General features: G+C 58.6%; 49 protein-coding genes and 1 tRNA gene (2 of these 50 running past the window's edge). 19 read left to right on the top strand and 31 right to left on the bottom strand.

Going from position 1 to position 57,671, the window contains the following annotated elements:
* From thrC to F6R97_RS00975, 7 genes are all read right to left on the bottom strand, one after another.
* On the bottom strand, positions 1–1,036 hold the 5' portion of the coding sequence (gene thrC / locus F6R97_RS01005; protein WP_038983283.1) for a threonine synthase. 353 nt of this gene lie to the left of the window's left edge; only the first 1,036 of its 1,389 coding nucleotides appear in the window; its start codon is at positions 1,034–1,036; its stop codon lies off the left edge, out of view.
* A 13-nt stretch (positions 1,037–1,049) separates the two neighbouring features.
* Positions 1,050–1,940 (bottom strand): LysR substrate-binding domain-containing protein, encoded by an 891-nt coding sequence (locus F6R97_RS01000; RefSeq protein ID WP_038983284.1) that lies wholly within the window; start codon positions 1,938–1,940, stop codon positions 1,050–1,052.
* 50 nt (positions 1,941–1,990) lie between these two features.
* Positions 1,991–3,430: an amino acid permease gene (locus F6R97_RS00995; RefSeq protein WP_315865848.1), complete on the bottom strand. Its 1,440-nt coding sequence runs from the start codon at positions 3,428–3,430 to the stop codon at positions 1,991–1,993.
* A 140-nt stretch (positions 3,431–3,570) separates the two neighbouring features.
* The gene (locus tag F6R97_RS00990) at positions 3,571–4,839 is read right to left on the bottom strand and encodes a cystathionine gamma-synthase family protein (protein WP_315865847.1); all 1,269 of its coding nucleotides are present in this window, start codon (positions 4,837–4,839) and stop codon (positions 3,571–3,573) included.
* Between the two features lie 221 nt (positions 4,840–5,060).
* Positions 5,061–5,894: a DUF2950 domain-containing protein gene (locus F6R97_RS00985; RefSeq protein WP_315865846.1), complete on the bottom strand. Its 834-nt coding sequence runs from the start codon at positions 5,892–5,894 to the stop codon at positions 5,061–5,063.
* Positions 5,895–5,974: 80 nt separating this feature from the next.
* Positions 5,975–7,444 (bottom strand): DUF3300 domain-containing protein, encoded by a 1,470-nt coding sequence (locus F6R97_RS00980; protein ID WP_315865845.1) that lies wholly within the window; start codon positions 7,442–7,444, stop codon positions 5,975–5,977.
* A gap of 52 nt (positions 7,445–7,496) precedes the next feature.
* Entirely contained in the window at positions 7,497–7,952 is a 456-nt protein-coding gene (locus F6R97_RS00975; protein ID WP_315865844.1) for a YMGG-like glycine zipper-containing protein, read from the bottom strand.
* Positions 7,953–8,198: 246 nt separating this feature from the next.
* Here F6R97_RS00975 and F6R97_RS00970 point away from each other — a divergent pair, with 246 nt between their 5' ends.
* Complete coding sequence (locus tag F6R97_RS00970; RefSeq protein WP_038983288.1) at positions 8,199–8,858, top strand: MliC family protein; 660 nt, start codon at positions 8,199–8,201, stop codon at positions 8,856–8,858.
* A 9-nt stretch (positions 8,859–8,867) separates the two neighbouring features.
* Here F6R97_RS00970 and F6R97_RS00965 read toward each other — a convergent pair whose 3' ends face one another.
* The 3 genes from F6R97_RS00965 to F6R97_RS00955 form a co-directional block, all read right to left on the bottom strand.
* Complete coding sequence (locus tag F6R97_RS00965; RefSeq protein WP_315865856.1) at positions 8,868–10,052, bottom strand: patatin-like phospholipase family protein; 1,185 nt, start codon at positions 10,050–10,052, stop codon at positions 8,868–8,870.
* Between the two features lie 174 nt (positions 10,053–10,226).
* Complete coding sequence (locus F6R97_RS00960; RefSeq protein WP_123494715.1) at positions 10,227–10,862, bottom strand: response regulator transcription factor; 636 nt, start codon at positions 10,860–10,862, stop codon at positions 10,227–10,229.
* 4 nt (positions 10,863–10,866) lie between these two features.
* The gene (locus tag F6R97_RS00955; RefSeq protein WP_315865843.1) at positions 10,867–13,143 is read right to left on the bottom strand and encodes a PAS domain S-box protein; all 2,277 of its coding nucleotides are present in this window, start codon (positions 13,141–13,143) and stop codon (positions 10,867–10,869) included.
* 230 nt (positions 13,144–13,373) lie between these two features.
* On the opposite strand from F6R97_RS00955, the gene F6R97_RS00950 reads away from it, so the two are divergent.
* From F6R97_RS00950 to phaR, 6 genes are all read left to right on the top strand, one after another.
* Complete coding sequence (locus F6R97_RS00950) at positions 13,374–14,996, top strand: acyl-CoA synthetase (RefSeq protein ID WP_315865842.1); 1,623 nt, start codon at positions 13,374–13,376, stop codon at positions 14,994–14,996.
* Positions 14,997–15,118: 122 nt separating this feature from the next.
* A complete protein-coding gene (locus F6R97_RS00945; RefSeq protein WP_315865841.1) occupies positions 15,119–15,445 on the top strand; it encodes a DUF485 domain-containing protein in 327 nt (108 codons plus the stop codon).
* Positions 15,445–17,115, top strand: coding sequence for a cation acetate symporter (locus tag F6R97_RS00940; RefSeq protein ID WP_315865840.1), 1,671 nt, complete (start codon positions 15,445–15,447; stop codon positions 17,113–17,115). Before F6R97_RS00945 ends, F6R97_RS00940 begins: the two co-directional genes overlap by 1 nt.
* 64 nt (positions 17,116–17,179) lie before the next feature.
* The gene (locus F6R97_RS00935; protein ID WP_315865839.1) at positions 17,180–18,952 is read left to right on the top strand and encodes an acyl-CoA dehydrogenase C-terminal domain-containing protein; all 1,773 of its coding nucleotides are present in this window, start codon (positions 17,180–17,182) and stop codon (positions 18,950–18,952) included.
* A 127-nt stretch (positions 18,953–19,079) separates the two neighbouring features.
* Positions 19,080–20,348: an OprD family porin gene (locus F6R97_RS00930; protein ID WP_315865838.1), complete on the top strand. Its 1,269-nt coding sequence runs from the start codon at positions 19,080–19,082 to the stop codon at positions 20,346–20,348.
* A gap of 204 nt (positions 20,349–20,552) precedes the next feature.
* Entirely contained in the window at positions 20,553–21,101 is a 549-nt protein-coding gene (gene phaR, locus F6R97_RS00925; protein ID WP_315865837.1) for a polyhydroxyalkanoate synthesis repressor PhaR, read from the top strand.
* A 35-nt stretch (positions 21,102–21,136) separates the two neighbouring features.
* On the opposite strand, the gene phaP is transcribed toward phaR, so the two are convergent.
* Complete coding sequence (phaP, locus tag F6R97_RS00920; RefSeq protein WP_315865836.1) at positions 21,137–21,706, bottom strand: TIGR01841 family phasin; 570 nt, start codon at positions 21,704–21,706, stop codon at positions 21,137–21,139.
* Positions 21,707–21,960: 254 nt separating this feature from the next.
* On the opposite strand from phaP, the gene F6R97_RS00915 reads away from it, so the two are divergent.
* The gene (locus F6R97_RS00915) at positions 21,961–24,438 is read left to right on the top strand and encodes a DUF3141 domain-containing protein (RefSeq protein ID WP_315865835.1); all 2,478 of its coding nucleotides are present in this window, start codon (positions 21,961–21,963) and stop codon (positions 24,436–24,438) included.
* A gap of 25 nt (positions 24,439–24,463) precedes the next feature.
* On the opposite strand, the gene F6R97_RS00910 is transcribed toward F6R97_RS00915, so the two are convergent.
* Entirely contained in the window at positions 24,464–25,501 is a 1,038-nt protein-coding gene (locus tag F6R97_RS00910) for an AraC family transcriptional regulator (RefSeq protein ID WP_038983298.1), read from the bottom strand.
* Positions 25,502–25,757: 256 nt separating this feature from the next.
* Between F6R97_RS00910 and phbB the strand changes: the two genes are divergently transcribed.
* From phbB to phaC, 3 genes are all read left to right on the top strand, one after another.
* On the top strand, positions 25,758–26,504 hold the full coding sequence (gene phbB / locus F6R97_RS00905) for an acetoacetyl-CoA reductase (RefSeq protein WP_038983299.1): 747 nt from the start codon (positions 25,758–25,760) through the stop codon (positions 26,502–26,504).
* A 57-nt stretch (positions 26,505–26,561) separates the two neighbouring features.
* Positions 26,562–27,740 (top strand): acetyl-CoA C-acetyltransferase, encoded by a 1,179-nt coding sequence (locus F6R97_RS00900; RefSeq protein ID WP_038983300.1) that lies wholly within the window; start codon positions 26,562–26,564, stop codon positions 27,738–27,740.
* A gap of 87 nt (positions 27,741–27,827) precedes the next feature.
* The gene (gene phaC / locus F6R97_RS00895) at positions 27,828–29,528 is read left to right on the top strand and encodes a class I poly(R)-hydroxyalkanoic acid synthase (protein WP_038983301.1); all 1,701 of its coding nucleotides are present in this window, start codon (positions 27,828–27,830) and stop codon (positions 29,526–29,528) included.
* Between the two features lie 70 nt (positions 29,529–29,598).
* Here phaC and F6R97_RS00890 read toward each other — a convergent pair whose 3' ends face one another.
* Positions 29,599–30,099, bottom strand: coding sequence for an Lrp/AsnC family transcriptional regulator (locus F6R97_RS00890; protein WP_048393412.1), 501 nt, complete (start codon positions 30,097–30,099; stop codon positions 29,599–29,601).
* 120 nt (positions 30,100–30,219) lie between these two features.
* Here F6R97_RS00890 and F6R97_RS00885 point away from each other — a divergent pair, with 120 nt between their 5' ends.
* The 3 genes from F6R97_RS00885 (at position 30,220) to F6R97_RS00875 (ending at position 33,968) form a co-directional block, all read left to right on the top strand.
* Positions 30,220–31,254, top strand: coding sequence for a histone deacetylase family protein (locus F6R97_RS00885; RefSeq protein WP_048393414.1), 1,035 nt, complete (start codon positions 30,220–30,222; stop codon positions 31,252–31,254).
* A 53-nt stretch (positions 31,255–31,307) separates the two neighbouring features.
* Complete coding sequence (locus F6R97_RS00880) at positions 31,308–32,378, top strand: ornithine cyclodeaminase (protein ID WP_315865834.1); 1,071 nt, start codon at positions 31,308–31,310, stop codon at positions 32,376–32,378.
* A gap of 183 nt (positions 32,379–32,561) precedes the next feature.
* Positions 32,562–33,968 carry an amino acid permease gene (locus F6R97_RS00875; RefSeq protein ID WP_315865833.1) on the top strand — a complete coding sequence of 469 codons (1,407 nt, stop codon included), beginning with the start codon at positions 32,562–32,564 and terminating at the stop codon, positions 33,966–33,968.
* Between the two features lie 120 nt (positions 33,969–34,088).
* Here F6R97_RS00875 and F6R97_RS00870 read toward each other — a convergent pair whose 3' ends face one another.
* The gene (locus F6R97_RS00870; protein ID WP_315865832.1) at positions 34,089–34,493 is read right to left on the bottom strand and encodes a RidA family protein; all 405 of its coding nucleotides are present in this window, start codon (positions 34,491–34,493) and stop codon (positions 34,089–34,091) included.
* Between the two features lie 143 nt (positions 34,494–34,636).
* On the opposite strand from F6R97_RS00870, the gene F6R97_RS00865 reads away from it, so the two are divergent.
* A complete protein-coding gene (locus F6R97_RS00865) occupies positions 34,637–35,569 on the top strand; it encodes a LysR family transcriptional regulator (RefSeq protein ID WP_315865831.1) in 933 nt (310 codons plus the stop codon).
* Positions 35,570–35,623: 54 nt separating this feature from the next.
* On the opposite strand, the gene F6R97_RS00860 is transcribed toward F6R97_RS00865, so the two are convergent.
* Complete coding sequence (locus F6R97_RS00860) at positions 35,624–35,935, bottom strand: KGG domain-containing protein (protein WP_080772138.1); 312 nt, start codon at positions 35,933–35,935, stop codon at positions 35,624–35,626.
* A 287-nt stretch (positions 35,936–36,222) separates the two neighbouring features.
* Between F6R97_RS00860 and F6R97_RS00855 the strand changes: the two genes are divergently transcribed.
* On the top strand, positions 36,223–36,780 hold the full coding sequence (locus F6R97_RS00855; protein WP_038983309.1) for an ATP-dependent Clp protease proteolytic subunit: 558 nt from the start codon (positions 36,223–36,225) through the stop codon (positions 36,778–36,780).
* A 220-nt stretch (positions 36,781–37,000) separates the two neighbouring features.
* Here F6R97_RS00855 and F6R97_RS00850 read toward each other — a convergent pair whose 3' ends face one another.
* The 5 genes from F6R97_RS00850 to F6R97_RS00830 form a co-directional block, all read right to left on the bottom strand.
* Positions 37,001–37,825, bottom strand: a complete 825-nt coding sequence (locus F6R97_RS00850; protein ID WP_048393425.1) for a DUF3618 domain-containing protein — start codon at positions 37,823–37,825, stop codon at positions 37,001–37,003.
* On the bottom strand, positions 37,822–38,265 hold the full coding sequence (locus F6R97_RS00845) for a phage holin family protein (protein ID WP_048393427.1): 444 nt from the start codon (positions 38,263–38,265) through the stop codon (positions 37,822–37,824). The genes F6R97_RS00850 and F6R97_RS00845 overlap by 4 nt, the downstream gene beginning before the upstream one ends.
* Positions 38,265–38,906: a hypothetical protein gene (locus tag F6R97_RS00840; protein ID WP_315865830.1), complete on the bottom strand. Its 642-nt coding sequence runs from the start codon at positions 38,904–38,906 to the stop codon at positions 38,265–38,267. Before F6R97_RS00840 ends, F6R97_RS00845 begins: the two co-directional genes overlap by 1 nt.
* Before the next feature lie 258 nt (positions 38,907–39,164).
* Positions 39,165–40,664 carry a sensor domain-containing diguanylate cyclase gene (locus F6R97_RS00835; protein WP_038983312.1) on the bottom strand — a complete coding sequence of 500 codons (1,500 nt, stop codon included), beginning with the start codon at positions 40,662–40,664 and terminating at the stop codon, positions 39,165–39,167.
* 87 nt (positions 40,665–40,751) lie between these two features.
* A complete protein-coding gene (locus F6R97_RS00830) occupies positions 40,752–41,678 on the bottom strand; it encodes a LysR family transcriptional regulator (protein WP_038983313.1) in 927 nt (308 codons plus the stop codon).
* A 141-nt stretch (positions 41,679–41,819) separates the two neighbouring features.
* Between F6R97_RS00830 and F6R97_RS00825 the strand changes: the two genes are divergently transcribed.
* The 3 genes from F6R97_RS00825 to F6R97_RS00815 all read left to right on the top strand — a co-directional run bounded on the left by F6R97_RS00825 (position 41,820) and on the right by F6R97_RS00815 (position 43,631).
* A complete protein-coding gene (locus F6R97_RS00825; RefSeq protein WP_038983314.1) occupies positions 41,820–42,203 on the top strand; it encodes a DoxX family protein in 384 nt (127 codons plus the stop codon).
* A 41-nt stretch (positions 42,204–42,244) separates the two neighbouring features.
* A complete protein-coding gene (locus F6R97_RS00820) occupies positions 42,245–43,129 on the top strand; it encodes a pirin family protein (protein ID WP_052248665.1) in 885 nt (294 codons plus the stop codon).
* A 70-nt stretch (positions 43,130–43,199) separates the two neighbouring features.
* Entirely contained in the window at positions 43,200–43,631 is a 432-nt protein-coding gene (locus F6R97_RS00815) for a nuclear transport factor 2 family protein (protein WP_038983315.1), read from the top strand.
* A 243-nt stretch (positions 43,632–43,874) separates the two neighbouring features.
* Here F6R97_RS00815 and F6R97_RS00810 read toward each other — a convergent pair whose 3' ends face one another.
* The 11 genes from F6R97_RS00810 to fdnG all read right to left on the bottom strand — a co-directional run.
* The gene (locus tag F6R97_RS00810) at positions 43,875–44,177 is read right to left on the bottom strand and encodes a hypothetical protein (RefSeq protein ID WP_038983316.1); all 303 of its coding nucleotides are present in this window, start codon (positions 44,175–44,177) and stop codon (positions 43,875–43,877) included.
* Positions 44,178–44,504: 327 nt separating this feature from the next.
* Positions 44,505–46,013: a tripartite tricarboxylate transporter permease gene (locus F6R97_RS00805; RefSeq protein WP_038983317.1), complete on the bottom strand. Its 1,509-nt coding sequence runs from the start codon at positions 46,011–46,013 to the stop codon at positions 44,505–44,507.
* A 24-nt stretch (positions 46,014–46,037) separates the two neighbouring features.
* Positions 46,038–46,529 carry a tripartite tricarboxylate transporter TctB family protein gene (locus F6R97_RS00800; protein WP_315865829.1) on the bottom strand — a complete coding sequence of 164 codons (492 nt, stop codon included), beginning with the start codon at positions 46,527–46,529 and terminating at the stop codon, positions 46,038–46,040.
* A 1-nt stretch (position 46,530) separates the two neighbouring features.
* On the bottom strand, positions 46,531–47,496 hold the full coding sequence (locus F6R97_RS00795; protein ID WP_038983319.1) for a tripartite tricarboxylate transporter substrate binding protein: 966 nt from the start codon (positions 47,494–47,496) through the stop codon (positions 46,531–46,533).
* 267 nt (positions 47,497–47,763) lie between these two features.
* Positions 47,764–47,859, bottom strand: a tRNA-Sec gene (locus F6R97_RS00785).
* A 6-nt stretch (positions 47,860–47,865) separates the two neighbouring features.
* Entirely contained in the window at positions 47,866–49,785 is a 1,920-nt protein-coding gene (gene selB, locus F6R97_RS00780; RefSeq protein ID WP_315865828.1) for a selenocysteine-specific translation elongation factor, read from the bottom strand.
* Positions 49,782–51,230 (bottom strand): L-seryl-tRNA(Sec) selenium transferase, encoded by a 1,449-nt coding sequence (gene selA / locus F6R97_RS00775; protein WP_315865827.1) that lies wholly within the window; start codon positions 51,228–51,230, stop codon positions 49,782–49,784. Before selA ends, selB begins: the two co-directional genes overlap by 4 nt.
* A 977-nt stretch (positions 51,231–52,207) precedes the next feature.
* Positions 52,208–53,131, bottom strand: a complete 924-nt coding sequence (gene fdhE, locus F6R97_RS00770) for a formate dehydrogenase accessory protein FdhE (RefSeq protein WP_315865826.1) — start codon at positions 53,129–53,131, stop codon at positions 52,208–52,210.
* Positions 53,132–53,135: 4 nt separating this feature from the next.
* The gene (locus tag F6R97_RS00765; protein WP_038983323.1) at positions 53,136–53,789 is read right to left on the bottom strand and encodes a formate dehydrogenase subunit gamma; all 654 of its coding nucleotides are present in this window, start codon (positions 53,787–53,789) and stop codon (positions 53,136–53,138) included.
* Positions 53,786–54,730, bottom strand: a complete 945-nt coding sequence (gene fdxH, locus F6R97_RS00760; RefSeq protein ID WP_315865825.1) for a formate dehydrogenase subunit beta — start codon at positions 54,728–54,730, stop codon at positions 53,786–53,788. Before fdxH ends, F6R97_RS00765 begins: the two co-directional genes overlap by 4 nt.
* Positions 54,731–57,671 carry the 3' portion of a formate dehydrogenase-N subunit alpha gene (fdnG, locus tag F6R97_RS00755; RefSeq protein ID WP_315865824.1) on the bottom strand. The gene runs 125 nt beyond the window's last position, so only the last 2,941 of its 3,066 coding nucleotides appear in the window; its start codon lies off the right edge, out of view; it ends in the stop codon at positions 54,731–54,733.

Genomic DNA, 57,671 nt, shown 5'->3' with positions numbered 1-57,671 from the left:
CAATGCTTAACTCGCCGCAGTCCTCAAAATGCTCCATCAGCGCCTTCACTGAGCCCCCATCGTGCCCATACAGCTCCCAGATGAACCGTTCCAGGTTGGAGAAAAGAGAGAAATCCATCGCGGGAGATAACGTACGGTTACTCACTCGGGTCGAATAGCGATTGCGATGTATGAACTGGTGAAGTGCATCATTACTGTTCGTAGAAATGATCACCTGGTTGATGGGTAATCCCATTTTCTGGGCAAGGTAGCCGGCGTAGATCTCAGCAGAGCTGGCCGCTGGAACGCTGAAGCCTACAGGACGTGTCCCTGCGCCCAGCTGCAAGGCCGCGTGGAAATAAAAAACGATCTGTGCGAGGACACCGACCCAGTTGGTGGAGTTGAAACAGACCGGTATTACCCCCTCTAACGGCCAATCACGCAAGAGCCGGGAGACCAACGTCTGGCAGTCGTCGAAATTACCGTCTACCGGGAAAAGCTGAACCCGCTCAGGGTCCGCCGCTTGCAGGGCAGAGAGTTGTTCAGCCGGTACCCCATTGCGCGGATACATAATCGCCATGCGAGTGCCCGGGCAGTTAGCGAATGCCTCAAGCGCCGCCAGCCCGGTATCACCATTGGTCGCACCGACGATCAGCGCCTCGCCACCGACCTCACCCAGGAAATGCGCCACCAAACGCGATTGCAGTTGTGCAGCGAAGTCTTTGGAAGAATGGGTCGGGCCATGAAACAGCTGGAGTATCCACTCGTTATGGCCAATCTGCTCAAGCGGCGTAATAGCGCGATGATTAAAGTTCCGATAGCTGTCGCTGAGCAAGGCACGCAACGTGCTTTCGTCCATGGAAGAGCCAACGTAGGGTGAGACCACTCGCCAGACCAGCTCATCGAATGGCAGCCACGACCAACTGGTAATCTGCTCCTCAGTGAAGACAGGCAAACTTGCCGGGACATAGAGACCGCCATCTTCGGCAAGCCCCGACAGAACCACACTGCGAAAGTCCGCCCGCACTTCACCGCCGCGTGTGCTTACGTAATACATGGATGACTCCGAATTACAAAGGGCGGTGGGCTTGAGCCACCAGCCATGTAGAAAAAGTCGCGGCATCAGGCGAGAGCACCTCGGCCTGCTCGCGCACTAGATAAAAGGACTCGCTGGCTTCAATTCGGTGACTGAAGGGAGCAATCAGGTGCCCACTCTTGAGCAAGTCTTCCACGACGGAAGACCGCGCCAAGGCAACGCCCTGACCCAGTTCCGCCATGCGGATTGTGGAAATCAGTGTGTCGAACTGAAGACCACGGGAATAATCGACATCGTCTGCACCCACCCGCTTCAACCAGTAACCCCAACCTTCCTCGTATCCCAATACATGTAACAAAGAATGGTTCATCAAATCGCGAGGCTCACGTATCGGTGAGCTGGCCATGAGCTGTGGCGAGCAAACGGGCTGGAGGATGTCCCACGTTAATCGCTGAGCGTGCAATCCCGACCACTCTCCGCATCCCCAGCGAATCTCCAGGTCATCCTCTCCATCGGGTTCCTTCACCCAAATGTTGCTGATATATCGGATATCGATTTGCGGATACTCTCGACAAAAATCTGCGAGCCGAGGGGCCAACCAATAGTGAAGGAAGGAAAGGCTGCCACGCACCTTCACATGCCTTCGATTGCGCTGGCCAAAAATCTCGTTTGTACCCACTGCAAGACGACTGATCGCGTCTTGAACTACCGGCAGGTACGACTGCCCTTCTTCCGTCAATCCAAGCCCTCGGGGCAGGCGCTTGAATAGCGCCACACCGAGATGACACTCCAACTGACGGATCTGCTGACTGACTGCACCTTGAGTCAGGTGCAGCTCCTCGGCTGCATGGGTGAAGTTCAAATACCGCGCCGATGCTTCGAATGCCCTCAGCCAATTCAGGGGCGGTAGTGATTTTTGACTCATCGGCGCAACCTCATCGGGAATTATCTCTGCTCAATCATTGCCTGAGCTATTCACGCTGCGCCAGCGGAATGATGTACAGCCGCTGCCAATGCCGACCGCTCTTCCCGCTTCTTGCGAGTGATCCAATAAACAAAGTAGCACCACGCGATAAACGGGAGACCGAAGTAGAGCGCCACTCTCTGCTCAGGATCAAAAGCAATACCGACACAGGCCAGCAAGCAACACAACAGAGCACCGATAGGAACCCAAGGGTAGCCGCGCACCCGGAAATGCAGATCTTCAACTCGTCCGCCATTGGCCACGTAATGACGTCGGAAGGCGATTTGGCTCGCGGCGATGCTCATCCATACGACCACGACTGCAAGACCCGAAATCGACACCAGGGCCAAGTAAACCGTATCAGGGGCAAGCACACTGCTTAGCAGAGACGCCGCAGCACCCGCCATACTCAAAACAATCGCGTTAACCGGTGTGCCCCGGCGCGAAAGCCTGGCGTAGCGCTTGGGCATGTGCCCTTGATCACTCAACGTCCAAAGCATGCGCGAAGCTGCATACAGCCCCGAGTTAGCGGCGGAAATCAAGGCGGTGAGAATGACGAAGTTCATAATGTCAGCTGAGTATGGGATGCCAATCAGCTCGAACACCATCACGAACGGACTTTCAATGATTCCGGCCTGCTCGCGGGGCAGCAACGTCGCCAGTACGAAAATCGTACCCACGAAGAACAGCGCCAAACGGACTACTGTCGTGCGGATCGCCTTGGGAACGCTTGTCTGAGGGTCCTGCGCTTCACCGGCGGCAATCCCGATAAGCTCAGTCCCGGAAAATGCGAAAGAGACAGCTAGAAGTGTCATTGCAATGGGTAAGAAACCCGTCGGGAAAAGCCCTTCACGGGTAAAATTCGAGAGCCCGACACCCTGCAAATGCTGTACTTGGAAGAGACCGAAAATAGCCGCACCACCAATGACAATAAAAGTAATAACGGTCAGTACTTTGATGAGCGAAAGCCAGAACTCGGTTTCTGCAAACAAACGAACAGATGCAACGTTGCTTAAAAAGACCGCCATGGCAAAAAGCGCGCTCCAGATCCAGACCGGTGTATCAGGGAACCACCGAACCATCAGAATACCCGCAGCCGTAAACTCAGAGCCAATAGCGACCGCCCAAGTGAGCCAGTACAACCACGCCACGGTATAGCCCGTGCCTGGGCCCAGGTATCGAGTTGCGTAGCTACTGAAAGATCCGGTTTCTGGCATCTGTACCGCCAACTCACCGAGACAGACCATCACCAGATACACCATCACAGCACCGATGATGTAGGCAATCACCGCGCCGAGCGGCCCTGCCTGATTAACGGTGTAACCGGAAGTAAGGAATAATCCCGTGCCGATAACACCGCCCAACGCCAACATGACAATGTGGCGGCTCTGCATTTCTTTCTTGAAGTTTGATTCTGGATCGGGCTGATCATTTTTTACTTGAGTGGTCATCGCTATATTCTCATGAAATGTTCGGACAAAATTCCTTGTCACTGGCTATTAGGCAGCACCATTAATTTGTCGCTAGTTGTTATTGTTTTTACTATTCATGAAGAACTGTCCGACCCTGCAGTCGGCAGTCTTATCCGAGTTCAGGTTCCCACCTCAGTGAAACGCTCGGTGTTATCAGCGTGGTGATGTGCATGATTTTGTTTACTGCGAACTAACGTGAACGCTTGTTTAAGATCAGCCAACAAATCGGCCGTCTCTTCAATACCCACGGAGACCCTGACCAAGCCCTCGGAAATTCCAAGTGCTTCGCGTTCCTCCAAGGTGTTTTCTACGTGACTGGTTGTTCGTGCCGGCCCGTAGATGGTTTCCACCGCGCCTAAGTTACCCGCCCGATGTGCATACTTAAGCAGTGGTAACAAACGAGTCACCGTGTCCATGCCTCCCACCAGCACGAAGCTGATGATTGCGCCGAATCCGCGCATCTGCGAGCGAGCAATGACATGACTTCGATGTTGAGGGAGTCCCGGATAGTTCACAGACTCCACCAATGGCTCGGTGCATAAATACTCGGCCAGTACTTGCGCGCTCGCCTGTTGCTGGCGCAAACGCAAAGCCAGAGTCTTGATACCCCGGATGATGAGATAAGCCGAGAAAGGATCCAGCGAGGCCCCATTGATTTCGCGGTAATGGCGAACTTTAGACATCAGATGCTCGGTGCCGCAGACCACACCGCCAAGCGCATCGCCATGACCGGATAGAAACTTGGTAGCACTGTGCACGACTACATCAACCCCGAGTGCAAGGGGATTCTGATTCAAAGGCGTCGCGAACGTATTGTCTGCTATGACCAAAGCCCCAACACGCTTCGCCGCCGCCACGAGACGTCGAATATCCAGGACTTTCAGCGTTGGGTTCGTCGGGGTTTCCAGATAGAGAACATTGCAGCCTTTAGCGATCTCATGCTCAATAGCTTCGGTGTCGAGGGTATCGCAAAGCGTGACCTCGACGCCCATGCGAGGGAGAAACTCTTCAAAGATCTTGTTTGTGCCACCGTAGCTGTCGCGGGTAGAAACCACACGTTGACCACAGGACAGGAAGGTATGCAACACACCACTGATTGCAGCCATCCCGGTGCTGAAAGCGACAGCCGATTCTGCGCTTTCAAGCTCGCAGAGTTTGTGTTCCAGGACAGAGACAGTCGGGTTGCTCATGCGGCTGTAAATGAAGCCAGGTTCTTTACCCAACGCCACGTCATACCATTCATCGATATCTTGGTAACCGTAGGCGGCGCTGACGACGATGGGAGTCTGGGTAGCGTTGTAGGGATGCTGAACTTGCTCCCCTCCCCAAACCACTCGTGTCCCCATACCAGCACCCTGGCTTTGGTCGGGCTTCATCTTGTCATCCATAAATTTATCTCGCATCGATGAAACACTAAGGTGTTCCGGTTGGGCTTGCGATGACTATATGGAAGGCTTGACCGCGTGAAAAATCATGTTATCTGGGGCTAAGGGGGGCTTTTTTTAATGGATGATCGATATGAAAGGGCCGTGAGAGCACGCTAAGTTAATGCGACGATTACAGGACGCTTGATGTCCGCGTAAAAAAGGTTGAGGAGGCGCAGGTAGATCTACTCTTGACCCTCCGTAACCACCTTCCAACTGTCATCTGGATCAAAGCGCTTCATCGACTGCGCCAACTTGTCACCCTCGGGTCCCAAGTCTTTTTCGAACACCTGTCCTTCATGACTGATCATGAAACTCATCACCCCGCTGTCATCGTACTTCGCCGGCCAGGCGATCAGTGCAAAGCCACGACTCATCTTGTCACCGATCAGGTAGCTGTAGGCGCCACCAGGTGCCGAAGGACCTTGGCCATCAAGGATGCGGAAGTGGTAACCATGCCAGTCTTCGCCGGCAATGGTTTTGCCGAACGCGGGCCCCACCGGGCTGATCTGACCACTATCGTCGTCCGCCCAATAGAGTCCGTCGTGCTCGCCGGCGGTGCTGAAGATTTTCTGCGCATAGGCGAGTGCGCCGTCACCGTTACGATCTACTGACGCATAGTCCATCTGGGCGTCGTGATAGGCCAGAACCGATTGCAACGCGGTGAGTTCGTTGCGGCCAATTCGACGTGCACGGACTTCGGCGCTACCGGCGTTGAGGTCGAAGCGCCAACCGTTTGCGTCTTTTATCAGGGGTATAGGCAGCGTCCAGTGGTCACTGCCGACCGCCAGGAGTGCCTTGCTGTCGCTGGTTTTTTCAATGCTGTGTTGCTCGTGGTATTGCTTCAAAAACGCATCCACATCTTTGCGCTCCACGCCTTCGCGCGGGATGTAACTGCGCCATTCATTACCCAGCAACGCTGTCAGGCGTGCCTGATCGGCGTGTTCCGTGCCCAGTGCTTCGACGAACGCTTGAGCGGCATTTTCTGGCGTTGGAAAGGCCTGCTGTGCCGTAACCATGCACGACCACGCCAAGCCGGCAGTTATCGCCAGGACCTGAGGGAGCAAGCCCGTGAGTGCCTTCACTCGAGGATTGTTTTTCAACGACGGCCCCCTCTTTGACGCGCTGGTGGACTGGAGGGGCGACTGACCTGATGGCCGGCCGATCGCGAGGCACTGGGGCGCTGGGCGGATGCCTGGCTGGTCCGGCCACGACTGGCTTGTGCGTTGGTCTGGGACGGTGAGCGCGCGCCGGCGAATGCATTGTTGCGGGCACTGCCCGTACTGGCGGACGGCCGGTTTGGCGTAGCTTGGCGCGTCTGCGAGGTGCCCTGTGCGCGCTGATTCACCTGAGCGGTCTGTCTGGCGGGCGGCTGACCCTCCCGAGTGTTTCTGGCAGTGCCCTGGCTTCTGTCAGTCGTCCTCGGCCTGTCTGCACCTGCTTGCATCCGATTACCGGCCGAGGTTCCAGACTGGGCTTCGCGTGCTCGATCACGGGCTTCGCGGTTGCTGGTGGCAGGTCGTTCGATACCGTGCTTGTCCATTGAACTACGGGCTTTTTCACGCGCCTGGGCGCGTTGGGCATTGTCTCCTCGATAAGCCTCACGCTGATTGGCACCGCCCAGTTGTCGGCCGTACTGTTCGCGGCTTCTGGTGTCTCGATAGGGAACGCCATCGCGGTGAACGGTGTTGTGCTGCCACTTGTTCTGATTATTGGTGATTTGGTTGTTGCGATTGATGTTGTTGTAGCGATCGACGTCGATGTCGATGTCGTTGTTGTCCCAGTCACAATCACCCCACAACGAGCCGATGATCGCCACACCGGTACCAAACGCCAGCCCGGCCAGCAATGCCGAACCGGGGTAATAGGCTGGTGGCGGTGGATAGTACACGGGAGGCGACGCAGGATAGGGCCAGGTGCCGTAGGTGGTTGTCGGGTTATAACTGGGTACGTAAACCACCTGCGGATCGGAGGGCTGAATGATGATGGTGGAGGTGCTGCTGGCAGGGGCCGGTGCGGTAGACGTGGGGGCCGGGGCCGCAACAGCCTGAACCGTCACGTTCTGATATTGGTTGCTCTGCAGGTTGCCTGCGGCTTGCGCCTGATGACGCAAGCGTTGCACGCCCCCCATGACATCGTCGGGCTGCGCCAGGAAGGCATCCCCCAGACGTTGTACCCAGACGGGATCCTGTCCCAGCGTTGCCAGGACCTGGGGGAAGGCGACCAGCGCCTGCACACTCGGATCCCAAGGCTGGCTCGCCACCTGTTTTACCGCATCATCGCCCTTGGCCTCCGGGTGTGCTTTAGACCAGGTCACCGCTTCGGCGACTTCCCCGGGGTACGTGGTGGCCATCAGCACCTGTGCCAGCAGTGGGTCCGGGTAAAGCGCAATGGGAGCCAGCATTTGATCCAGCTGCTCCTGGGTAAACACGGCATCTTTGGCCGCCGCGGTGACGGGCGCTGTATCGGCAGCGTTTGTGGTCGCGCTCGCATCCAATGGCTGCGCCAGGCAGTAAGGTCCACTCAAAAACAATACAGCTGACACCGCGTAAAACAATGGAATGCGCATTGCACCCCCTCTGTGGTCAGGCAGACTTGAGCGCCTTGATAGTACCGCCCGTTCAAGGGGTTATCTGGTAGCCCCGTTGCTGCATGCAACTGCTGTAGGCGGAAGCAGTGGCAGCCGGTTCTGCCCGGCGATCCTCACGACGATCCTGACGTTGTCGGGATCCACCTACAACCGCACCTGCCACAGCAGCATCCTTGGCTTTGTTCTGTCGGTATTCCTGTTTGACATCGTCGTCTACCTTGTCATAAAGCTCGTCATGCTGACGACCGCGTGCTCCGGCAACCGCCGCACCGGCAACGGCACCAGTAGCCGCACCACGGGCACGTCCGCCTGATTCAGATGTTGAGCTGGTGCTTGCTGTGCTGCTGGCCTGAGCCTGGCATGAACTAATGTCCTGCTGAATGATTTCGGGAGACTGCCCTTTGAGCGGCGTTACGGTCTCGGCTGAAGCGCAAAGGCAGAATACCGAGACAATCGTAGCCAGACAGGGTGGGATGGATTTTTTCATAAAGACTCCACTGCTATCAGTGTGCTTTGGATCTTTTAGTCTAGCTCAGCATCTGGGCGACCAACCCTGAAACAATGTTCTTATGATGCAACCTCTAATTCCTTTTGTACTTCTACTCCCTCGAACGGGTGTGGCAAGTTTTGAGCACTGACTTACACTGCGATACACCCAATGCGAACAAATGACTGCTTAACGGATCGATAGATTCCCACAGCAATCCGGGCATCACGTAATGATCAAGCCAACATGAAAACGATCATGGCCCTTTTCAGCTGTCTGCTCGCTGCCAGCGTGTGCGCGGCGACGAGCACCTGTGCCAATGCCTCACCTGCTTCGCCAATCATCCACACCAGCTTCGACTGCGCCACGGCAAGGGCATCCGTCGAAAAGCTTATCTGTCGCGATCCACAACTAACGCAGATGGATATTGAACTGACGCGTCTTTATCGCCTGGCGCTCACGGATGATCATTCAGTACCGCGCCCAGACAAAGTCATGATCGACCAGCAGTTCTGGGTCGACGCCCGCAATCAATGTGCCTCCGAGACTGCGCCCAAGACGTGCGCGATCCGAAGTTATGCCGAGCGCGCGCACCAGCTGCGCCAAGGCTCGGCAATTGCGAGAACCAAGGATCCAGACAGACTCACCGAAGGCCCCCTGGCTTTTCGTTGCGCAGGGTTAAACGCGTTGATTACCGCCACTTTCTTTAACACCCAGCCTGGTGTCGTGTACCTGAAATGGGCGAACGCTTCGATCACCCTGAACCAGGTGCAGAATGATTCGGGAACCCAATACACCGGCAAGGATTCCCAAGGGAACTACAGCTTCTGGCAAGACGGTAACGTGGTGCTTTTCCAGAAGCCAGGCTCAGGGGAAATGAGTTGTACGGCCGAGCCGATCGGCTGAGACCGTCTTTCACGTACTCGGCGATTTATGCCACGGATAGCCTTTGGCACTGAGTTCAAAGGCGTACTTGAACAAGCGCTTCATGTACTCGCCATCGAATTTATGGAGGCGAGAAATGCGGAAGTCGGAGCCGATGTACGCCAGATTGAAATCCGCCCCATCCTGCTGGGCAATTCGGTAAATTCGATCCAGATCGCTGATCCCCTGATTCTGGATCAATGCGCTGATGGCTCGACCGCCGATGTTCAAGGTTCGGCGCTTGGTTCCGGACCATTGCAGTTCCAGTTTGCCATTGCGAATCACATAGAAATGCCGTTCACGCCGCAAACGCGCCCCGGGCACTTGGTTCAGCGCCATCACGGTGCCGGGTGGGTAAAGGAACACCTGCGTAAGGACGCCTCCGTCCACGTGCATTTCCTGAAACGAGTGGCCGTTAACGTCCACATCAATCATGACGGGTGAGACGGCTCCTGGAATACTCATCGACGCGACCATGATGTTGCGAAACAGCTCAAGCGCTCCCGGTGCCTGGCTGGAGGCAATAGCCCCCATGTTCCAGGTGACCGGACGCCCTGAATCAAGGTCGGTTGTACCGATCATCAGGAGCCGTCCCTTGGCGTATTCCGCTGCGATCGCCGCGAGAATCTCGGCAGTGACGTGCTGTGCAATGAGCCGCGACAGTGGCTTGCTGTGCGCCATACCATCGCTGGTAAGACGGGTCAGCATATTACGCGCATGGAAAATGTCTTTTGGACCGACTGCATTGCAGATACGCACAATGATATCGTCGTACTGGGGCCCCAGGTAGGCAAACGGGGCGACCAGGGCTCCAGCGCTAATGCCGGTGACGACTTTGAACACAGGTCGAGACCCATGCCGGGTCCATCCCGCAATGATGCCCCCGGCGAATGTGCCGGCGTCGCCGCCGCCCGAAACGGCCAGCAGATTTGCCCGCGGCAGGATATCGTTCGGTAGCCCTGCGCTGGCGAGCGCCTCAGCCTCTCGAAGGTTGGCCAAGCTCACATCCCGAATGAACGGCGTCAGGTCCTGGTCCAGCCAGTAGCGAGCATCTGGAATGCCCGGGATCAGCGCTTTTTCCGTTAACATTGGCGGCACCGCATCACGGCGTTGCAGGCACGCTTGACGCAACATGTTCAGGGTTGAGGCGCTAGGTCTGAGCTGGAATGGTTTCAACACGCCTCCTCCGGCCCCTGCCAGTGGCAGAGCCCCATGACCAGTCTCAATGGCGAGTGGCCTGAACATCTTTCATGCTAGCGCAAGCTCAGGCAGTCATAACGTCGGTGGGACGTCCGGTCTGTCTTGCGGCTGATCCTCCCCCCATAGACGATCATTAGAAAACGCCAGCAATCACCGCAGCTTCAGCGGATCGACCAGTTCAGCGGCGATGGCCATCCCCACCAGGTCTGGCAAGGTATTGGCCTGCATGCGTTTCATCACCCGCGAACGATACAGGTCGACGGTTTTCGCACTGACGCCCAGTTGCTCGGCGATCTCGCGGGTGGTGTAACCCTGGACCAGCGGCAGCAAAACGTCGCGCTCCCGTGGGGTCAGTGTCAGCAAGCGCGCCTGCAAGGCTTCGTGCCCCTGATTGCCCGAGCGATTTGCCGCGCAGTTGCTGAGCGCCTGTTGCACGCTGTCCAGCAGCAATTGCTCGTTGTAGGGCTTCTCGATGAAGTCATGGGCGCCCGCCTTGAAGGCGCGAACCACGATCGGAACATCCGCGTGCCCGCTGACGAAAATGATCGGCAGGTTCAGCTCACGTGCGCGCATTTCTTCCTGCACGTTCAAACCGCCCATGCCGGGCATGCGAACATCGAGCAGCACGCAGGCATCAAGACTGGCATCACAGGCATTGAGAAACTCCACGCCACTGGTAAACGGCAAGGCTTTGAGCCCTACCGACTCCAACAACCAGACTGTTGAATCGAGCATGCCTTGGTCATCGTCGACCACATACACCACGTGCTCCGTCACACCTGCCATTACGTTATTCCTGTTGTTGTTTTGTTGGGCCGGCCAGCGGCAAACGGCAGCACATCAGCAGCCCGACAGGTTGGCGTCGGGCCTGTAATTCGCCACCGAAACCTTCGATGATGCTGCGGCTCATGGACAAGCCAAGCCCCAGGCCATCGGCCTTGCTGGTATAGAACGGGGTAAATATCTGCTCCAGTTCGGGCTCGCTGACGCCTGGCCCCTGGTCTTGCACACTGATTTCCACGGTTGCACCACCGCCCTGCCCCGCAGTCATCACGATCAGCGAGGGTTGCCCCGGATGTTGTTCGCGGTTGGCATCGATGGCATTTCGCAAGAGATTGAGCAGGACCTGCTCCAGCAGCACTCGGTCGGCATAAATCGGCGGCAGATTATCCGGTAGGCGATCCTCGATTGTCACTTGGCAATTGCTCGCCTCCCAGGCACATAAACGCACGGCCTCACGGGCGACCTCGGTGAAATTCAAGGCCTGCATGCGGCGTTGCCCCTTGCGCAGGAACGCCCGCAAACGTCTGATCACTTCTGAAGCATGAGTGGCGTGATGGGTAATGCGCTCCAGCCCTTGCGCCACTTTGGCGGCGGCCTGGGGATTGGAATCCAGCGTCTGTAAATAGCGCTGGCTGGCATTGGCGTAATTGACGACCGCTGCCAATGGCTGGTTGATTTCGTGAGCGATGCCCGAGGCCAATTCACCCAGGGTGACCAACCGCGCGGTGTGCGCCAGTTCGTCCTGATGACGGCGCTGCTGCACTTCACGCAGTTCACGCTCGGTCATGTCCCGCGCCACCAACGAGTAATAGCGCTCGCCGCCGGCCGAACGGTGCGCCAGCAGCACCAGCGATACCGGCACCGAAGTGCCACCTGCCGGTGGTTGCAATCGCGCATCGGTGCTCCAGACACCGTCGCGCTCGGCGCTGCTCCAGCCATCACGCTGCAGACGTGCCAGGTCGCCGCTGGCGAACAACGTTGCCAGGGCTGGCATCGGTTGTTGCTCGTCGATCCCGAGGACGCGCCGCGCCGCTGGATTGAGGTAAGTGACTTGACCCTCGGGGTCGATGAACAACACAGGATCGGTGTTGGCCTCGACGACTTCCGCCAGGCGTCGCTTGTTCTCCTCGGCGAGCACCCGGGCGGTAATGTCCCGGGACACGCTGACCACTTCCACCACCGCTCCGGTATAGGTCTCACGAATCGCCCGGCTGGCGGTTTCAAACCACAGGTAATGCCCATCCCGATGGCGAATCCGATACGTCATCGTGTGATAACCGTCCTGCTCCAGGGCATCCCGCGCGCGCTGCACCAGGCTGGCCAGGTCCTGACCATGGAACAAGCCTTGGGCCATTTGCCCGCGCAGCTCCTCCGGCCAGTAGCCGAGCAATGTCCAGGACGCCGGCGAGGCATCGAGAAAGCGCCCGTCCGGTGTGTGTCGGGAAATCAGGTCAGTGGTGTTTTCAATGATCAGCCGGTACAGCCGCCGTGCCGTGGCCGCTTCACGCTCGGCCAGCACTTGTGCCGTGGCATCGCGACACCGGGCGAGTACACGGTTGTCCTGGGGATCGGGGATAAACGTCCAGATCAGGATCTGCGCTTCGAATTGGGCTTCGACCCCGTCGATGGCGCGTTGCTGGTCCAGGCAGGCGCGAACCAGCACCCGGTGATTGACCGGCAGAAAACCCAGCACATCGGTCAGCGGTTTTTCGGCGAGCAGTGCCAACAGCGCGGCATTGAACTCCAGCGGCCGGCCCTGCGCATCGAGCAACAGACTCGGTTGCGGGTCGTGCCCCAACAGCGGTGAGCCGCGCAGCATGCCGTTGACGCTGCTCAGCAGCGTCGTCAGCAAGTCCTGCACCCAACCCAGCCAATCAAGACTCACGCCCTCGCACACTTCCACCAGCAACAAACCCGCCTGCCCCGGTTGCAACGCCAGATCAAACACCTGGCCATGGCTGATAGCGGCCCGGCGCAGTCGGCCGGCCAGCCAACAATCGAGTTGACGTACTTGAGCCAGATCCAGCCGCCCCGCTTCGGCCAGACGATCAAACAGCCGCTGATCGCTGGCCAGCGAAGGGTCGCCCAGCCCCGGTGGAAAATGCTGGGCGGCGCCCTCGTGGCTGTAAATCCGCGCATTGGGTTGCCAACTCAAATAAACCGCCCGGCGCACCTCGGGGCAATCCTGCAGCGCACGGCACAACGCATCGGCCCGGGCGGCCAGAGACACACCCTCGCGCTGCAGGCGCAACCAGCTGTGCAATCGAACGGGAGTCAGGGTCATCACAGGTCCGCTTCGTTGGGGAAGCCAAGGATATACCGGCCTTGGCGGTGTCACTGTATTCATTTAGATCCGAAAGAATCAAATATAGTACATATCCCATATGACGTAGGTTGTACTTCCATATCGTTAGCTGAATGTTATATAAAGCAAGCCGGACATAAAAGGCGACCTCAGCGGCTACGCTGCAAGGTCACCTATAGAGCTAACAATCAGCCACCGAGTACCCGTACATGTCGATCTATGAACAAGGGCTAGGCCCTGCGGCTGTCAACCATATTGCCTTGTCTCCGCTCAGCTTCATCGAGCGCACCGCCAGCGTTTACCCGCACTATCCCGCCGTCATCCATGGCTCGATCCGCCGCACCTGGGCGCAGACCTACACCCGCTGTCGCCGTCTGGCCTCGGCGCTGGCCGGTCGCGGCATCGGCAAGAACGACACCGTGGCGGTGATGTTGCCCAACATTCCCGAGATGCTCGAGGTGCATTTCGGCGTGCCGATGATTGGCGCGGTGCTCAACCCGCTCAACGTGCGCCTGGATGCCGAAGCCATTGCCTTCATGCTGCAGCATGGTGAAGCCAAGGTGCTGATTACCGACCGTGAGTTCCATGATGTGATTCACGCGGCGATCGGCATGCTGGATCACCCGCCATTGGTCATCGACGTCAATGATCCGGAATACGGCGAAGGCCAGGCTGTCAGCGATCTGGACTATGAAGCGCTGTTGGCCGAAGGCGACCCTGCTTTCGCCTGGCAGTGGCCCGATGATGAATGGCAAGCCATCTCGCTGAATTACACCTCTGGCACCACCGGCAACCCCAAAGGCGTGGTTTACCACCATCGCGGTGCCTACCTGAACTCATTGGGCAACCAGATGACCTGGGCCATGGGTAACCATCCGGTGTACCTCTGGACCTTGCCGATGTTCCATTGCAACGGTTGGTGCTACCCGTGGATCATCACCGCCATGGCCGGTGTGCATGTGTTTCTGCGCCGCGTCGATCCACAGAGAATCCTCACGCTGATCCGCGAGCATCAGGTCACCCATCTGTGCGCTGCGCCGATCGTGCTCAATGCCTTGGTCAACATGCCGGAATCGGCGAAAGCGGCGATCGATCATCCGGTCAACGCGATGGTCGCCGGCGCCGCACCGCCGGCCAAAGTGATCGGTGCCGTGGAGCAAATGGGCATCAAGGTCACCCACGTCTATGGTCTGACCGAAACCTATGGCCCGGTGACGCTCTGCGCCTGGCATGCCGAATGGGATGAGTTGCCGCTGGACGAACGGGCGCAAATCAAATCCCGTCAAGGCGTGCGCTACCCGACGCTCGAAGGCGTGATGGTTGGCGATTCGAAGACGCTGGAGCCGACCCCGCGAGACGGTCAGACCATCGGTGAGATCTTCATGCGTGGCAACACCGTGATGAAGGGCTACCTGAAGAACCCGACCGCCACAGCCGAGGCGTTCGACGGCGGCTGGTTCCACACCGGCGACCTGGCGGTGTGTCATCCGAACGGTTATGTCGAGATCAAGGACCGACTCAAGGACATCATCATTTCCGGCGGTGAGAACATTTCCACCATCGAACTGGAAGGTGTGCTCTATCGCCATCCAGCCGTCATGGAAGCGGCCGTCGTCGCCCGTCCCGATGAGAAATGGGGCGAAACGCCCTGCGCCTTTGTCACATTGAAGGCTGATCACCAGGACGTTCGCGAGGCCGACATCATCAGTTTCTGCCGCGAACACCTGGCCGGTTTCAAAGTCCCGCGCACGGTGGTTTTCACCCTGCTGCCGAAGACTTCAACCGGCAAGATCCAGAAGTACGTTCTGCGCGACAGGGCCAAAGCGCTCTAACCGAATCGACGTTGTACCCACCAGGCGGCAGGTGTTTTACCTGCCGCTTCGGGCTCGTGCAGGCTGAATTTGGCCCTGCCCCTGACCTACACACTGATAACAAAAACAATGTGGAGCCACCCATGATCGACATCCATTCAACCGATACCCAACGCTGTGAACGCATTCGGTCCAACCCCAAATTCCTTCAATTGGTGAGCAGCCGTTCGCGCCTGGCCTGGTCGCTGAGTGCTGCCGTGCTCGGCACCTACTACGCGTTCATGCTGGTGGTGGCGTTTGCCCCGCAGTGGCTGCACGCGCCGATCGCCGAGCATCGGATGTTGACCCTGGGCATGCCGGTTGGCGCGGCGATCGTTATTTTTTCCTGGCTACTGACCGGTTGGTACGTCTACAGCGCCAACACGCGTTTCGATGCATTGGGCGCCGCCATTCTCGAGGAGAGCAAGTGATGACTCTGCTGCGTAAACTTCTCCTCGCCGCTGCCGGGCTATTGCCGGCCTCCGTTGTGCTGGCTGCACCCACATTGGGTGCGGTGGAAAAACAGCCGCTCAACCTGCATGCAATCGGCATGTTCTTCGTCTTCGTACTGGGCACATTGGCCATCACTTGGTGGGCCGCGCGGCAAACCAAATCCACGTCTGACTTCTACACCGCGGGCGGTGGTATCACCGGGTTTCAGAATGGCCTGGCAATTGCCGGTGACTACATGTCCGCCGCTACGCTGCTGGGGCTGTCCAGCCTGGTGTTCGCCAAGGGCTACGATGGCTTCATCTATACCATCGGCTTCTTCGTTGGCTGGCCGATCATCACCTTCCTGATGGCTGAGCGCTTGCGCAACCTGGGGCGCTACACCTTTGCCGACATCGTGTCCTATCGCCTGGACCAGAACAAAGTGCGGATCTTCGCCGCCTTCGGTTCGCTGACGGTGGTGTGTTGCTACCTGATCGTGCAGATGGTCGGCGCGGGTCAGTTGATCAAGTTGCTGTTTGGCCTCGACTACCCGGTAGCCGTGGTGATCGTCGGCGCGCTGATGCTGGTTTATGTGATTTTCGGCGGCATGATCGCCACCACCTGGGTGCAGATCATCAAGGCCGTGCTGCTGCTTGCCGGCGGCACGACCCTGGCATTGATGGCCATGTCGCAGTTCGGTTTCAGCTACGAAACCCTGGCCAACAAAGCCGTCGAAGCCCATGCCAGTGGCTGGAACATCATGGGCCCCGGTTCGATGCTCGCCGACCCGATCAACACCGCCTCGATGTCGCTGGGCCTGGTGTTCGGGATTGCCGGCCTGCCGCACATTCTGATGCGTTTCTTCACCGTGCCTAACGCCAAGGAAGCGCGCAAATCGGTGTTCTACGCCACCGGTTTCATCGGCTTCTTCTTCCTCGTGGTATGCACTCTGGGCTTCGCCGCGATGGTGATCATCGGCACCGACCCGCAGTACTACGTCAATGGTGAAGTCGGCGGCGCCTTGATTGGCGGCGGCAACATGGTCGCCATGCACCTGGCCAAAGCGGTCGGTGGCAATCTGTTCTTCGGTTTCCTCTCGGCCGTGGCCTTCGCCACCATCCTTGCAGTGGTTTCCGGGCTGGCCCTGGCCGGTGCTTCGGCGATTTCCCACGACCTCTACGCCACAGTATTCAAGAAAGGCAAAGCCACCCAGAAACAGGAAATGCGCGTGACCCGCATGGCCACCGTGGGACTTGGCATCATCGCGATTCTGCTGGGCATTCTGTTCGAGAAGATGAATGTCGCGTTCCTGGTGGGCCTGACCTTCGGCATCGCTGCGTCGACCAACTTCCCGGTGCTGATCATGGCCATGTACTGGAAAGGCTTGACCACCAAAGGCGCAATCATCGGCGGTTTCGCCGGGCTGATCTGCGCGCTGGTCCTCGTGATTCTCTCGCCAGCGGTCTGGGTCACCGTGCTCGGCCATGCGCATGCGATTTTCCCATACGACCACCCGGCGCTGTTCTCCATGCCCCTGGCGTTCTTCGTGATCATCGTAGTGTCGAAACTCGACCGCAGCGTGCGGGCCGACAAGGAGCGTGATGCTTACGCCGACCAGTTCGTTCGTGCCCAGACCGGCCTCGGCGCCGCCAGCGCTTCCGCCCATTGATAGAAAGGGCACGGCCTGTTCAAGCGGCGCCGTGCCCATCGCACACCCTTTTGAGGTTCACGTTATGCCCGAATTCAACGCCCCGCTGCGCGACATGCGCTTTGTCTTGCATGAAGTGTTCGACGCCCCGGCCCTGTGGGCACGCCTGCCAGCCCTGGCTGACAGTGTCGACGCCGCCACCGCCGACGCCATTCTTGAGGAGGCGGCCAAAGTCACCTCGCACCTGATTGCGCCATTGAATCGCAGCGGCGACGAGGAAGGCGCCCAGTGGGTCGATGGCCAGGTCAGCACGCCAATCGGTTTCAAACAGGCTTATGCCACCTACATCGAAGGCGGTTGGGTGGGCCTGTCGGGTAACGCCGATTTTGGCGGCATGGGCATGCCGAAGATGCTCGCCGTGCAGTTCGAAGAAATGCTCTACGGCGCCAATTCCAGCTTCGCACTGTATTCGGCGTTGAGTTCCGGTGCCTGCCTGGCGCTGGATGCCCACGCCAGTGACACCCTGAGAAACCTCTACCTGCCGCCGATGTACGAAGGCCGCTGGGCCGGTTCCATGTGCCTGACCGAAGCCCACGCCGGCACCGATCTGGGGATTATCCGCACCCGCGCCGAACCCCGGGCCGACGGCAGCTTCAGCATCACCGGCAGCAAGATCTTCATCACCGGTGGTGACCAGGACCTGACCGAAAACATTGTGCATCTGGTGCTGGCCAAACTGCCGGACGCACCAGCAGGGCCCAAAGGCATCTCGCTGTTTGTCGTCCCCAAAGTGCTGGTCAATGTCGACGGTTCCCTCGGCGATGCCAACGCTGTGAGTTGCGGTTCGATCGAACACAAGATGGGCATCAAGGCCTCGGCCACCTGCGTAATGAACTTCGACGGCGCCAGCGGCTGGCTGGTCGGCGAAGCCAACAAAGGCCTGGCGGCGATGTTCACCATGATGAACTACGAGCGCTTGTCCATCGGCATTCAGGGCATTGGCTGCGCCGAAGCGTCCTATCAGAGCGCCGTCACCTATGCACGTGAACGTGTTCAGAGTCGCGCGCCGACCGGTGCCATAGCTCCGGACAAAGTGGCCGACCCGATCATCGTTCACCCTGATGTGCGCCGCATGCTGCTGAGCATGAAAGCCATGACCGAGGGCGGCCGTGCGTTCGCCAGTTATGTCGGGCAGCAACTGGACCTGGCGAAATTTTCCGATGACGCCAAGGAACGGGACAGCGCGCAAACCCTGGTGGCGCTGCTCACACCGGTGGCCAAGGCGTTCTTCACCGACACCGGCCTGGAAAGCTGCATCAACGGCCAGCAAGTGTTCGGCGGCCATGGCTACATCCGCGAATGGGGCCAGGAACAATTGGTCCGCGACGTGCGCATCGCGCAGATCTACGAAGGCACCAACGGCATTCAGGCCCTGGACTTGCTTGGACGCAAAGTGCTCGCCGATAAGGGCTCCGCGCTGCGCCAGTTCACCGGCGAGATCCGCCATTTCGCCCATCAGCCCGAAGCGCCCTACTCCGCTCAACTGTTCGATGCCGTGCAGCGTCTGGAAGACCTGAGCGACTGGCTGCAGGATCAGGCGACCACCAATCGCAACGAAGTCGGCGCTGCTTCGGTGGAGTATTTGCACCTGTTCGGTTACGTCGCCTACGCCTGGCTTTGGGCGCGCATGGCGCAGGTGGCCAAGCAAAAGCTGCCCGAAGATCCAGGGTTTTATGGCGCGAAGATCGCCACCGCCGACTTCTACATTCACCGCTTGCTGCCGCGCATTTTGAGCCTGGAACAATCCATCCGCGCGGGCAGCGCCTCCTTGTTTGGCCTGAGCGCCGAACAGTTCTAACGATTGAACCCACGCGGCGCCACGCTCCTCTCTTTTTGGCGTTCGCGTTTTTTATTGATAAGCCCTCGCCCACCTGGCGAGGGCCGCGGGACCTGTCTTTCCATAATAAAAACAAAAGGGCTTAACCATGGACCGCAACACCCGCACCCTCGCTACTCGACTGTTGCTGGCCGGCGGCGTCATCAGCCTCTCGGCCCCCGCCGCTGCTGACTTTGTCAAAGACAGCAAGGCCAGCCTGGAGCTGCGCAACTTCTACTTCAACCGCGATTATCGTCAGACCAACGCTCCCCAATCCAAGCAAGAGGAATGGGCGCAAGGTTTCCTGCTGCGCTATGAATCGGGATTCACCGACGGTTTGATCGGAATCGGCTTCGATGCCATCGGTCTGGTCGGCGTCAAGCTCGATTCCAGCCCCGATCGCGCAGGCTCCGGCTTGCTCAAACGTCACCGCGACACGAGCAAAGGTGCGCAGGACGAGTACGGCGAACTGGGCCTGACGGCCAAAGTGCGTGCCTCAAAAAGCACACTGAAACTCGGCACGCTGCTGCCGAAACTGCCGACGGTCTTGGCCAACGATTCACGGCTGTTGCCACAAACCTTCAAGGGCGGTCAGTTGACGTCGCTGGAACTCGAAGGCCTGACCGTGGATGCCGGGCGACTGACGCAAGTCAATCAGCGCGACTCCTCGGACTACGAGGACATGGGCATCACCCGCACCGGCGCCAAGGGCATCACCACACGGCATCTCGATAGCGACAGCTTCGATTTCGCCAGCCTGAACTACAAATGGACCAGCAACCTCGCCACCGGTTACAGCTATGGCCACCTCGACAATTTCTACAGCCAGCACCTGGTCAACCTGACCTACGTGTTGCCGGTCACAACCGGCCAGTCGCTGAAGATGGATCTGCGCTTCGCCCGCTCCACGGACGACGGTGGCAGTAATGTCGATAACAATGCCATCGGCGCGATGTTCACCTACAGCCTCGGCGGGCATGCGTTGGGCCTGGGTTATCAAGGCATGAACGGCGACACCGGCTATGCCTACGTCAACGGCACCGATGCGTTCCTGGTGAACTTCGTGCAGATCGGCGACTTCGCCAGCAAGGACGAAAAATCCTGGCAGGCACGTTACGACTACAACTTTGCGGCCATCGGTGTACCAGGGCTGACCTTCATGACCCGCTACATTACTGGCGACAATATCGATCTGGGCGGCAACCGCCCGCAAGGCAAGGAATGGGAACGTGATACCGACATCGGCTATGTCGTGCAGAGCGGGCCATTAAAGAATGTCGGGGTGAAATGGCGTAACGCGACAGTTCGCTCGACCCACTTTGGCAGCGACCTGGATGAAAACCGCCTGATCGTCAGCTACACCTTGTCGATCTGGTAACTCAGTTCTGGTTACACAAGGGGGGACTCGCTTGACGGCGCAGTCTCCTTTTTGCTGCTGGATTTGTGCTGTGATGGCGGGCCTCTTCGCGAGCAAGCCCGCTCCCACATTTAACCGCATTCTCATGGGAGACTCGGTCAAGTGTGGGAGCGGGCTTGCTCGCGAAGGCGGCCTCAAAAACACCAATGATGATTGTAGGTTAAGATGCCTGCAAACCAGGCCCGCCGCGAGACGCCCCGCATGACTGATACCACCCCCCGCCTGATCAAGAAGTACCCCAATCGCCGACTGTATGACACCCACACCAGCAGTCATTTGACGCTGGCGGACATACGCCAGTTGGTGGTCGACAAAATTGCCTTTCAGGTGGTCGATGCCAAGAGCGGCGAGGACCTGACGCGCAGTATCTTGCTGCAAGTGATTCTGGAAGCTGAAAGCGGCGGTGAGCCGATCTTCACCAGCGAGATGCTGATGGGGATTATCCAGTTCTACGGCCCTTATCAGGGCGTACTCGCCAGTTACCTGGACAAAAGCATTCAGACCGTAATCGACATCCAGTCCCAGACCGGTGCGCAATCCTCCGAAGCCTGGAGCACCTTCATGCACCAGCAAGCGCCAGTGATGCAGGATCTGATGCGGCAATATGTCGACCAGTCCAAGGCGCTGTACCTGAACACCCAGAACCTTTTCGGCATGTTCGGCGGCAAGCCCGGTGCCGATGGCGGAACGAAAAAAAATGGCGATGGGGAATAAACCCATCGCCATTGGTACTGCTGGTCTTACGTGACTTACTTGTTACCGCTGTTAGGCTTGGCGCTAGCTTCCGGGGCAGCTTTAGTGCCCGCGGCAGTCGCTGCCTCGAAACCACTCTGAGCCACATCGGCAGCCTGTTTTACAGCTTTCTGTGCGCTTTCGAACACAGTACCGGCATTCGCCAGGCCCGACTTGAACGCGGCCACAACTGGCTCGGAGCCGGCCGGTGCATTCTTGCTGATCGTTTCAACGAACTCATGCAACTGCTGGGTGCCCGCTTCGACCTGACTCGAGGTCAATTTGGCGATGTCCGACTGAGTACCCACAATCAGTGCTTGAACCTGACGATTGAACTCGGCCAGGCGTTCGGTTTGCGCGCTCGGCTGGGTGAAAGAAGCCTGTAGTTCGGCGAAACCTTGTGGATCACGGACGGCCAGCAACTTGCGAACACCTTCGAACTGCTCCTCGGTGGAGTCGCGCAGTGCCTTGAACTGCAACTGGCTGAGCTGTTCAACGCTGGCGAAGACTTTGCCGCTGATTTGCTGCAAAAGGTCGAGGTTGGCTTTCTGAGCGGTTTGCAGTTTTTCCGAATTGAAAAAAGACATGCTTGAATCTCCTGGTACTGGAAGGCCCTGATGAGCCTGAGGACGCGATAGCGATCCGGCCAGTCATCGCGTTAGCCTTGATATTGCAGTGCACAAAACCATTTGGCAACGCCTATTTTTGTGCGCTGCAAAATAAACGTTGCTAACGCCCTCCTTATTCGCTGTAGACTCCTGCTCATCGAACGGCCAGCCTAGCCCTCTTTAACTAAAGGGTTCAGATGCGCAGGTTCCCATGCAAGCAGCAGGAGATCACCATGGGTCAGAAAGCAAATATTGCGCTGCAAGATGAAAAGCGTAGCGACCCCGCCGGCTTGTTCGAACACCTTAATCATCTGCAACGCCTCAATACCCACAACGTCCTCGACGCCGTGCAGAAGCGCCAGGCAAAAACCTTCGCGCCTTTAAGCCTTGGGCAACTCAGACAGCCGACACCGGCTGACTGGCAGGAATACTTCACGGACCTTGGCCAGCGCAGCGTGCTGTTCTGGGACACCTTGCGTCAGCGCGGCGACAACACCCTGGCCCACGAACGCGCCGGGTATCCACTGCTGCTCAAGTTCAATCATGAAACGCTGGTCGCTGGTGAAGACCTGCCTCGTGCGGTCAACTATTCGTTGTTGCAAATTCTCGGCGGCCCGGGGCAACAGATCGACAGCAAAAAACAGCCCGTGATCATCATTGACCCCCGCGGCGGTCACGGCTCGGGGATCGGCGGGTTCAAACAGGACTCGGTTATCGGCGAAAGCCTGAGAGCCGGCCACCCCACCTACTTCATCGCCTTCAGTCACTCGCCACGCCCAGGGCAAACCCTTGCCGATATCACAGACGCCCAGGCACGGTTCATCGAGGTCGTCAGCACCAGGCATCCGGACAGCGCCAAACCTGTCGTCATCGGTAACTGCCAAGCGGGCTGGGCGTTAATGGGCCTGGCGGCCACTCGGCCAGAGTTGCCGGGGCTGATCATCGTCAACGGTGCGCCGTTGTCGTACTGGGCCGGCGTCAATGGCCGCAATCCGATGCGCTACACCGGCGGTTTGCTGGGCGGTGGCTGGATGGCGCGCCTGGGGAGCGACCTCGGTAATGACCGTTTCGACGGCACCTGGCTGGTGAGCAATTTCGAAAACCTGGACCCGGCCAACACCTATTGGGGCAAGTACTACCACCTGTTCAGTGAAGTCGACAGCGAGGCCGCACGCTTTCTGGATTTCGAACGCTGGTGGGGGAGCCCGACCCTGCTCAATAGCGAAGAGATCGAGATGATTGTCGACGACCTGTTCATCGGTAATCAGCTGTCCGGTGGCCTGGGGCGCAAGAGCAGCGGGCTCGACCTCAAATTGATCGAAGTGCCGGTGGTGGTGTTCTGTTCTTATGGCGACAACATCACCTCCCCGCAGCAGGCACTGGACTGGATCACCGACGTCTATCCCAGCGATCTCGCGTTGCAAAATGCCGGACGCACCATCGTTTACCTGCGGCATGCGAGCATCGGTCACCTGGGCATCTTTGTGTCCGGTGAAGTGGCGCGGCGTGAGCACCGCGAGTTGCTGGGTGCGGTCGATGCGATCAATGCGCTGCCGGCCGGGCTGTACGAAATGCTGATCGACGACCTGCCGGAGCACTCGGCGACGCCGTATACCGTGTGTTTCGAGCCCCGACGTATCGCCGACATTCATGGCCAAGTGCAGCCGCCCCGTGATGACGATCGCGAATTCGCGCTGGTGCAGCGCGCATCCGCCATCAACAACAGCGTGTACGACGAATTCATACGCCCATGGTTGCGCCTGCTGATCAACGAACCGAGCGCCGAAATGCTGCGCCGCGCGCACCCTTTCCATCAGCAGCAAGTGGCCTGGAGCAGTTTGAACCCGGCGCTGTGGTGGCTGACTGGCAGTGCCGCCCAAGTGAGCAAGGATCGTCACCCCGCCAGCCAGAACAACCCGTTGCTGGTCTGGCAGGAACTGTTTTCCAACCAGGTGCAGGACGCCTTGAACGGCTATCGGGACCTGCGTGATGCGGCTCACGAAATGTGTTTCTACGGCGTGTATGGGGTACTCAATAGCCTCGCCGGCAATACACCCGGGCGAAATCTGCAGGAACACGCCAAGCAGCACGACCAGGTTCTGATCGAGCGTCTGCAGGATGCCCTGCCCCTTGGCGGTCTGATGGAAGCCTTGATACGGATTTTGTTCCTGCTGGGCCGCGACAGCGACGAACCGGGCAAGGAAAGCGTCGAGAAATTGATCCTGCAACTGCAGGTGCTGCTCCAGGACTACAGTGCCAAGCCACTTGATTTGCGCGAAACCCTGCGCCTGCAAAAACTGCTGGTCGCCACTCATCCGCAAGAAAGCCTGCACAGCCTGCCCTTGATGCTGATTGAGGCCCAAGAGCGCCAACAAGTGCTGGCGGCCGTCGCCGACTTACTGCCGCAACTGCTGACCAGCGGCGCAAACAACCCATGCTGGTGTGAGCTGCACACGCTACTCGACGTTCCGCTGCCAGGTTTCAGCCTGACCCAACCACTTGGTGCCGCCGATGCTATCGAAGTGAAAGTCCCGGCGATAACGCCAGAGCCGATCAAGCAAGCCAACCCAGTGGTCATCCCGGTGCTCATCCCTGAGCCGATCAGGCAGAAAATCCCCGCAGTGCCCCCTGACCCCATCGCCAAGGTGGTGAGTCCGGTGCGCAAACCTGCCAAGGGCAAGAAAGCCGTAAAAAAACCTCCGGTGAAATAACGTTGAACGCTGACGGAAGGCCGTGTCAGACCAACGTGGCCTCTTTGATCTCGAACGATTCATCGGCCCGATATTGCCCCGGCGTCATGTCAAACCAGCGGCTGCAGGCTTTGTTGAAGCTGCTGTGATCATGAAAACCAAGGAGATAGGCCACGTGCTTCATATTGAAGTGGGAATGACGCAGATAGAAATCAGCCAATTGCCTGCGTATGGCATTCAGCACGTCCTTGAATTGGGTGCCATCTTTTTCCAGAGCGCGTTGCAGGGTTCGCTTGCTGATGTTCAAAGATGCAGCGATCGACTCCATGTCGCACTGCCCCTGCCCCTGACTCAAGCGCTCGGTAACCAGCGCCCGAATCCTGCCGACAACGGAAAAACCAAACAGCAGGTCCAATTGCGCCTCGGCAAAGCTGTCATGCAACACCGCCAACGCTTCATTGGCCATGCTCAGGGGGCGCTGCAGCTCCTCCCCGTCGAACACAATGCTGTCGTAGGCCGCATCGAAATGCAGCTCACAACCAAACAGACGACGGTGTTCGGAGGTGTCTTCAGGTTCGGGATACGTGAAATCCACACTCAAGGGCTGCATTGATTTGCTGCCTGCCAACCAACGGCAGATCCCCAGCAATGACGCCAACCCGGCATCACTGTATTGGCGTGGTTTGACTGAATCGCTTTGTTGATGGTCGAGGCCGGACAGTCGATAGTTTTGCTGTTCCGGTAGAAGGAAAAGGCTGAATCCGGTGCCTATCAACGGACTGAAGCGAACCAGCCGTTCCAGCGCTTTTTTCAGATTGAGACTGGACATCATGGTGTAGCCGACAATCTGAAACGTGCCGGGATTGAAGTTTCCGTAGGCTTTCAGACCGATGTCCGGATCACCCGAGGCCTGCGAAGCCAGATCCCATAATCGATAAATCGCCCTTCGCTCGCAAAACGCTCCAGGTTTGTTCGCGAGCTTCATATCTAGTCCAGCCTCTCGACACAGACTGGCAACATCCAGCCCTTGAGCCGAGAGCGTATTCGCCAGCACGCTGGCATAGCCCGAACTCATTCTGTACATGGCGTCCTCAATGACCTGTGGAACCGAACATCCTGTCCAGAGCCATAACTGATCTGCGATGAATCAAAGACTAACGGGTTCTTCAGTTGCCAATATTGATCCCAGTATAGGTAACCCGCGTTTTTCGCCACCCGGCATTCACCGGGGCATGGCACCGTTGGACACCAGACAGTCACCTCTCAACACTTCCGTACACCCGGCCAATGCCGAACAATCCCCTATCTTGCAACGCAAAACAAAGAAAGGAATGGATTGTATGAAGTCGCTTGGTCGTATTGCGTTGGTCACGGGTGGTATGGGTGGGATTGGCACTGCGATAAGCCAACGCCTGTACAAGGAAGGATTCAAGGTCATCGTCGGCTGCAGCTCGGATTCCGCCCGCAAGAACGAATGGATAGCGACCCAATTGGCAGCGGGTTATGAGTTCGAATGCATCTTTGGCGACATCACCGATTGGGAGTCGACCCGCAAGGCCTTCGAGATGGCAAGAGAACAATTCGGCCCGATCGATGTGCTGGTCAATAACGCCGGCATCACTCGGGACGCGTCCTTTCGCAAACTCACTCCAGAAGACTGGAACGCGGTGATCGGGACCAACCTCAGCGGCCTGTTCAACACCACCAAACAAGTGATTGAAGGCATGTTGGCCAAGGGCTGGGGAAGGGTCATCAACATCTCTTCGATCAACGGTCAGCGCGGCCAGTTCGGCCAGACCAATTACAGCGCGGCCAAAGCCGGTATCCATGGCTTCACCATGGCACTGGCCCGGGAAGTCTCGGGCAAGGGCGTGACCGTCAATACCGTATCGCCCGGCTACATCCAGACCAGCATGACCGCGGCCATCCGCCCGGACATTCTCGAGACCATGATCGCAGCCACACCGGTCGGGCGCCTTGGCCAACCCGAAGAAATCGCTTCGATCGTCGCCTGGCTGGCGTCCGATGAATCGGCCTACAGCACCGGTGCCGACTTCTCGGTCAACGGCGGCATGAACATGCAGTAAGCCTGTCAGGGCATGGATGCCCTGCTCCCGCTCGACAGAATCCTAATGAGGTCATGCATGAACGAAGTCGTAATCGTTGCCGCTACTCGCACCGCCATTGGCAGTTTTCAAGGTTCACTGTCCGCCATTCCAGCCACCGAATTGGGCGCAGCGGTGATTCGTCGCCTGCTCGAACAGACCGGGATCGACGCAGCGCAGATTGATGAAGTCATCCTCGGCCAGGTGCTGACTGCTGGCTCCGGGCAAAACCCGGCACGCCAGACCGCGATCAAGGCCGGCCTGCCCCATACCACCCCAGCCCTGACCCTGAACAAAGTCTGCGGTTCGGGCCTCAAGGCGGTCCAGCTCGCGGTCCAGGCGATCCGTTGCGGCGATGCCGAACTGGTGATTGCCGGTGGTCAGGAAAACATGAGCCTGGCGCCCTATGTTCTGCCCAAGGCGCGCACTGGCCTGCGTCTGGGACATGCGCAACTGCAAGACAGCGTGATTCAGGATGGTTTGTGGGATGCCTTCAACGACTACCACATGGGCATTACTGCCGAGAATCTGGCGAATCAATACAGCATCAGTCGCGAAGATCAGGACGCCTTCGCCGCGGCCTCGCAACAGAAGGCCTCCGCCGCCATCGAGGCGGGTTACTTCAAGGGTGAAATCACCCCGATCCCGATTCCCCAGCGCAAGGGCGAGCCGCTGGTCTTCGACACCGATGAACAGCCGCGTCCGGACAGCACGCTCCAGGCACTGGGCAACCTCAAACCCGCGTTCCAGAAAAACGGCAGTGTGACCGCGGGCAACTCGTCGACCCTCAATGACGGCGCCGCCGTGTTGATGCTGGCAAGCGCCGCCAAGGCCCTGGCGCTGGGCTTGCCAGTGCTTGCGCGCATCAAGGCGTATGCCAGCGTCGGGGTGGACCCGTCGATCATGGGCATCGGCCCGGTGCCCGCTACCCGTCTGGTCTTGACGAAAGCCGGCTGGAGCCTGGACGACCTGGACCTGATCGAAGCCAACGAAGCGTTCGCCGCGCAGTCCCTGGCTGTTGGCAAGGAGCTGGGCTGGGACATGAGCAAGGTCAATGTCAACGGTGGCGCCATTGCCCTCGGTCATCCGATCGGCGCGTCAGGCGCGCGGATTCTGGTGTCGCTGGTACATGAACTGATCCGTCGCGATGGCAAAAAAGGTCTGGCCACCTTGTGCATCGGCGGCGGTCAGGGCGTCAGCCTGGTCATCGAGCGTTAGAAACACAGGCTGAGTTATCAGACGCGGCGCCGACGTCCGGCGCCGCGTTTTTTTCCGTCCGGTTTATTCATGTGGGCAAGGAGTTCCATGGACAACGCGCATACCTTAAACACACTCTGGTCGGGCCAGGTTCCGTTCATTGCTTCCTTTGCAGTGCAACAATTAAGGCTCTGGGTCAGCACCAATCCCTGGTTTACCGGGCAGGACTACAACGCCTGGTTCGAGCTGCCACGCGAAACCCTGGACAGCCTCCAATCGGACTACCAGCAACAATGGTGTGAACTCGGCCAGCGTCTGTTGACCGGTCAGCCCTTCAGCTTCGAAGATCGGCGTTTCGCCAGCGGCAACTGGAGCCAACCGCTGTTCGGTTCCCTCGCGGCGTTTTATCTGCTCAATGCCGGCTTTCTGCTGAAGCTGCTCGATCAGCTGCCGATCGACGGTAAAAAGCCGCGTCAACGCTTGCTCTATCTGGCGGAACAAGCCATCGCCGCCGGCGCGCCGAGCAATTTTCTGGCCAGTAACCCCGATGCGCTGCAACGGGTCGTTGACACCCAAGGAAGCAGCCTGCTCACAGGCCTGATGCACCTGGCCAGCGACCTGCAGGAAGGCAAGATGCGCCAGTGCGACGCCGGCGCGTTCAAAGTGGGTGTCGACCTGGCAAACACCCCCGGCGAAGTGGTCTTCGAGAACGAACTCTTCCAGCTCATCCAGTACTATCCGCAAAGCGAAACCCAGTACCGGCGCCCGGTATTTATCGTTCCTCCGTCAATCAACAAGTACTACATCCTCGACCTGCGCCCCGACAATTCGATGGTTCGCCACCTGTTGCTGCAAGGCCACCCGGTCTTTCTGATGTCGTGGCGCAACTTCGACCAGGAACACGCCGGCACCACCTGGGATGACCTGATCGAAACCGGGATTATCAAAGGGCTGCAGCTGACCCGTGAAATCAGCGGCGAGCAACGGCCCAACTGCGTGGGTTTCTGCATCGGTGGGACGTTGTTGAGTTCGGCGCTGGCTGTATTGGCGGCTCGTGGCGACAAAGAGATCGCCAGCGTGAGCCTGCTGACCACCTTCCTCGACTACCTCGATACCGGCCCCATCGACATCTTCGTCGACGAGCAATTGGTGGCTTATCGCGAGCGCACCATCGGCGGCCTCAATGGCCCCATCGGCCTGTTCAAGGGCGAGGACATGGGCAATACATTCTCGTTGCTGCGCCCCAATGATTTGTGGTGGAACTACAACGTCGACAAATACCTCAAGGGGCAGAAATCGATACCCCTTGACCTGCTGTTCTGGAATAACGACAGCACCAACCTGCCCGGGCCGATGTACTGCTGGTACCTGCGCCATACCTATCTGCAAAACGATCTGAAATCCGGCGAACTGGATTGCTGCGGGGTCAAGCTCGACCTGCGCGCCATCGATGCCCCGGCGTACATCCTCGCCACCCATGACGACCATATCGTGCCATGGAAGAGCGCTTACGCCAGCACCGAGCTACTGTCTGGAACCAAGCGTTTCGTGCTCGGCGCCTCAGGGCATATCGCGGGGGTGATCAACCCACCGGCCAAGGAAAAACGCCATTACTGGACCAACAATCGCGTCACCAAGAACCCTGAAACCTGGTTCAAGAATGCCCAGCAGCACCCAGGTAGCTGGTGGAACGACTGGTTCGTCTGGCTGGCCGAACACGCTGGGGAACGCCAGCCTTCAGTGCTGAGCACCGGGAACGCGCAACACCCGGCACTTGAGTCGGCGCCGGGGCGTTATGTGATGCAATGAGAGGAGCCAGTCCGGGCAGCCAGGCTCAGGGGAAATGAATTTCTCGGGCTGGACGCTTCAGAACGCCCGTTTACTGCTTTGTCCGCCCCGCAATGGCGATACGACTGGTCGTTTTGACTTCACGCAACGCAAGACTTGACTGGATAGAGGCGATACCGAGTTGTCGCCTCAATACGCTCTCGACAAAGTCACTGTAGCTATCAAGATCCTGAGCCAACACTTGCAGAAGGTAATCGGCATCCCCGGTTATCTTGTGACAAGACAAGACCTCCGGGAGCTGCATGATGACGGCTTCAAAGGCCTCGGGGGTGTGGTCAGTGTGCGTGGCAAAGCGGATATGCACGAACGCCATGATATCCAGCCCCAACTTCCTTCGATCGAGGTTTGCCTGGTAATCCTTGATCACGCCCTCCTCTTCCAATCTCTTGCGCCGCCTCCAGCATGGAGTAAGGCTTAGCGAGAGGCGCTCACTCAACTCGGCGTTGGAAATGCTGGCGTCCTCCTGCAACAAAGCCAGGATGGAAAGGTCGGTATCGTCAAGCAATGCGCGATGGGTATTTTTTTTCTGCATGGTGCCATCCACGGGAAAATAATCCCGATTACGCTAGCAGAGCGAGAACAAAAAGCAAAGAAAGTGCATCCGTACCAGAACAAACTATTGGCACTGGACCACCACGACGGATGCGTATAAATGCTTACAGTTTTCAGCGATTCCCATCGCTTGCACCATGGGACCGAATTAAAGGACGGCGTTCTCAAACCTTCATTCGAACAGCCAAGCCGAGCGGATACCGTTCGCGACCGAGTCCAGCACGTTGGGCTCGGCGATATCATCGTCCCGCGAACGTTTGACCGGGCGTGCTACGTCAATGCACACAGTGAGCGCTATGTTTCCTTTCTGGAAACCGCGTGGTCCGAATGGACGGCAACCGGCCGGGAGCACGACGCCCTTCCCCTGGTCTGGCCGGTGCGCGACTTGTCCAATGAACATGTCCCCGCGTTCATTGATGGCAAGCTCGGTTTCTTTGCCATGGATGCCGGCTCGCCGATCACCGCGACCACCTGGCAAGCCGTCAAAACCAGCGCGGACATTGCACTCACAGGACTGTCGTTGATCAACGAAGGCCACAACAGCGCCTTTGCCCTGTGTCGTCCACCCGGACACCACGCTGCTCGTGAATACATGGGAGGCTACTGCTACCTCAATAACGCGGCCATTGCCGCGCAACATGCACTGACTCAAGGTGCTAAACGTGTCGCGGTGCTGGACGTCGACTTCCATCATGGCAACGGAACGCAGAACATTTTCTACGATCGCAACGATGTGATGTTTGCTTCCCTGCATGGAGATCCGTCGGTTTCCTATCCTTATTACTCGGGTTTCAGTACCGAGTGTGGAGCAGGTGCCGGTGAGGGTTATAACCTGAACTACCCTTTACCGAAAAACACCACCTGGCATAGTTATCAAAACGCCTTGATCCATGCCTGTAAAAAACTTCGTAACTTCTCGCCTGAACTCTTGGTGATTTCCCTGGGCGTCGATACGTTCAAGGACGATCCGATCAGCCACTTTCTTCTGGAAAGCCAGGACTTCTTTGGCATGGGTGAAATCATCGCCACTGTCGGCGCACCGACACTCTTCGTCATGGAAGGCGGATACATGGTCGATGAGATCGGCATCAATGCGGTCAATGTACTTCATGGGTATGAGAGCAAACAATTCTAAGTTTCAGCAGCCTAGACAACTTCCCTCAACTTACAACTCAGAGAGAAACATAGATGACTCTATTCATAGACGTTGATCATGCCGCCACGCTTTTTGGCAAGATCGGAATTGGTCAGGCCATCACGCAAATGGCCAGCTACATCAAGGCTGATTACTGCCGCTGGGCTGACTTTGATAAATCCCCACGCACCGCCAATCACTCCATTTGCGGGGTGATCGAACTGATGCCGACTGACGACGGCAAACAGTATTCATTCAAATACGTAAACGGCCACCCAGGAAATGCTGGCAACAACCTGCTGACAGTCATGGCCTTTGGTGTATTGGCGAACGTCGATAGCGGATACCCCGCCGTCCTCAGCGAACTCACCCTGACCACCGCGGTTCGCACAGCGGCAACGTCCGCGCTGGTAGCCCAGTCCCTGGCACGCAAGGGTTCGACACGCATGGCCATTATCGGCAATGGCGCCCAGAGCGAATTCCAGGCGATTGCCTTTTATGAAATGCTCGGGATCAACGAGGTGCGGATATTTGATATCGATAGCGCCGCTTCATTGAAATTGAAACAAAACCTGGAAAGCTATACCGGCATTAATGTCACCGTAGCCGCCTCGGTGCATGAAGCTGTCAAAGGCGTTGATATCATCACCACGGTCACGGCGGACAAGGCCTACGCGACAATCTTGACGCCCGACATGATCGAGCCCGGCATGCATATCAACGCAGTTGGCGGTGACTGTCCCGGGAAAACCGAACTTCATGCCGATATCCTGCGCAACGCCCGGATCATTGTCGAGTTTGAACCGCAGACGCGCATTGAAGGCGACATTCAGCAACTGGACGCTGACCATCCTGTCATTGAATATTTCCGCATCGTTCGGGATAACGAACCAGGCCGGGAGCATGACACGCAAGTCACGGTGTTCGACTCGGTGGGATTTGCTCTAGAAGACTTTTCTTCACTTCGTTACTTGCATGACCAGGCTAGAAAATACGCGATCGGTGAGAAAATCCATCTTGTACCCACGCCAGCCAATATCAAGAACCTGTATCAATTGATTGAGGAAAGCTCTGATCTTTCATCGGCATCGCCCCCGCAAAAACAGCAGCAAGCAGCAAGTTAAGACGCACGATAGCTCGCTATCAAGTCAGGTGGCGAGCCACGAACACCTTACTGATTAACCGATACTGCAAACATTTGAACCACCGTCCTGATCTACAAGGCGCAATAGCGAACTCACAACAATAAAACACACACACTATTTCTCTGCCAAAACTCAAAAAACATAAAATCAAGAGGTTTTGTGATGAAATCAGATACGCATGAAATAACTGAACAACCCGCATTGCAGCGCACGCTCAGCAATCGCCACATTCAACTAATGGCCATGGGCGGCGCCATTGGTACGGGGCTGTTCATGGGTTCCGGCAAGATCATCGCCCTGTCCGGTACCTCGATCATACTTATCTATATGATCATCGGTCTTTTTGTTTACTTCGTCATGCGTGCCATGGGAGAGCTGCTTTTATCTAACCTGAACTTCAAAAGCTTTGCTGACTTTGCCGGGGCCTACCTTGGCCCGCGTGCGGCCTTCTTTCTCGGATGGTCATACTGGTTGAGCTGGAGCGTGGCCGTTGTGGGAGATGCAGTGGTCGTTGGGGGGTTCTTTCAATACTGGTTCCCTGATGTACCGGCCTGGATCCCCGCCATCGGCATGATGCTTACCCTGTTTGCCTTGAATGTGCTCACCGTCAAACTGTTCGGCGAGGTTGAATTCTGGTTCGCGATCATCAAGATAATCGCCGTCGTCGCGCTGATCTCCGTCAGTGTGCTGCTGATTGCCACCTCCTTCGTCTCACCCACGGGAGTCACGGCTTCCCTGACGCACCTGCTGGACACGCAGGCCGCCTTCCCCAACGGCCTGTTCGGCTTCTTCGCTGGCTTTCAGATGGCGATCTTTTCGTTCGCGGGTACAGAGTTAATCGGCACTGCGGCCGCCGAAACCAAGTCGCCCGAAAAGACGTTGCCCAAAGCCATCAATTCCATACCGCTCAGGATCATTCTTTTTTATGTTCTGTCCCTGGTCTGCATCATCGCGGTGACCTCATGGCAGCAGGTGTCGCCCAACAAAAGTCCTTTTGTCGAACTGTTCCTGATCGCGGGTTTTCCAGCGGCGGCCGGTATTGTGAACTTTGTGGTGCTGACCTCTGCGGCGTCATCCGCCAACAGCGGCGTCTTCTCGTCCAGCCGCATGTTGTTCGGCCTGGCCGACCTTGGCAGTGCACCCGGTATCTTCAGACGGCTATCGAAAAACAGTGTCCCGCTCATCAGCCTGGCCTTCACGACCTTTCTGATGCTGCTGGGGGTCCTGCTGCTGTTCATCATCCCTGAAGTCATGACCGCCTTTACCATCGTGTCGACAGTGTCGGCCATCCTGGTGATCTTTACCTGGTCGACCATCCTGGCGTCCTACATCGCTTATCGCAAAGCAAGACCCGATCTTCATGCGCAATCGCGGTACAAAATGCCTGGAGGCGTGCCGATGGCGTGGTTCTCGCTCGCATTTCTCGCATTTGTGCTGTGCTTGCTCGCCCTTCGGCCAGACACCCGTCTTGCACTGTGCGTGATGCCTGCATGGTTCATTTGGTTGGCAATTGCTTACCAATTCTCGCATTTCAGGAGCAGGGACCAGGTCAGTCACGCGGCGGGGTAACTTCTCAAAGAATGATCCATTGCCCACCAAAACCTGCACGCCCAAAAAGTCCCGTGACCGAATGAGTCACGGGACAAAAAATGGGTTCCCAATAGTTGCGCCGCGCTATCGCGGGTCAGCTCAGCTCTTGATGGTTTCAGGAAGCTTGGCGATCACCTTGATCTCGAACTCAAAGCCATACAACCACGTGACCCCGACAGCGGTTAATGTCGGGTGCGGTGCGTTACCCCAGAACTCCGGCACAACCTTCCAGATCGTTTCGAACTTCTCTTGCGGATCGACGATGAAGACCGTTATGTCAATCACGTCGTCGAAGGTGCAACCGGCAGATCCCAGGATCGCATTCAGGTTGTTGAACGCGAGCCGAACCTGAGTCTCCAGGTCGGGCTCGGGTGAGCCGTCTTCGGTACTACCGACTTGCCCCGAAACGAATAAAAAGCCATTGGAGCGGATAGCCGGCGAATAGCGATTGCTCTCATAAAGCGCTTGGCGTCCGGGCGGAAAAACAACATCACGCTTGCTCATAAAGTGCCTCCAGCAACGGGTCAAAGACGACCCGCAATTAATGATGAAGAGACTTTAAGGACTTGTGCCTGCCCGATAAACGAGCAACTGTAGCCATCACTGTTTGTAAAACCCAAACAATCCAATAGATATCCGGGGCAGAAATGGATCGTTTCGATGCGATGCTGGCATTTGCTCGGGTGGTGGAAACGGGCAGCTTCACCAAGGCGGCCGAAACACTGCATATGAGCAAGACGAGCGTGACGCAACTGGTGCAGCAGTTGGAGGCCCGGTTACGCGTCAAATTACTCAACCGCACGACGCGCAAGGTCAATGTAACCGCCGATGGCGCCGTCTATTACGAGCGCGTGGTACGGCTGCTAGCCGACATGGACGATGCCGAAACCAGCCTGTCCAGCGCCTCGGCCCTGCCCCGGGGCCGGCTGCGAGTGGATGTGCCCAGCCCGTTGGCCAGCATGATTCTGGTGCCGGCGTTGCCTGCATTTCATGCTCGATACCCTGACATCCAGATCGACATGGGCGTCAGCGATCGCATCGTCGATATGATCGGTGAGAATGTAGATTGCGTTGTACGCGGCGGTGAACTCACCGATCAGTCTCTGATGGCCCGACGGGTAGGCGACCTCCAGTTGGGCGTTTTTGCGGCGCCGAGCTACCTGGAGCGCGTCGGTACGCCGTCGCATCCGCAAGAGCTGGAGGATTCGCATCATCGTGTCGTCGGTTTCCTGTGGGTACGCACAGGCAAAGCCGTGCCTTATGCCATGCGCAGCAATAGTGAGAGTGTCCATATCAAGGGTCGCTATGTGTTGGCGGTCGACGATGGCAACGCCTACATCGCGGCTGGTCTGGCCGGCCTCGGAGTGCTTTGGCTGCCAGACTACATGTCCAAAACCTACGAAGCGCGCGGTGAGTTGGTCCGTTTGTTCGAAGATTGGCGCCTGGATCCGATGCCGATCTACGTGGCCTTTCCGCCGAACCGGCATATCAGCTTCAAGTTGCGCGTATTCATTGATTGGGTCGCTGAGTTGATGGCGCAGCACGCGCCCATCATGAGTCGTGAGGCGACAGGAATCTGACCTGGATAAAACCAAGCCCCGCCATAAGCGGGGCTTGATGTATTTCACACGGCATCAGGGTTTACGCCCGCCGCCGGGATTTTGCCCGCCACCAGGGTTTTGCCCTCCTCCTTTTCTGCCTGCATCTCTATCCTTGTCGTCGGCAAAGTTGCCCGAGCGGCCTCCTCCCTGTTCGCTGCCGGAGCGATTGGTATCGCTGGATTGACGGCCCCCTGAGGCCTGTCCACCTTTTTTGCCAGCGTCGGAGGGACGTTGCGGATCATTCATCATCCCGCCGCCCGACTCCCCGCCTTTTTTGCCGGCTTCGGAGGCTTTTTGAGGGTCGTTGGCAAAATTGCCAGGGTTTTTGTTACCGGTGTTAGCCATTTTCGTTCTCCTCATTGTTTCTCGCGAACCTTTGTAGGCTCGTCTAATTCCGAGGTTTTCCGGGGTTGAAAGTTTGAACTGATGCGGCATTCTTGCGACCAACGGATTGGGGTTATTAGTTCCGGAAAACTCCTGCTGCGGCGACTAATGGGCGTGCGTTAAATGAGTATAAAAATGAGCTTTGCTTATACAAATTGATGAAAGAAAAGAGCGTTGAGGTCTGGCATCATTCAAGCAGTTACGCTTAATCATCAGCTCTCACATTTATCCCGTATGGAGGTACGTCGATGACAGAGCACATCGTCCACTTTCATTGCCAGATTGATCAGGGCACCATGGAGCGCTTCAGGGACTGCTGCCTCGACGCGATCGACCAAGGCGCCTCATCCTTACTGCTGAATCTCTCCACCAGCGGCGGCAGCACCAACTTTGGCTTCGCCCTCTATACCTTCCTTAAATCCCTGCCGGTGCCGCTATGCGCGATCAATGCCGGCAACATCGAGTCGATGGGCATCATCATGTTCCTCGCCGCCGGCCGACGGATCACCGCGCCCCATTCGCGGTTTCTGATTCACCCAATGAATTGGTACTTCCCCCAAAGCTCGGTCGACCATCAACGCCTGCGCGAATACCTCTTGAGCCTGGATAACGACCTCGCACGCTACGTGCAAATCTTTGCCCTGGAAACTGCCCACGCGGAGACCAAACTGGATATTTTTCATTGCCTTTCAGCGGAAGAGAAAGTCATTGCGGCGCATGAATCCCTGGCCTACGGAATCGCCCACGAAATGCATCAGATGGTGTTTGCCGATAACGTCAAACACTGGAAAATCAGTGGAGGCTGACGCATGAGCTTTTGGTCACCGATGAGTCAGGTGCCAGAAACGGGGTGAATCTCCAGCGTCATTCCGTCACTCAACGTGAGTTTCAAATCCTTGATAGTGCCGGCCACACGGTCCTTGAAAACCGGTGTCTGATCTTGGAGTCCCGCCTGTTCAAGGCGTCGACAAACCGGGCTCGACGGGACGTCTGTGCATCAGACCTCCCGCCTTGCCCTGATGCCTGTCAAGAAGTCCCCAACCCACGCGACAGGTCGGCTGAGGTTTCGGACGTGGTCTTGCGCATCTCGCCCGTTTCTCCAGCGATTGCCTCGTGGGGCTCCGTGGTTTCCATCACCTTTTCGCGCACCGCCTCATAGCCCTCCCGTGCTTGCTGTTTGACCTTGCCGGTGAGGCTTGCGCTGGTCCTGCCCAAATAACGCCGCTCTGTCGCGGTGGTTGGTAGCGCCGCGCCCAGCAACGCGCCCACCGCCATACCGACCGCGGCCATCATCAGTGGTTGCTCCTTGAGCAGATGACTGAACTGGTCGCCCATTTCATGGGTCCTGCGCGCCAGGCGATCACTGGTGTCATGGACAGCGTGACTGAGGTGATCGGTCTTCGCATGCAGGCTGTCGCTCAGGTGCGCGGCCTTACCCTTGACCGCCTGATAGCTGTCCTTGAGCGAATCGGTGGTGTCGTGCAGACGCTGTCGGGCGCTGTCCATGCCATCGGTGAGCCCTTCGGCCAAGTCATCGGCCCAGTCGACCTCCGGCTCGACGCGATATTCCCTGGGCGTTGGCGGACGATTCTGGCTCATCATCAACCACATCAGCCCGACCGAGGTCAGCACGGCGGGCACGGGGTTATTGCGCACACTGGTGCCCAGATTGGTCAGGAAGGTCGAGCCGTTGCTTTGCATCAGCAGCAGTGCCTGATCGAACATCTGGCCGGGGGTGAACTTGCTTTCCAGCGCGTCGACGATATGCCCGATGTTCTCCCGTTGCGCATCGATTTCACGCTCGATGGTTTCCGGGCTCTTGGCCGCTTCGGTTTCGAATTCTCGGTTCATGACACTTTCCTCCGCAGGGCTTCCTGGTCTTTGTTCAGCGCGTCCAGGGTGCGATCAGGCTTGAAGTGGGAAGGCTCGAATTGTTTTTTGCCTGCCTGCAACATCACGAACCCGATGACCATCACCACGACGCCGACAATCAGCGCGGCCAGCCAGGGCGCCATCACCAGGCTCAAGGCATAGACGACCGCCATCAGCAGAATGATGAACCCGGCGAGCAGCACAATGGCGCCGCCGGCGACCCCGGCAATCCCTGCTTTCAATGTCGTCAGGCTGGCCTGCAATTCCACCTTGGCCAACGCCAGCTCCTTGGTGAATAACGCCGGTACTTCCCGAGTTAACTGCCGCAATAAACCGACCACGGAAGCGTCATGATCGGCCGTCGTGACCGACGGTGTGACGGGTGGTGTGGGTTGCAGTTCTGGATCGTTTCTGTTCATCACCGTTCTCCTGTGAAGGGGCTGGACCCCGGCATTGAGAAACTGTCGCCACGATGGTCGGGCGCACTCGGCGAGGACGGCGTGATGCTAGAGGCCAACCCGGGCGACAGCTCGCCTCCGGGCGGCATCGACGTTTCATAAAGTCCTTGCGAGCCATCGCCAGTGAACGTGGCTGTGCTGCTCTGGGAAGCAAACTCACGGTCGGTTGTTGTCGGCAGGGTCGCCGTGCCTGCTTTCAGGAACCTCGACAGACCGAACCCCACCGCGATACTGCCGACAATGAACAGCCCCGGATTGTCGCGCGCCAGGTCAGCGCCATCGTGCAGAAGCTCTTCGGCACTTTTGCTGCGCAGTTTTCCCGCCAGGCTGCTCATGCTGTCGGCCATGTCTGCCAGGTAGTCGGACATCCCAAACCTATCGTTTGTCCTGATCTCGGAAACGACTGACTGGGCGCCTCTGGCCAATGCTTCAATCTGATCCGCTGCGGTATCGCGGTACTGGCCGAACTGCTCATCGGCCTGATGCCGTGCACCGCCTATCGCTTCGGTAACCTCCTCCTTTAAATGCTGAAAGTTTTGTTCGGAGCCTGCGGGATCGCGAGGGGCATCCGGTTGTCCGGTTCTGCTGTCTGGAATAGTCATGTCATCCATCGCCTTCGTAATGAACACGTCAGGAAGTGGCCGCGGGGGTGTCCGCGGTGGTGCTTCATTGCAGATGACGAGGGGGGCTGGCGGGGAGTTCCAAGCAGATGATGAAGTGATCAAAAGCGCACTGCGGAACCGGGCACCCAATACACTGGCAAAGATTACCGGGGGAACTACAGCTTCTGGCAAAACGGCAACGTGATCTGTTTCCAGAAGCCAGGCTCAGGGGCAATGAGACTCAAATCAGCGTCTTGATCACGCGACACTCAAGCGATTTCTACCCTGCGACTTTGCCGCGTAAAGTGCGCGGTCTGCCCGGTCGATCAGCGCCTTTTCATCAGGGTCGCTATTGGCAATACACGTCGCCACTCCCAGGCTGACGGTCACGATACCGAACGGGCTCGACAGGTGCGCAAGTCGCTCGGCAGCGATATCCGACAGGATCGCTTCGGCAACCGTGCGAGCTCCTGATTCGTCCGTATTGGGCATCACAACGGCGATTTCTTCTCCGCCATAGCGAGCAGTCATGTCACCTGGGCGACGTACGCAGTGCTTAATCGCCTGGCAGATGACGCGCAGGCATTCGTCTCCGGCGAGATGTCCGTAGTGATCGTTGTAGCGTTTGAAAAAATCCACATCGATCAGAATCAGTGACAAAGGGCTTCCCAGTCGCTTGGCGCGTTTGAATTCGATATCCAGAAACTGATCGAAATGACGGCGGTTAGCGAGACCGGTGAGCTTGTCCTCGCTGGCGAGAATCTCCAGTGACTGGTTAAGCTCGATCAGCGCGGTCTGGGTGACAAGCAATTTGTTCTCCGCCCGAATCCGCCGGCTGATGTGGGAAATCAACCTGCGCCCCAACGCGACCAAGAGTCCCAGCAGCACCAACACTACAGCGACAGATTGTTTTGTCTGACTCAACCACGCTTGCATCGCCTCGTCCTGCCCCACCGCTACCGTCGTCACGAAGGGATATTGGTCGCTTCTCTTGAACGCATAGAGGCGATGGGTACCATCGACTTTCGAAGCAAAGTCCACGGTGCCTGATGAAGTGTTGCGCAGGTATTCGGAAAATATTGGCGCGTGAGACAGGTCGCGACCGATGTCTTCCACCTGAAATGGATACCTCACCAGCAGGCGCCCTTCGGATGAGGTCAGACTGATCGCGCCGAATTGCCCCACGTGAATGCTTCGATAAAGTTTGAGGAAATGCTCGAGGCTGATAGTCGCGGCGATCACCCCGGCAAAACTTCCATCGGGATGATCGATGCGTCGACTGACCGAAATCACCCAAGCACATGTGGCTCGGCTGAGAATCGCCGGGCCGATAAATATGCCGCGATCCGGAACGTCGCGGTGATGCTGGAAGAACGCACGATCGGCGTTGTTACTATTGGGTAAAAACGGCCTGCTGGTCGAGAATATCCAGTCCCCCTGGGCGTCATACAGCACCACGCTATTCAATTGCGGGAGTGTATCCATCTCTTGCTCAATCAACATGTTCAGCCGTTCGAGCTGCTGCGGGCCGCTGCCGTCTTTCTCGATCCTTTCTGTCAGGCCCAGCAGTAGCACTTCACTTTGCTTGAAGGTGCCCTCGGTGTACGTGTTGAGTGCATGGGTCAGATTCAATGTGTCGGTTCTGATATCACTCAAGGTGTTCTGTCGGGCTGTCCATATCTGCCAGGCCGTCAGCAGCGCCACCGATACACACACCAGCAAGATCAGGAAAGTGGCAAGTCGTAGATCGCGTTTCAAGGGAGTACCGGGTGGTTGAATACACTTGTGTCAAAGGCTTGCGCATTATAGAGGGCTTTCGCAAGGCACTGCTGGTGCATGGAAAGGTCAGACCTGACGAATGTCGCCTTGCGCCGGGAATGCCTCCGCCCTCAGCTTCTCCATCACCAGCTCAATGAACGCCGATACCGCCAACGGCAGATGCTGTCGGCTGGGGTAAAGCACGTGCAGGCCAAAGCCGGCGCGCTGGTACTGTGGCAGCACCCGTACCAGTCGCCCCGCCAGAAGATCGAGCCTGGCAATCGTCGGCGGTAACAGCGCGATGCCCAGACCGGCCACTGTAGCCTTGCGAAGCGCCTGAGCCGTGTTGCCGTTAAAACGGCTGGCGATTTGCACCTCTTCCTCCACGCCATCTGGCCGGCCAAGACGCCAAGTGGTTAAACCACTGGGGTGGCCGAAGCTCACGCAATCGTGATTCACCAGATCCTGCAGCGTACCGGGCATACCGCGCGCAGCAATGTAGGCAGGACTCGCCACCAGCCCCTCGCTGCCTGCGCCGAAGAGCTGACGCCCGACGTAGCCTGAGTCTTGCAGAGGGCCACCGCGAAACGCGACATCGATCCGCTCGGCGATCAAATCGGCACGGGCATCACTGAGCACGAAATCAAGCCGCACCCGAGGATAAGCAGCGAGAAAATCGGCCACCCATTCCATCGGGAAGAAGTCGAAGAAGTCCGCCGTCGCCGCAACACGCACCAAGCCGCTGGGTTCCTGGCTGCCCGTCATTAACTCATGCCCGGCCTCGATCAGCCCGTCCACCGCACCCACACAACGCTCGTGAAAAGCCTGCCCGGCATAGGTGAGTGTCAGCTTGCGCGTGGAGCGTTGCAGCAGCCGGGTATCGAGTTGCGTCTCGAGCTGCTGGACACGCCGGCTTACGGTGTTGGGCGGCATGCCCAGCCGCCGCGCCGCTTCGGCAAAGCTGCCGCTGCGGACCACTTGGACAAACAAGGCAATGTCATTCAAGTCGAGCATAAAGCGATAATTCCAGCAAAAAATGGACGAGCCCAATCCAATTGTGCCATCTAATCAATCAATCCGGACACGCTTATCCTCCTTGCATCGTTGCAGTTAGCCCTTTAACTGCGCAAACCACAGGCAAGGACATCGTTTTCCATGACTAATACTTCATCCCTCTCCCCTATTCAGAAACGCATCCTTTGGGGCGTTCGCATTTTTCTGGCCTTGACGTTCGCCGCGGCCGGCATCGCCAAACTGGCCGGCGTGCCGCAAATGATCCAGGTGTTCGACGCGGTCGGTGTTGGTCAATGGTTCCGCTACCTGACCGGCACCATTGAGGTGGTTGGCGCTGTATTGCTGCTGGTCCCTGTCACGGGCTTTTACGCGGGGTTGCTGCTGACGGCGACCATGGCTGGTGCCTTGGTCACGCATCTCTTCGTGATTGGCGGCAATCCCGCCCCTGCCCTGGTGCTGCTGGCGATGTCTGCCTTCGTGACTTGGCGTCAGAAGCCCGCAGCCTGGCTCGGTGCAGCGAGCTGAACCATGGGAACAGCGGCCGACTCAAGACTTGAGGAAAATCTATGAACAGCATCGTCGCAACGCAGACTCGCACCATCGTCCACCTCACATCCGGCAGCACTCACGGGCCGATCACGCGGCTGATGAGCCCTGGCGACTTGGGCCAGTTGTTGAAGCCTTTTGTGTTTCTTGATCTCTTCGGCTTCAAGCCTATAGGTGGGCAGAAAGGTTTCGGCATGCACCCGCACTCAGGGATCGCAACGCTGACCTACATGATTGAAGGCGGCGTGGCATACGAAGACACCACGGGCAAAACCGGCATGCTGCCCACTGGAGGTGTGGAGTGGATGAGTGCCGGTAATGGCGTGTGGCATGACGCTACACCGGTCAGTGACGGCTCAATATTGGGCTTCCAGCTCTGGGTCGCCCTGCCCGCTTCGCACGAAAACTCTCCGGCGGAAAGTCTCTACCTGGCGCCCTCACAGATCCCGCAAGAAGGCCCGGTGCGTGTGCTGCTCGGACGTTACGGCGACGCGAAAAGTGCTATTGCGGCACCTGCCGACATGAACTACCTCGTGGTGCGCTTGAAAGATGGAGAACAATGGCGCTACACCCCTCCCCCTGGCCACAACGTGGCGTGGCTGGCGGTTAATGCCGGTCGGCTGGATGTGGGTGGTCCGGTCGATGCTGGCGAACTGGCGGTGTTCGAGGAGTCAGACCAAGCCATCGACTTCGTGGCGCGCGGCGACACCTCTTTCGTGCTGGGCTCGGCGGTGAAGCACCCGCACGATTTGGTGCTGGGCAGTTATTCGGTACACACCAGCAGAGCGGCGCTGGTTCAGGGTGAGGCTGAAATTCAGCGCATCGGCGCGCGTTTACGCCATGAGGGGCGGCTGCCCTGGCATTTGCTGAATGCCATCTCCGCACCTTCAGTAAAAACCTGCTAAGTTGTACGACGACAGATGAGATGCACAACTCATCTGTCGTCCTTGCACCCATAACAACAAGGTATCACCCATGAAAAAAGTGAAACTGCTTATCGGTTTTTTATGCCTGTTCAGCGGCTACGTGGCGGCCGCCCCTTCACCGGGCGAGAAGGATGTTGCCGCAGCGGTAGACCATCTGACTCAAGCCATGCTGAACAAGAACGTTCTCCAGCTGCAAGCGCTGACCGCCGAGAACCTCACCTATGGGCATTCCAGCGGAAAAATCCAGGGTAAGAAAGAATTCATTGCCGACATCGAAACCGGCAAAAGCGCATTTAAAACGCTAGAGATGCAGAACCAGACAATCACCGTCTCGGGTGATGTGGCGTTGGTCCGCCATCATTTTTCGGCGCAGGCCATCAAGGGCACCGAGATCGTTCCCACGGAAATCGAGAACTTCCAGATCTGGCAAAAACAGAAAGGCAAATGGCTACTGGTAGGACGACAAGCGTTCCGCTTCTGAATTCTGCTTGGCAAGGCAGTCAATAGGGGTTGGCTGCTTTAAAAGATCGCAGCCTTCGGCAGCTCCTACGGATATGCGTACGACTTTGACTCCTCGGGTGTACCCGGTCGGCGTAGGAGCTGCCGAAGGCTGCGATCTTGAGGCCCCATCGCGAGCAGGCTCCCACATTTGACCGCGTTCTCAGGGTGGATACGGTTCAGTGTGGGAGCGGGCTTGCTCGCGAAGGCGTCCGTCGCTACACCGCTAAACAGCAGTCTTGAACCCCTCCTCCCGCTGCAACGCCCGAGCCTGAATTACATCCAGTATTGCGCAACCTTCGCGCATCAGCAGATGCACCGCACGGGTGATGCGGGTCAGGTCGCAGTCGGAAATACCTGTGAGGTTGAGGCTGGACAAGGTGTCGGTCAAATCGCGAACCACGGTGAAGCGGTGCATGGCGCAGGCGGCCATGTCACTGAGCTCTTTGTGGGTGTTGATGAAGAGCACCGGGTTATCGGCGTCGTAGGTGTCGATGGGGAGGTAGCGTGGCATGACTTGATCGAACATTGAGGTAGCTCCTGATTAATGAGTTTTCCTGGTAATCGACCGGCCAAGATCGTCGCGGAATCTGTCGCGAGCCGGAACTATAAAGGGCCGTCTTGGAGCGCCGCAACGAGAGACTCTGTCAGAAACTTCCGAAAATTTTGTGGGTTACTCAATGATCGTTCCCACGCTCTGCGTGGGAATGCAGCCCGGGACGCTCTGCGTCCCTTCCAGAGTCGAACGCGGAGCGTCCGTTGAGGCATTCCCACGCGGAGCATGGGAACGATCTACATGGGGATTCTTGAGCCATGCTCCCAGGGCAAAGCATCATCAAACCAGCTCGCGAAGCGCTCAATCATCCTCATGCAATTTGATGCCGCGCTTATGCAGCAAATACGGAACCAGCAGCACCAACAGCGTCAGCACCAGGACCGACGCCGCAATCGGTTGCGTCACAAATATCATCCAGTCGCCCTGGCTGATGGACAGGGCGTTGCGCAGTTGTTTTTCCGCCATCGGACCCAGCAGCATGCCGACGATCACCGGGGCGACGGGGAAATCAAAACGCCGCATCAACACCCCGGCCCAGCCGATGGCCAGCATCAGAAACAGGTCGAAGGTTGAGTGGCGCATGCCGTACACGCCGATGGTGGCGAACACCAGAATGCCGGCGTTCAGGTACGGTCGTGGAATCTGCAAGAGTTTGACCCACAGCCCCACCAACGGCAGGTTCAACACCAGCAGGATGGCGTTGCCGATGTACAGCGAAGCCACCAGCGTCCAGACCAGTTCGCCCGAAGTCTGGAACAACAGCGGCCCCGGTTGCAGGTTGTAGTTCTGGAACGCGGCCAACAGGATCGCCGCCGTGGCGGAGGTCGGTATGCCCAGGGTCAGCAACGGCACCAGCGAACCGGTGGCGCTGGCGTTGTTGGCCGCCTCCGGCCCGGCGACACCCTCGATGGCGCCCTCGCCTTTGCTGGCCGCGAACTCTTTCGGGTACTTGCTGAGTTTTCGTTCAGTCGAATAAGACAGGAACGTCGGAATTTCCGCGCCACCGGCCGGAATCGAGCCAAAGGGAAAACCGATCAGAGTTCCCCGTAACCAGGCGGGAACCGAGCGTTTCCAGTCGGCCCGGGTCATCCATAACGAGGTCAAACGGTGTCGGGCGGACGTTTCTTCCTTTTGGTAAAGCACGCTGTACAAGGCTTCACCGACGGCAAACAATCCCACCGCGACGAGTACCACTTCGATGCCATCGACCAGTTCGGGCACCTCCATGGTGTAGCGGGCAATGCCCGAGGTCGAGTCCAAGCCGATCAAGCCGATGGTCAGCCCGATGCCCAACGAGGCGAAGCCGCGCAGCATCGACGCACCGAGCACCGCCGACACCGTGGTGAAGGCCAGTACCAGAATCGCGAAATACTCCGCCGGCCCGAACTTCAGCGCCAACGTCGCAACAAGGGGGGCGAACAAGGTCAGCAAAATTGTCGCGATGGTGCCGGCCACAAATGAACCTATCGCCGCTGTCGCCAACGCCGGGCCTGCCCGTCCGTTGCGGGCCATGAGGTTGCCTTCCAGGGCCGTGACCATGGAGGACGACTCCCCGGGCGTGTTGAGCAGAATCGAGGTGGTGGAGCCGCCAAACTGAGCGCCGTAATAGATACCGGCAAACATGATCAGCGCGCCGGTAGGATCGACCTTGGCGGTAATCGGCAGCAGCAAGGCGACGGTCAGCGCCGGGCCGATTCCCGGCAAAACACCGATCGCGGTGCCCAGCAGACAGCCAATAAAACCCCACATCAGATTGATCGGCGCCAACGCGGCACCGAAGCCGGTTGCCAGACTCGAGAGAATGTCCACCTTGTCGACCTCCTTCGGCCCGGATCAGATCCAGGCGTTGACCAGGGGCGGAAGGGAACCCCCTAGCCCGGCGGTGAAAAGCCAGTAAATCGGCAGCGTCAACGCGATGCCTATGGCTAGGTCCCGCACCGGGCTGCGACTGCCAAAACCCCTTGCCGAACAGGCAAACAGCAATGAGGCGGCCAATACGAAACCGATGTAGGAAATGAGCAAGGCGACGCCCACCAGCCCCGCCGTGACCCAGGTTGCGCCGAGCTTGCCGCCGGGCTGAGCCTGGGTAGTCTCGTGATCGTCGGAAAGGTTGCGAAAACCACCGGTGAGCGCCTGATAGCACATCAACAGACCGACGACGCCCAGAAACGCCGCGACGGCGTAGGGATAGACGTAGGCCGCCATGATGACGAAGCCCATCTCGGCAGGAAATCGCGAGGCGCCGAACGCCAATACCGCGCTGATGGCGACGATACCTAAACCAATCGCCAGTTGGGCCGGCATGACTCTCCAGCGCCCGGCCATCTCAAAGCAGCCCGACCTTGACCAGCATCGCGCGCAGGCGCCCATGTTCTTCTTCGACGAATTTGCCGAAGTCATCCCCGGTCAGAATGCTTGGTGACCATGCATTGGTTTTTACGTTTTCTTGCCAGACAGTGCTTTTGGTCGCGGTCAGGACGGCTTCGGTCAGTTCTTTGCGCTGTTCAGGCGTCAGGCCCGCCGCGCCGTAAACGCCACGCCAGTTGCCGATTGTCACGTCATAGCCACTTTCTTTGAGAGTCGGTGCATCGATGCCTTCAACGCGGCTGGGCGCGCCGATGGCGAGTAAGCGGAACTGCTTGGATTGCACGTATTTGGCCAGCTCGGCGTAGCCGCCGGTGATTACCGTGATGTGGCCACCCAGCGTTGCGGCAACGACTTCGCCGCCACCCGCGAAGGCGACGTAATTCACCTTATTGACGGGGACGTCCATTTTGCTCGCCAGTTCGGCGATGCCAATGTGATCGATCGACCCCTTGGAGCCGCCACCAAACTTGATGCTGGACGGGTTGGCTTTGAAGTCTTTGATCAAGTCGTCCAGGGTTTTGTACGGGGAGTCGTCACGCACGGCAATCACGTTGTATTCGGTGAACAGCCGGGCGATCGGCGTCACGTCCTTCAAGGTGATTTGCGGTTTGTTCTGCTCGATGGCCGCGACCATGATCGCGCCGACCACGATCAAAGCATTCGGGTCGCCCTTGGTGCCGTTGGCAAATTGCGCCAACCCCAGGGTGCCGCCCGCGCCGCCCTTGTTCTCAAAGGTGACGGACTTTGCCGTTTTGGCCTCGACCATGGCTTTGCCCAAGACGCGTGCGGTCTGGTCATAACCACCACCGACCGAGCCCGGGGCCATGAACTTGACGGTGTCCAGCGCAAAAACCGGTGATGCGAGCGCGGCGGCGGTAACTAAAACGGCGAGGTTGCTGCTGAATCGACGGGCCAATGCAAACATGAGTCGTCTCCGGATAGCTGTTCTTGTTGTTTTCGATCAGGGAAGAGCCCCTGTTCGTTGAACATGCGTCTGGGAATAAGCGTAGGTCATAGTTGTGTTTGTTGGTGTGTTTTCAATGGGGTTCCTAAACCAGTCAGCTATGAATGCGGAACCTGTGGGAGCGGGCTTGCTCGCGAAAGCGGTGTGTCAGGCGACATCAATGTTGACTGTGCCGCCGTCTTCGCGAGCAAGCCCGCTCCCACAGGGATTGCATTGCCTATATCTAAATGGCGGAAGGCAGCCGGAGTCGAACCTGCCCGGGAACGGATGCCGTCCCCAACCGGGTTTGAAGCCCGGCCGCGCCACCGGGCGCGATTGCCTTCCTTGAACTCAGTCTTCTGTTTGTTGGGCCAGTGCATTGTCGAGCCGGATATGGCGCCGATCGCCAAAACGTCGGGTCAGGCCGATCCGGTCGAAGTACTCAAGAATCTGAATGCTGCGTTTGCGCCCCAGGCCCACGGCATCGCGAAATGCGGCGACCTGAATCACCGGGTCATCGCTTGCCAGTTGCACCAGCATAGCCGCCAATCGGCGCACCAGTGTCTCGGTAAAAAACAAGTCACGAACCACTTGATGCACAATCCCCAGCCGCGCCATCTTGCGCAGCAGCAGGCGCACCGCGGCCTCTTCATGCCCCGTCGCTTTAGCCAGATCACGCACCCACGGCGGATCGAAACCCGCCTGTTCGAACAGCGGCTGCAAATGTTGCCACAGGGTTTCGTCATCCTCGCTCAAACGCACTTGGTGATCGGGCAAGTGCAGCCAAGGGCCGCTGGCGACAATGGCCCCACTGGCCAGCAATTCGTCGAGCAGACTGATAAAGGTTGGTCGGTCCAGCGCGGTGCCGGCGAAGCGACGCAGGCGATCCCTGTCCGGTCCCATTTGATCCGGTTCGAGTTGATGAAAGCGTGCGAGGTGTTCCAGCAGCGGTGCTTTCAGGGCTTCCCAGCGGGCAGCGCTGAACAGTAACGGTCCCTGCCGCGTCTCGATCAAACGCACGTCATCGGGCAACGTCCAGCTATCGCGCGGACGATTGAACTGACGCTCCAGACGCTGCGGATCGAGCCCGGTGTCGCTGTTGGCCAGCAGCGCAGGCAGTGCGTCTTCCAGGCTGTTCGTGGTGGCCAGCGTTTGTAGCTGGGCCAATCGTTCGGGGCTGCGGCGGTGTCGGGCCGGGGCGAACGGGTCGAGCACCCGGCCACCGCCCAGGGTGCGTTGAGCACTTTGGTCACGCAGGATCAAACGGTCGCCCTTCACCGCCAGCACCGGCGCGTTCACTAGCAGTTGCGCGAACATCTGCTCGCCCGGTGCCAGGCTGGCGCTTTCCAGCAAAGCCACTCGCCCGGTCACGTCCTGAGTACCGAGATGCACGTGCACTGGCTGAAAGTGCTCGAAGCTTCGCACCTCGCTGGCCAACAAGGTCATCTCGATATCCAGACGCTGGGTTGGCGCATGCAGCCATTCGGCCAACAGCCAGTGGCCCCGGTGAATCTGCTCCAGGGCCAAACGGTCGGCACTCAGGTTCAGCGCAACTCGTTGCCCGGCCGTTGCGCTGTCAGCCGCCTGATTCTGCGCATGCAGGCCGCGCACCCGTACCGGTTTGCCCAGCGGACTCAACATCAGCGTATCGCCCACGGCCACCTGGCCGGATAACGCGGTGCCGGTCACCACGATACCGGCGCCGGTCACGCTGAAAGCCCGATCAATCGCCAGACGAAAACCGCCGCTGGCGCTACGTTGAAGCACCTCATGTTGCGCACCAAGCAAGGCCTGACGCAGTGTCTCGATACCCTCACCGGTCACACTCGACAGCGCGATTTGCGGCGCGTCGGCATAAGGCCCGGGCGCCAGCAATGCTTCGATCTGTTCCCGGACGGCTTGCACACGAGCAGGGTCGAAGCGGTCGCATTTGGTGATTGCAATCAGTGCCCGAGGGATGCCCAGCAACTCGACAATCGCCAAATGTTCGCGGGTCTGCGGCATGACACCGTCATCGGCCGCCACTACCAACAACACCAGATCAATACCCTGAGCGCCGGCCAGCATGTTGTGGGTGAAGCGCTCATGACCGGGCACGTCGATGAAACCGGTCAGTGCGGCGCCCGGCTCCAGCGCCGCGTAGAGGTAGCCGAGGTCGATGGTCATGCCGCGTTCGCGTTCTTCCCGGCGACGGTCGCCGGCCTGGCCGGTCAATGCCTGGAGCAAGGAGGTCTTGCCGTGATCAATATGCCCCGCCGTACCGACAATCACCCGTCCCGGCCCTCCTCCTGCAGTTGATCGAATTGCGCCAGCTGATCGAGTTGCGCCAACCACGCGGTTTCGTCGTCGAGTTGGCGCAGGTCCAGCCACAATGCGTCGTCATCGATGCGACCGAGCACGGGAATCGGCAGCCGACGAAACGCTGCCTCCAGCCCGAGCAATCGCCGACCGCGCAGACGTTTGGAAACGTTGGGCCGCAGACATAACGCAGCGCTGGGCAGTCGCGCCACCGGCTGGCTGCCGCTGCCGATCATGCCCAGCGCCGGCACCGCGCTGACGCTCCAGCCATCGCCCAGTACCTGCGCCAGTGACGGTTGCAGGCGTTCGGCCTGGGCATGAATGTCGGCTTGGGGGCGGGTCAGCAGGCGCAGACTCGGCAGACGCTCGGCCAGCCGATCAGGATCGCGGTACAGCGCCAACACGGCTTCGAGGGCGGCCAGGGTCAGTTTGTCGACCCGCAGTGCACGCTTGAGCGGGTTTTTCTTGATCTTCGCGATCAGGTCTTTGCGGCCGACTATCAACCCGGCCTGGGGGCCGCCGAGCAATTTGTCGCCGCTGAAAGTGACGATGTCCGCACCATCAATCAGTGCCTGACGCACCGTCGGTTCGGCGGGCAAGCCCCAGCGAGTCAGGTCCAACAGACTGCCGCTGCCGAGGTCTTCCAGCAGCGGCAATCCGTGACGGTGAGCCAGTTCCGCCAATTCAGCCGTCGGCACCCGGGCGGTGAAGCCTTCAATCGAGTAATTGCTCGCATGTACGCGCATCACCAGGCCACTGCGCGGACCGATGGCGGCCTCGTAATCGCGGGCATGGGTGCGGTTGGTGGTGCCCACTTCGTGCAGCTTGACCCCGGCGCGGGCCATGATGTCGGGAATGCGGAAGGCGCCGCCGATTTCGATCAGTTCACTACGGGAAATGATGCCTTCCTTGCGCGCGCCCAAACTGTTGAGCGTCAGCAACACGGCGGCGGCATTGTTGTTAACCACGGTCACCGCTTCGGCGCCGGTCAGCTCGCGGATCAACCCTTCGATCAAGTCATCGCGGTCGCCGCGCTTGCCGCTGTGCAGGTCGAATTCCAGATTGAGCGGATAGCGGGCGGCGAGCTGAACGGCTTCGATAGCCGACTCCGGCAACAACGCGCGCCCGAGGTTGGTGTGCAGCACCGTGCCGGTGAGATTGAACACCCGACGGACCTGGCTGCGATGCTGGATCGCCAGACGCTCACCCACCCTGCCCGCCAAGACGTCGGGGGCTATTTCAACGGCATCGAGTTCACCCTTGAGCACCGGCTCGCGCAGATCATCGAGCAGTTGCCGCAGGCCGGCCAGCAGCGCGTCACGCCCATAACGCTCGGCCAACGCCTGACAGGCAGGATGGCGCAGCAAGCTGTCGATAGAGGGCAGCCGCAAGGCTTGGCTGGCGGAGGTTGCGGACATCAGAGGCTCCCGGAAGCGAATGACCGTCGCGTCTGAGTGTAGTCGCTGAGCTCACTGCCCAAGGGGGCAAGCTCAGTCGCCTCCGGTGCGTGGGTATCTTTCCGATTTTGATGGTGTGCATATCCGTTGCTGCGGTAACGGCCGCTGGCGGTGCCTCAAGATCAAGAGCTGCAGGCGAGCTAACGCTCGGCCTGTTGAGTGGTGAAAGGCAGAGCGGATGTACTCTGATTTTTTGTGGGAGCTGGCTTGCCTGCGATGGCGGCGGCACATTCAACATCACATTGACTGACCCACCGCTATCGCGGGCAAGCCCGCTCCCACAGGATTTGTGTCGTACACAGATTTTGTATATACCCGCTCCTCCTGTGGGAGCGAGCCTGCTCGCGATGCTGTTGATCTTGCTGTTGCTGTTGCTTTGGCTTTTGATTTTGATCTGTTGCCCCTTTCCCAGAGGCCGAACGCAGGCTTTGCGTAGGGGGCACCGCGGCAAGGATGCCGCGGTAGCCGCCCCCGGCCATGGATGGCCGATGGCGGCGGGCCCCCGGAGCAATGCCTTCGTTATGGCATGCCGAGCCTAGGCGAGGCACCGAATGGAGGGGCAAAGCCTTTTGGTTCCTTTTCGGCGTTTGGAAAAGGGACTCGCTGTAAAAGCGAAACCGCCAGTTGGCGTTACCGCAGAAACGGATATGTACACCATCAAAATCCCAGTCGGCTATCAGGCCGCCATCGCAGGCAAGCCAGCTCCCACAATTTGATCGGTGTACATCTGCAAGAAACAGGTCGGCGATCAGACCACCCTTCGCAGGCAAGCCAACTCCGACAGCAACGGCAACATCAAAAGATCGCAGCCTCGCTTCGCTCGACAGCTCCTACAGGGAAATGCGTGGGACCCGCCGTCAGGGCGGAACCCTAAGCGGCCCTTACCGCAGAAATGGATATGTACTCCCAACACAAAGCCCCAAGCCCCGCGTAGAAACCTATGCCCCTGGTGCCAACATCAAATTGGGCGATAGGCGCTGGTAACCCTCCTCCTCCAGGCGCATATCCAGCATCAGGCTGGCCAAGTCCGCCGAGAGCGCTTCGGCTTCAGCGTCGTTTTCCAGGTAGATCAGTTTCAGGTAGCTGTTGCAGCCGGGACAGACTTCCGCCCGCAACGGTGCCTGATTGGCGGCATGACGGTCATCCTCGAAACTGACGTATTGAAGCCCCTTGCTCTGTTCGCAATACACGCACTTGACCCGCACCGCATGCCATTCGCAGGCACATAACGAGCACACCAGATAACGTAAACCGTTGTATTTGCCGCGATGACGAATCACTCCGGCCATCGCCGGCGAACCGCAGGCCGGGCATTGACTAAGACTGTCACCGCGCTTGAGTTCAAGATCAGGCGTGCTCAACAGCCAATGACTCCAGGCCGCTTGCAGCGCTGCACCGAGGAACGGCACCAGTTCTGCCGGCAGCATTGAATACTGGCCACTGACCAAGGCAATCGCCCACGCTTTGAGCAGCCCCGGGTTGGCACTGCGCAACGTCGCCACGGCGTTTTCTACCGCCGTTTGCGGCGGTGGCTGATAGCGTTGCAACAAGGCTTCGAGAAAGGGTAGCCAAACATTTTCGCGCACCAGACTGTCGGCGGCGAACGGTGGCAAGCCATGTTCCACGCACACCCGAAGACGTTCGGGATCGGGCATGGCGGCCACGGGCAGATCGTCCATCAATTTCTGCTGAACGTGGCACAGACCCGCGATCAAGCGCAGATAGTCTGCCATGGGATGCCCGTCGGCCAGGCGTTCCAGACGCAGCGCACGCAAGGTGAACAGGTTGTTCGGTGGCAGGTACAGAAACGGCGGTGAACTCGCCGCCGCTTCTATCTGCCCAGGCTCGAGGATCGTGGCCAAGGGGTCATCCTTTTTTGGTGATCGGTCGCTCAGGCGTCTCGTCTCGGGTCACTTCCCGGTACCAGAGTTCATGGTGTTTCCTCGCCCAGGCACGGCTGACGCCACCATGCACCATGGCGTGGACCGAACCGCGAATCCAGATCGCGGCATAGACATGGACGATGATGCTCAGCACCAGAACGAACCCCGCCAACGCATGCAGTAGCATCGCCCAGCGAATACCGGTGATGCCGAAGTACGCGCTGAACCAGGCGCGCCAGATCACCAGCCCGCTGAACAACAGCACCAGCATGCAGATCAGCAACACCCAGAACAGCAGCTTCTGCGCCGGGTTGTACTTGCCGATCGGCGGCACGCCCTCCTCCTCGTTACGCATGACAGTCCCGACGCGCCGGAGCCACAACCGGTCGTTGGCGCTGAAGTAATTCGCCCGCCAGAAACTGAACACCAGGCCGAGGAACAGCACAAACATCGCCAGGCCCATGTACGGATGCAGAATGCGCGTCCACGAACCGCCGCCAAACAGGTTGCTGAGCCAGAACAATCCCGGATGGAACAAGGCGAGCCCCGACAGCGCGGCCATGAGAAACACAATCGCCACCAGCCAGTGATTGGTGCGCTGGTTGGAGGTGTAGCGCAGGATCGGTTTGTCGTTCATGGCCTGTCCTCCCCGCCGGGTTTCGTCGGATCAAAGGTGTGCACCGATGGATCGAACTCATGCACCGCAGGGTCGACGGTAACTGGGTGTTCGTCTTCCTCAACCAACTGCGGCCCAACGCGCACGTAATGGAAGAATCCGGCCAGCACCGCCGCGCCCATGGCCAGCAACGCCAGGGGTTTGCTCAGGCCTTTCCACAGGTCCACCAGCGGACTGATCGCCGGGTGATCCGGCAACCCGGCATACAACCTGGGCGTGTCGGCATGGTGCAGCACATACATGACGTGGGTGCCGCCGACGCCTGCGGGGTCATACAAACCGGCGTTTTCGAAACCGCGACTCTTGAGGTCGACGATACGTTCGGCAGCGTGTTCTTTCATGTCTTCCTTAGTGCCGAAAACGATGGCGCCGGTCGGGCAGGTTTTCACGCAGGCCGGCTCCAGCCCCACCGCCACCCGGTCCGAGCACAGCGTGCATTTATAAGCCTTGTGATCCTTTTGCGAGATGCGCGGAATGTTGAATGGGCAACCGGTGATGCAATACCCGCAGCCGATGCAATGGTCCTGATCGAAGTCGACGATGCCGTTGGCGTGTTTGATGATCGCCCCCGGGCTCGGGCACGCCGCCAGGCAGCCTGGCTCGGCGCAGTGCATGCAGCCGTCCTTGCGAATCAGCCATTCGAGGTTACCGGCGTCGGTTTCATGCTCGGTGAAGCGCATCAAGGTCCAGGTGTCTGCGCTGAGGTCTTGAGGGTTGTCGTAAGTGCCTAGGTTGTGACCGACATCGTCGCGTAGCTCGTTCCATTCCGAGCAGGCGACCTGGCAGGCCTTGCAGCCGATGCACTTGGTGGTGTCGATCAGCTTGGCCACTTCCTCTTGCGTGCGCACCGAAGGCGGCACGGTGGTGGTGGCCGAACGGGCGATGATGTCTTGGCTGGCCATTTAGACTTTCTCCACGTTGACCAGGAATGACTTGGATTCCGGGGTCTGTGTGTTGCCATCGCCGAGGAACGGCACCAGGGTGTTGGTCAGGTAACCGTGACGGGTGGCGCCGGTGAAGCCCCAGTGCAACGGGATACCGATCTGGTGCACCACCTGATTGTTGACCTGCAGCGGACGAATCCGCTTGGTCACCACCGCCACCGCTTCGATATGCCCGCGCTTGGAGCTGACCCGCACCCGGTCACCGGCAGCAATGCCTTTCTCCTTGGCCAGCACCTCGCCGATTTCGACAAACTGCTCAGGCTGGGTCACGGCGTTGATCGGGCAATGCTTGGTCCAGAAGTGGAAGTGTTCGGTCAGCCGGTAGCTGGTCGCCGCATAAGGGAAGTCCTTGGCCTGCCCGAGGGTGTCCCAGACTGAATCGAAGATCCGTCCGGCCGGGTTGCTGGTCGCCTGCTTGTTGTTGGGGTGCATCGGGTTGATGCCAATGGGCGTCTCGAACGGCTCATAGTGTTCCGGGAACGGCCCTTCGTTCATCTTGTCGAGGGCGAAGAAACGCGCCACGCCTTCGGGGTTCATGATGAACGGGTTCATTCCGGCTTCCGGCGGTGCATCGGCCTTGTAGTCGGGCACGTCGGTGCCGGTCCAGACCTTGCCGTTCCACCACACCAGCCGCTTGTTCGGGTCCCACGGTTTGCCTTGAGGGTCGCAAGAGGCGCGGTTGTAAAGGATCCGTCGGTTCATCGGCCAGGCCCAGGCCCAGCCCAGGTTCTGCTTCATGCCGAACGGGTCGCTGTTGTCACGCCGGGCCATCAGGTTGCCCTGCTCGGTCCAGCTGCCGCAGAAGATCCAGCACCCGGACGCCGTGCTGCCATCGTCCTTGAGTTGGCCGAAGCCGGACAGTTGCTGACCGGTCTTGATCACCGCGCCCGAGGCGTCAGTGACATCGGCGACGGCGTAACCGTTGAATTCCCGGGCCAGCTCTTCCGGTGTCGGGTCATCGGGTATCTTGTAGGGCCAGTCGAGCTTGAGGATCGGCTCGGCCCAGGCACCGCCATTGGCCTGGTAACGCTTGCGCAGGCGCAAGAACAGCTCGGCCATGATCTTCACGTCCGTGCGCGCCTGCCCCGGGCCATCGGCCCCCTTCCAGTGCCATTGCAGCCAGCGACCGCTGTTGACCAGCGAACCGTTTTCTTCGGCGAAACAGGTGGTGGGCAGACGGATGACTTCGGTCTGGATCTCGGCCGTTTGCACATCGTTGTAAGGCCCGGCGTTGCGCCAGAACTCCGAGGTTTCGGTAGCCAGTGGGTCCATCACCACCAGCCATTTGAGTTTGGCCAGCGCCTTCATTACACGGTTCTTGTCCGGCAAAGCGGCGATCGGGTTGAAGCCCTGGCACATGTAGCCATTGACCTCGCCCTTGCCCATCATGTCGAACATTTTCAGGATGTCGTAGCCGGGAATGTCCAGCTTCGGCAGCCAGTCGTAGCCCCAGTTATTCTCGACGGTGGCATTGGCGCCGTACCAGGCTTTCATCAGGCTGACGTGAAACTTGCCGTAGTTCTGCCAGTAAGACATTTGCCCCGGACGCAGCGGCTTGAGTGCGCGCTTGGCGATGTAGGCGTTGTAATCCTGTTCAGTCTCGGCCGGCAGGGTCAGGTAACCGGGCAGCAGGTTGGACAGCAAGCCCAGGTCGGTCAGGCCCTGGATGTTGGAGTGCCCGCGCAGGGCGTTGACGCCCCCGCCCGGCATGCCGACGTTGCCCAGCAGCAGTTGCACCATGGCCGCGCTGCGGATCATCTGCGACCCGGTCGAGTGCTGGGTCCAGCCCAGCGCGTAGAGAATCGTCATGGTTTTGCCCGGTTGCGAGCAGGTGGCGATCTCTTCCCAGATTTTCTGCATCGCGTCCACGGGCATGCCGCAAACCTGACTGGCCAGCTCCAGGGTGTAGCGGCTGTAATGCTGCTTCATTAATTGATAGACGCAGCGTGGGTCTTGCAAGGTCGGGTCGACTTTGGCGAAACCGTCCTCGCCGATTTCGTAGCCCCAGCCGGACTTGTCAGTGTAGGTGCGCTTGCTCGCGTCGTAACCGCTGAACAAGCCGTCCTCGAAGCCGTAGTTGGCCTTGACGATGAACGACACGTCCGTATAGGCGCGTACATATTCGTGCTGGATCTTGTCTTCGGTCAGCAGGTAATTGATCAGCCCGCCCATGAAGGCAATGTCGGTGCCGGTGCGGATCGGTGCGTAATAATCGGCCACCGAGGCCGTACGGGTGAAACGCGGGTCGACCACAATCAGCCGCGCCTTGTTGTGGGCTTTGGCTTCAGTCACCCATTTGAAACCGCAAGGGTGCGCTTCCGCGGCATTACCACCCATCACCAGAACCAGATTCGCGTTGGCGATATCGGTCCAGTGGTTGGTCATGGCACCACGGCCATACGTCGGGGCAAGACTTGCCACCGTCGGGCCATGTCAGACACGTGCCTGGTTATCGAACCCCAGCATGCCGAGACTGCGAATCACCTTGTGGGTGATGTAACCCGCTTCGTTGGACGACGCCGACGCCGCGAGGAAACCGGTGGTCAGCCAGCGATTCACCGTTTGCCCCTGGGCGTTCTTCTCGATGAAGTGGGCGTCGCGGTCGGCCTTCATCAGGTCGGCGATGCGATCCAGCGCTTCATCCCAGGAGATTCGCGCCCATTCCGTGGTGCCAGGCTTGCGCACCTGCGGATACTGAAGACGGCTGGGGCTGTGAATGAAATCGAGCAGGCCTGCGCCTTTGGGGCAGAGGGTGCCGCGATTGACCGGGTGGTCGGCATCGCCTTCGATGTGGATGATGCTCTGGGCGACATTCTTCGCGTTGTCGCCCTGGCTGTACATGATCAAGCCGCACCCGACCGAGCAGTACGGGCAGGTGTTGCGGGTTTCATGGGTATGG

This window comes from Pseudomonas sp. JV414 (genome assembly GCF_032424305.1).
GTDB lineage: Bacteria > Pseudomonadota > Gammaproteobacteria > Pseudomonadales > Pseudomonadaceae > Aquipseudomonas > Aquipseudomonas lini.
This window is presented reverse-complemented; position numbering and strand designations above follow the sequence as displayed.

Coding starts and splice junctions, on each gene's coding strand:
- F6R97_RS01000 (WP_038983284.1), bottom strand. CDS start 1,940: ATGAGTCAAAAATCACTACCGCCCCTGAATTGGCTGAGGGCATTCGAA.
- F6R97_RS00995 (WP_315865848.1), bottom strand. CDS start 3,430: ATGACCACTCAAGTAAAAAATGATCAGCCCGATCCAGAATCAAACTTC.
- F6R97_RS00990 (WP_315865847.1), bottom strand. CDS start 4,839: ATGGATGACAAGATGAAGCCCGACCAAAGCCAGGGTGCTGGTATGGGG.
- F6R97_RS00985 (WP_315865846.1), bottom strand. CDS start 5,894: ATGGTTACGGCACAGCAGGCCTTTCCAACGCCAGAAAATGCCGCTCAA.
- F6R97_RS00980 (WP_315865845.1), bottom strand. CDS start 7,444: ATGCGCATTCCATTGTTTTACGCGGTGTCAGCTGTATTGTTTTTGAGT.
- F6R97_RS00975 (WP_315865844.1), bottom strand. CDS start 7,952: ATGAAAAAATCCATCCCACCCTGTCTGGCTACGATTGTCTCGGTATTC.
- F6R97_RS00970 (WP_038983288.1), top strand. CDS start 8,199: ATGAAAACGATCATGGCCCTTTTCAGCTGTCTGCTCGCTGCCAGCGTG.
- F6R97_RS00960 (WP_123494715.1), bottom strand. CDS start 10,862: ATGGCAGGTGTGACGGAGCACGTGGTGTATGTGGTCGACGATGACCAA.
- F6R97_RS00955 (WP_315865843.1), bottom strand. CDS start 13,143: ATGACCCTGACTCCCGTTCGATTGCACAGCTGGTTGCGCCTGCAGCGC.
- F6R97_RS00950 (WP_315865842.1), top strand. CDS start 13,374: ATGTCGATCTATGAACAAGGGCTAGGCCCTGCGGCTGTCAACCATATT.
- F6R97_RS00945 (WP_315865841.1), top strand. CDS start 15,119: ATGATCGACATCCATTCAACCGATACCCAACGCTGTGAACGCATTCGG.
- F6R97_RS00940 (WP_315865840.1), top strand. CDS start 15,445: ATGACTCTGCTGCGTAAACTTCTCCTCGCCGCTGCCGGGCTATTGCCG.
- F6R97_RS00935 (WP_315865839.1), top strand. CDS start 17,180: ATGCCCGAATTCAACGCCCCGCTGCGCGACATGCGCTTTGTCTTGCAT.
- F6R97_RS00930 (WP_315865838.1), top strand. CDS start 19,080: ATGGACCGCAACACCCGCACCCTCGCTACTCGACTGTTGCTGGCCGGC.
- phaR (WP_315865837.1), top strand. CDS start 20,553: ATGCCTGCAAACCAGGCCCGCCGCGAGACGCCCCGCATGACTGATACC.
- phaP (WP_315865836.1), bottom strand. CDS start 21,706: ATGTCTTTTTTCAATTCGGAAAAACTGCAAACCGCTCAGAAAGCCAAC.
- F6R97_RS00915 (WP_315865835.1), top strand. CDS start 21,961: ATGGGTCAGAAAGCAAATATTGCGCTGCAAGATGAAAAGCGTAGCGAC.
- F6R97_RS00910 (WP_038983298.1), bottom strand. CDS start 25,501: ATGTACAGAATGAGTTCGGGCTATGCCAGCGTGCTGGCGAATACGCTC.
- phbB (WP_038983299.1), top strand. CDS start 25,758: ATGAAGTCGCTTGGTCGTATTGCGTTGGTCACGGGTGGTATGGGTGGG.
- F6R97_RS00900 (WP_038983300.1), top strand. CDS start 26,562: ATGAACGAAGTCGTAATCGTTGCCGCTACTCGCACCGCCATTGGCAGT.
- phaC (WP_038983301.1), top strand. CDS start 27,828: ATGGACAACGCGCATACCTTAAACACACTCTGGTCGGGCCAGGTTCCG.
- F6R97_RS00890 (WP_048393412.1), bottom strand. CDS start 30,099: ATGCAGAAAAAAAATACCCATCGCGCATTGCTTGACGATACCGACCTT.
- F6R97_RS00885 (WP_048393414.1), top strand. CDS start 30,220: ATGCTTACAGTTTTCAGCGATTCCCATCGCTTGCACCATGGGACCGAA.
- F6R97_RS00880 (WP_315865834.1), top strand. CDS start 31,308: ATGACTCTATTCATAGACGTTGATCATGCCGCCACGCTTTTTGGCAAG.
- F6R97_RS00875 (WP_315865833.1), top strand. CDS start 32,562: ATGAAATCAGATACGCATGAAATAACTGAACAACCCGCATTGCAGCGC.
- F6R97_RS00870 (WP_315865832.1), bottom strand. CDS start 34,493: ATGAGCAAGCGTGATGTTGTTTTTCCGCCCGGACGCCAAGCGCTTTAT.
- F6R97_RS00865 (WP_315865831.1), top strand. CDS start 34,637: ATGGATCGTTTCGATGCGATGCTGGCATTTGCTCGGGTGGTGGAAACG.
- F6R97_RS00860 (WP_080772138.1), bottom strand. CDS start 35,935: ATGGCTAACACCGGTAACAAAAACCCTGGCAATTTTGCCAACGACCCT.
- F6R97_RS00855 (WP_038983309.1), top strand. CDS start 36,223: ATGACAGAGCACATCGTCCACTTTCATTGCCAGATTGATCAGGGCACC.
- F6R97_RS00850 (WP_048393425.1), bottom strand. CDS start 37,825: ATGAACCGAGAATTCGAAACCGAAGCGGCCAAGAGCCCGGAAACCATC.
- F6R97_RS00845 (WP_048393427.1), bottom strand. CDS start 38,265: ATGAACAGAAACGATCCAGAACTGCAACCCACACCACCCGTCACACCG.
- F6R97_RS00840 (WP_315865830.1), bottom strand. CDS start 38,906: ATGACTATTCCAGACAGCAGAACCGGACAACCGGATGCCCCTCGCGAT.
- F6R97_RS00830 (WP_038983313.1), bottom strand. CDS start 41,678: ATGCTCGACTTGAATGACATTGCCTTGTTTGTCCAAGTGGTCCGCAGC.
- F6R97_RS00825 (WP_038983314.1), top strand. CDS start 41,820: ATGACTAATACTTCATCCCTCTCCCCTATTCAGAAACGCATCCTTTGG.
- F6R97_RS00820 (WP_052248665.1), top strand. CDS start 42,245: ATGAACAGCATCGTCGCAACGCAGACTCGCACCATCGTCCACCTCACA.
- F6R97_RS00815 (WP_038983315.1), top strand. CDS start 43,200: ATGAAAAAAGTGAAACTGCTTATCGGTTTTTTATGCCTGTTCAGCGGC.
- F6R97_RS00810 (WP_038983316.1), bottom strand. CDS start 44,177: ATGTTCGATCAAGTCATGCCACGCTACCTCCCCATCGACACCTACGAC.
- F6R97_RS00800 (WP_315865829.1), bottom strand. CDS start 46,529: ATGGCCGGGCGCTGGAGAGTCATGCCGGCCCAACTGGCGATTGGTTTA.
- F6R97_RS00795 (WP_038983319.1), bottom strand. CDS start 47,496: ATGTTTGCATTGGCCCGTCGATTCAGCAGCAACCTCGCCGTTTTAGTT.
- selA (WP_315865827.1), bottom strand. CDS start 51,230: ATGTCCGCAACCTCCGCCAGCCAAGCCTTGCGGCTGCCCTCTATCGAC.
- F6R97_RS00765 (WP_038983323.1), bottom strand. CDS start 53,789: ATGAACGACAAACCGATCCTGCGCTACACCTCCAACCAGCGCACCAAT.
- fdxH (WP_315865825.1), bottom strand. CDS start 54,730: ATGGCCAGCCAAGACATCATCGCCCGTTCGGCCACCACCACCGTGCCG.